The following is a 56,284-nucleotide window of genomic DNA, read 5'->3' on the forward strand; positions in this document are numbered from 1 at the left end:
GCCGACCGCGCTCTCCGACCGGGTCACCGCGCTGGGCGGCACCGTCGCCGGCGGGTTGGACGTGCTGTTCTGGCAGGCCACGGCGCAGGTGGAGCTCATGACGGGGCAGCCTGCGCCGATCGGGGCCATGCGCACCGCGCTCGACGCGGCCGTCGTCGGCCGCTGACCGCGGCCGTGGAGGTCTCCCGGCTGCTGCTGCTCGGCGTCGCGCTCCTGGCGGCGCTGCTCGCCGGGCCCTGGCTCGCCCGGGTCGCGGTGCGGCTGGCGGCCCGGGACGACGCCGCCGTCCCGTCCGCCGTCCGCACCGGCGTCATGACGGCGGTGCTCGCCGTGCTGCTGGCCGGGAGCGTCCTGCTGACCGGTGACCGGCCGGCGACGGTGGCCCTCGCCTGGGCGGCCGGGGCCGCGGTCGTCCTGGGCGCGGTGGACCTGCTCAGCCACCGGTTGCCCGACGCGGTCACCTACCCCGCCGTCGCCGTCTGCGCCGCGGCGTTCGTCGTCGACGCCGCCGTGCTGGGCACGTGGACCCCCGTCCTGCGTGCGCTGGCCGCCGCGGGCGCGGCGTTCGGCGTCGGGGTCGTCGCGGCGCTGCTGTCCCCGGACGGGTTCGGGTTCGGGGACGTCAAGCTCCTGGGACTGCTCGGCCTGGTGCTCGGCTGGTTCGGCTGGGGTGTCCTCCTGACCGGCGTGTTCCTCGGCCTGCTGACCGGTGCCCTCGTGTCGCTGGTCCTGCTGGCCACCCGGCGGGCGGGCTGGCGGACCGCCATCCCGTTCGGCCCGCCGCTGCTGGCCGGTGCCGTGCTGGTGCTCGCCCTGGGGTCGGTCTCCCTCACCTGATCGAGGGCGGGCACCCGCCGACTGGCAGAATCGCGGCCATGTTGCGCTGGCTGACCGCAGGTGAATCGCACGGTCAGCAGCTCACCGCGATCCTGGAGGGCCTGCCCGCCGGCGTGCAGGTGCAGACCACCGACCTGGACCTGCAGCTCGCCCGCCGCCGGCTGGGCCACGGCCGTGGCGCCCGGATGTCCTTCGAGCAGGACGAGGTCACCCTCACCGGTGGGGTCCGCCACGGCCGGACGCAGGGCGGCCCGATCGCCGTCCAGGTCGGCAACACGGAGTGGCCCAAGTGGTCGACGGTCATGGCCGCCGACCCGGTCGACCCGGAGGTGCTGGCCGGTCAGGCCCGCAACGCGCCCCTGACCCGGCCGCGACCGGGGCACGCCGACCTGGCCGGCATGCAGAAGTACGGGTTCGACGACGCCCGGCCGGTGCTCGAGCGGGCCAGCGCGCGGGAGACCGCGGCCCGGGTGGCGCTCGGCGCGATCGCCCAGGCGTTCCTGCGTCAGGTCCTCGACGTCGACGTGGTCAGCCACGTGGTGGCCATCGGCCCGGTGGTCGTGCCCGACGGCGTGCTGCCCGGCCCGCACGACAACGCGCGCATCGACGAGGACCCGGTCCGCTGCGCCGACCCGGCGACCAGCGCGCGCATGGTCGCCGAGATCGACGACGTCCGGAAGAACGGCGACACCCTCGGCGGCGTGGTCGAGGTGGTCGTCCACGGACTGCCGCCGGGCCTGGGCAGCCACGTGCACTGGGACCGCCGGCTCGACTCGCGGCTGGCCGGCGCGCTCATGGGCGTGCAGTCGGTCAAGGCGGTCGAGGTCGGCGACGGGCTGGAGACCGCCCGGCGCCGCGGCTCGGTGGCCCACGACGAGATCGAGCTGGCGGACTCGGTCGAGGGGAAGGCGAGCGTGCAGCGGCTCACCGACCGCGCCGGCGGCATCGAGGGCGGCATGACCAACGGCGAGGCACTGCGCGTGCGCGCCGCCATGAAGCCCATCTCGACCGTCCCGCGCGCCCTGGCCACGGTCGACACGACCACGCTGGAGCCGGCCGTGGCCATCAACCAGCGCAGCGACGCCTGCGCCGTCCCCCGGGGCAGCGTGGTGATGGAGGCGATGGTGGCCCTGGTGCTGGCCGACGCCGTCCTGGAGAAGTTCGGCGGCGACTCGGTCGCCGAGACCCGCCGCAACGTGCAGACCTACCTCGACGCCCTGCCGATCCGATGAGCCGCCCGCTGCTCGTGCTGGTCGGGCCACCCGCGTCCGGGAAGACGACCGTCGGCACGGCGCTGGCCGACGCGCTCGGCACCGGCTTCCGGGACACCGACCACGACATCGAGTCCGCGACCGGTTCCCCCGTCGCGGACCTGTTCGTCAGCCAGGGCGAGCCGTACTTCCGGGCGCTGGAGGAGGAGGCGGTCGCCGCCGGGCTGGCGCAGCACGACGGCGTGCTCGCCCTCGGTGGGGGAGCGGTCACCAGCGCGGCCACGCGCGAGCTCCTCGTCTCGTACGGGCGGGACGGCGGGACCGTGGTGTGGCTGGACGTCGACCTGCCGTCGGCGGCCAAGCGCGTGGGGCTCTCCCGGGACCGGCCCATCCTCGGGGTGAACCCACGGGCGATGCTGCGGCACATGCTCGAGACGCGCGCCCCGCTCTACGGCGAGGTGGCGACGCTGACCGTGCAGACCGGAGGCCGCGTGCCCGAGGACGTCGTCGCCGAGATCGTCGCCGGGCTGTCCCCCGCCGGGACCGGTCGATGAGGCGGGTCACGGTCCCGGGGGAGAAGCCCTACGACGTCGTCATCGGGGCCGGTGCCCAGAGCGAACTGGGCCTCGTCCTGGCCGGGACGGCGAAGGCCGCGGTCGTGCACACCCCGCCGCTGGCGGCCCTCGCCGGCGCCGCGGTGGAGACGCTGCAGACCGCGGGCGTGGCGGCGGAGGCCGTCGTCGTGCCCGACGGCGAGGCGGCGAAGACGGCCGAGGTGGCCGCCGGGCTCTGGGAGCAGTTCGGCCGTCTGGGCATGACCCGCTCCGACGCGGTCGTCGGCCTCGGCGGGGGAGCGGTCACCGACCTGGCCGGCTTCGCGGCGGCCACCTGGACGCGGGGCGTACGCGTGGTGCAGGTCCCCACGAGCCTCCTCGGCATGGTCGACGCCGCCGTCGGCGGCAAGACGGGGATCAACACCCGCGCGGGCAAGAACCTGGTCGGCGCGTTCCACCCGCCGACGGCCGTGCTCGCCGACACCGACGTCCTCGCCGGCCTCCCGGACGCGGAGTTCCGGTCGGGGCTGGCCGAGGTGGTCAAATGCGGCTTCATCGCCGACGGCGCCATCCTCGACCTGCTCGACCGGGACCCGGCCGGCCGTCGCGACACGGCGGAGCTGATCGAACGCGCGGTGCGGGTCAAGGCCGAGGCGGTGGGGGAGGACCTCTACGACACCGGCCGGCGGGAGTTCCTCAACTACGGCCACACGCTGGGTCATGCGATCGAGCGGGTGGAGGACTTCGGCTGGCGGCACGGCGAGGCGGTCGCCGTCGGCCTCGTCTTCGCCGCGGAGCTCGCCGGCCAGGCGGGCCTGCTGAGCCGGGCGGAGGTCGACCGGCACCGCGCGCTCGTCGACGCGATGGGCCTGCCCACCCGGTACGCCGGTGACTGGGCCACGATCCAATCGGTGATGCGGGTGGACAAGAAGGCCCGCGGCGCGTCCCTGCGGTTCGTCGTGCTCGACGGGATGGGCAGCCCCGCGATCCTGACCGACCCCGACCAGGCGTGGCTCGACGCCGCCTGGGATGCCGTCGCAGCGTGATCCACCCGCCCCGCCACCAGCCCAGACAAGGAATCCCCGCATGACGATCCAGGTCCTCAACGGCCCGAACCTCGGGCGGCTCGGTCTCCGCGAGCCGGCCAAGTACGGGACGACCACCTACGCCGAGCTGGTCGAGCTCGTCGAGTCCACCGGCCGCGAGATGGGCGTGGAGGTGAGGGTCCGCCAGACCGACGACGAGGGCGAGATGCTGCGCTGGATCCATGCGGCGTCCGACGCCGGCGACCCGGTGCTGATCAACCCCGCCGGCTGGTCGCACACCTCGGTGGCGCTGCGCGACGCCCTCGCCGCGTTGAACGCCCCGCTGGTGGAGGTGCACATCACCAACATCCACGCCCGCGAGGAGTTCCGGCACCACTCCTACGTCTCCGGGGTGGCCGACGGTGTCATCGCCGGGCTCGGGGTGAGCGGCTACATCCTGGCGCTCGGCTGGCTGGCGCAGCAGGGCGTCCAGTGAGTCGGACGATGGATGCAGTGAGCCGTGCGGCTGACCGTCGGGACGCGCTGCGGCGGGTCGCCGGCGAGCGTGGGCTCGACGCAGTCCTGATCACCAACCTGCTCAACGTCCGCTACCTCACCGGCTTCACCGGCTCCAACGGCGTGCTGCTCGTGCGCGCCGACGGGGCCGACCTGTTCGGCACCGACGGCCGGTACACCACGCAGGCGGGAGCACAGGTGCCCGACGTCGAGGTCCTGGTCGACCGCGCCACCGTCTCGGGGATCGCCCGCGAGGCGGTGCGCCGGGGTGCGGGGCGGCTGGGATACGAGTCCCACGACCTGACCGTCGACGGCCTCGCCCAGTTGGAGAAGCTGCTGGCCGACGCCTCCGACGGCGGCACGGTGCCCGAGCTGGCCTCGGTCCGCCGCGCCGTCGAGGCCCAGCGGGCGATCAAGGACGACGAGGAGATCGAGTCGCTGCGCCGGGCCTGCGCGGTGGCCGACCAGGCCCTGGCCGAACTGGCCGCCGAGGGCGCGCTGCGGCCGGGGCGTACCGAGCTCGAGGTCGGCCGCGAGCTCGACGCCCGGATGCTGTTCCTGGGTGCCGAGGCGCCGTCGTTCGAGACCATCGTGGCCGCGGGCGCCAACTCGGCCATCCCGCACCACCGTCCCGACGCCACCGTGCTGCGCGACGGGGACTTCCTCAAGCTCGACTTCGGCGCCACCGTGGACGGGTACCACTCGGACATGACGCGGACCGTCGTCCTGGGGCACGCGGCCGACTGGCAGCGGGAGATCTTCGAGCTCGTGGCGGCATCCCAGGCGGCCGGGAGGGCGGCCCTGGCGGTCGGTGCCGACGTGGTCGCGGTCGACGCAGCGTCCCGTGACGTGATCGTCGAGGCCGGCCACGGCGAGCACTTCTCCCACGGGCTGGGACACGGTGTGGGGCTGGAGATCCACGAGGCGCCGGGCATCGGGCCGCTCGGCGCGGGTACTCTGGCCGCCGGCATGGCCGTCACCGTGGAGCCGGGCGTCTACCTGCCCGGCCACGGCGGTGTCCGGATCGAGGACACCCTGGTCGTCACGGACGACGAGCCCGAGTTGTTGACCCTCACGAGCAAGGAACTGCTGGTCCTCTGATGGCTACCACCAACGATCTCAAGAACGGCATCGTCCTGAAGCTGGACGGGCAGCTGTGGACCGTCACCGACTTCCAGCACGTGAAGCCGGGCAAGGGTGGGGCCTTCGTGCGCACCACGCTGAAGAACGTCCTGTCGGGCAAGGTCGTCGACAAGACGTTCAACGCCGGCCTCAAGGTCGAGACGGCCAACGTGGACAAGCGTTCGATGACCTACCTGTACAAGGACGGCAACGACTTCGTCTTCATGGACGGCGACACGTTCGACCAGATCCACGTGCCGGCCGAGACCGTCGGCGAGGGTGCGGACTACCTCCTGGAGAACACCGAGGCCACCGTCGCCGTGAACGAGGGCATCCCGCTCTACGTCGAGCTCCCGGTGACCATGGAGCTCGTCGTCGAGCACACCGACCCGGGCCTGCAGGGCGACCGCTCCACCGGCGGCACGAAGCCCGCGACGCTGGAGACCGGCGCGCAGATCCAGGTCCCGCTCTTCATCACCACCGGCGAGAAGCTGAAGGTCGACACCCGCGACGGCCGGTACCTCGGCCGCGTCAACTGAAGTCCGGGTAACCGCACATGGCCGCCCGCTCCAAGGCGCGCAAGCGCGCCGTCGACGTCCTCTACGAGGCGGAGGTCCGCGGTAGCGACCGGCTGGCGATGCTCCGCGACCGGATCGAGACGGGGAACCCGCCGGTGCCCGAGCACACGATCCGGCTGGTCGAGGGCGTCGCCGAACATGCGGGTCGCATCGACGCGCTGATCGAGGCGCACGCGTCCAACTGGCAGCTCGACCGGCTGCCCGACGTCGACCGCGCGATCCTCCGCATGGCGGTGTTCGAGCTGCTCTGGGCCGACGACGTCCCGGACGTCGTGGTCATCGACGAGGCGGTGGAGCTGGCGAAGACGCTGTCCACCGACGACTCACCGGCCTACGTCAACGGCGTCCTGGGCGCGATCCTGGCCGCAGAGGTCCCCACCGCCTGACCCGGGTCACGGTGCCGGTCAGGCGCGTGTGGCGGTGAACTCCACCAGGTCGGTCGTGACCTTCGTGCAGTGCAGCCGCAGTCCCCCGGTCGACACAGTCACGCCGTCGGTGCAGGGGAAGGTCTCGCGTCCCACCCGTAAGGTCGCCTGGCCGTCGCGGATGTGGTCGAGCGAGATGGTCGTCCCGAGGACCTGCACGAGCGAGCCGGTCCCCCCGAGCGTGACAGAGCACGAGTTCCCGGAGCAGGACAACACGGCCACGCTGCCGGAGACGGTTCGGCCCGGCTGACCTGGCTGCCCGGGGGCACCGGGAGAACCGGACGCGCCGGCCGACCCGGGCGCACCCGGAGAGCCGGGCTGGCCGGAAGCACCGGCTGCGCTGCTGGAACTGCTGTAACCCGAGGGGCTCCAGCACGCCGTCAGCAGGCCGAGCAACAGCACTGGGAGCAGGACCCGCGAGGAGAACTGACCGCGCCGGTTCACGACCGGATCACCAGGGTCCGTCCGCGGCGAGCGCCGTCTCGAGGGCAGCCCGGCTGTTGATGCCGAGCTTGTCGTACACGTGCGCCAGGTGGGTCTCCACCGTGCGGACGGACAAAACGAGCCGCTCCGCGATCGCGTGGTTGCTGAGGCCCTCAGCGGCCCACGCGGCGATCTGCTGCTCGCGGCGGGACAGCGCGTACGGGCTGAGTCGCGAGAGGGCGGGCGTCGTCAGGCCGCCGGCGGCTCGTGCGAGGCCGACCGCCAGTGCGCCGGAGGCAGCCGCACGGCGACGGTGGCCCGCGGCCCGGTGCGCTGCTGCGGCCTGCGCCGCGGCGTCCGCGGCCAGGACGCGCAGGCCGCGCAGTCGGAACTCTGCCGCGACGTCGTCGAGCTGCTCGCCGAGCCCACGGACGGCAGCGTCCGCCTGAGCCGCGAGCAGACCGGCGAACGTCCCTCCGATGTCCGTGGCGACCTCGCGGAGTCGTCCGGCGACGGTGCCGACGCGGCCGAGTCGAGCAGCTGTGTGCAGGCTGCGTCCCTCCAGCGCGAGCTGTCCCGCTTCTCCGGCCGTGAGAGCGGCACTCAATGCCAGCCGGCCCGCCTCCCGCTCGCGCCCGGCGGTTGCCGCCGTCCATGCCTGCGCAAGCAGCAATTCCGCGTCGAAGCAGCGCACTGCACGGTCGCTCGGCACGCCCAGCAGGATGGCCTCTGCCGAGGACTTCTCCCCGCGTAGCGCCTGGACCTCGGCCTGCTTCGCCTGGCACAGGGCGAGGACTCCGAGGGGGTCGCACGCGCTCAGTCCCGAGGCCGCCTCGGCGAGCCAGTGCTCTGCGTCCTGCAACCGGCCGGCGGCGAGTGCGGCGAGCCCCTGCCCTAGGGCAGCCACCGCGTCCGCCGCGGACCGCGGGCGAGCCATCGTGCGCTCGTGGAGCTCGACCGCCCTGGCCTCGAGGCGATTCACTCGGCCGTCGAGGTCGAGGGCGAGGAGCTCGGCAACGAGGAGGCCGGCCCGGACCGACTGGCTCTCGGTGTCGGAGGTCGAGGCTTCCAGGGCTGCCCACCCGCGCTTCGCCGCCACCACTGCCTCGTCCGCCCGGCCGAGCAGCCCGAGGCCAAGCGTTGACGCCAGCGAGGTCCACGGCGCGGCAGCGTGAGTGGCCGGTGGGTCGGGGCGGGGATCGGCGGAGAGATCGACATCTCCGGACAGCATCCGGAGCAGGGACTCCGCGCCGGTCAGGGCGTCAGCCCCGCCGCTCGAGCGGTCGGTACGGGCCAGGGCCAGTGCGTCGTCCCAACGACCGAGCCCGAGCATGAGGTTCAACATGCGGGTGACCGCGAGACTGCGGCCCTCGGGCAGGTGCCGCTGCATCGGCGTGCCCCCTGCCACGGCCTCGGCCTGCTCGGGGTCCGCGAGCCACCGCAGCGCCTCGGCGAGAGCAGTCTGCGCCGCCACCGACGGCCCGTGCTCCAGCGCAGCCCGGGCAAGGCGCTCGGCCAGCCGGGAGTCGGACCGGGCGTTCGCCTCGGCGGCTGCCCGGGCCAGCACGGGCGGGTCGGCCGGAGAGACGCCCAGCTCGAGGAGCAGCGGTCCGATGCGAGCGGGGTTCTCCCGAGCCCACCGGCGGACGCACTGGGTGCTGGCGAGCCTGGTGCGGAAGTCGCTCGCGGCCGAGTGAGGCATCGCGGCGCACAGGACCTTGGCGTCCAGCGGGCGGGCCACTCGTGCGACCGGTCGCTGGCCGTCGGTCTGGACGGTCACGAGTCCTCGACGCTCCAGTGCGGCGACGACGTCGGACGAGCTCAGCGCGACCAGGTCGGGGAGTTCGAGCTCCCCGATGAGGGCCAGCAGCTCCATGGTCGCGCGCTCGTCGTCGCCGATGTCGCCCATCAGGGTGCGGACGACCTCGCACAGGCGGTCGGTGAGGACCGGGTCGCCGTCCCACTGCCACAGCTCGTCGTACCGGTCCAGCCGCGACACCTGCAGCCCGGCCTCGACGACCTCACGGAGGAGGACGGCGTTCCCCGCGGACGCCTCGTGAAGTTCCTGACATGTTCGCGACGTCGGGCGGCCACCCAGTCGCGCGGTGAGCAGCTCGGTCACGTGGGACAGCGCGAGCGGGCGCAGTTCCACCTGGGCCGCCAGTCCGTCGTGCCACAGCGCCTTGACGAGGTCGGGCGCGCGTGCCCCGCCTAGGACCGTCACCACGGCGTCGGCCATCCGGGTCAGGACCAGTTTGTGCACCAGTGCGGCGGAGACGTCGTCCAACAGGTGGGCGTCGTCGACGACGATGAGGGGACGGGGCTGACCGGGTCCTGCGTCGAAGGCCGCCGCGAGCGCCTGCCACATGGCCGTCGTATCGGTCGCGGCTGCCCCCGGCGGAACGAGGTGCGCCACCGCCTCCAACGGGATTGCCGAGGCCGCACGTGTGCCGGTGACCCACTCCGTGCGCCGGTTCCCTTGGTCCAAGGCAGCGACCGCTTCCCGCGCCAGGCGGGTGCGACCCGAACCGCCCGGTCCCGACACGACGACGGCCGAGACGTCGGTGTCGCTCAGCTCGGCGAGGACGGTCGCCAGCTTGTGATCCCTGTCGACGAACGGCCAGCGCCGGATGGCATGGGGGAGGGGATCGGTACATGCGGCATAGCGATGCTCGACTGCAATTTCAGACATGCCCGACCCGCTCCCTCGTTGCCACGCTGCTTGGCCGCGGGGCCCCCACGTCGGCCCAGACTCCTGCTACGAGACGGTGCGGGCAAGTTGCGTCCGCACGAGATCCGAAATTTGACCCGGCGCACTCGGGGGCGCACGGTCCGCACTGCGTGGACCGTCGGTCCGGCTACGTAGCAGGGTGGCGTCGCCGGACCGCGCCGGGGCGCACCATGGACGTCGGCGGCCAGCGCGATCACCTGCGGGGAGCGGTCTGCCCGGTTCATGGAGGTGGCCATGTGCTGCGACGGGTGCGGGAACGGCGCGTCGACGACCGGCGCGGCCGACCACCGGGGCGGTGAGCTCGTGCGCGGCAAGGACGGGACCCGGGGCCGGGACGGAGCGTCCGACGTGCGGGTGGTCGCCCTCAGTGTCACCCTCCAATTGAGCGGCGGGCACCGCGACGCCCGACCCGGCACGGGGTGCGGTGGCGCTGGTCGCGGCGGCGGCACGGGGCAGGGCGCCCCGTAGTTCGCCTCACCCGTCGGCACAGGTGGCGTGCGCGGACCCGCTGCGCCGGCCGACGTGTCAGGCCTCGGGCCCAGGCGCCGTTACGCCGCCACGTGCGGCGCGGTTCTGTCTTCACCATTCGTGCGTGCGCGGCAACTTTCCGCAGTGCGTATCGGAATCCGGGTCCTACGTGACCGCGGCCGGATGTCGCGTATTGCAGGTCCGATCATTGCGTGTCGCCACCGGCGTTCCCCGTGCCATTTCAGGTTGTCGACCCATGGCCAGCGACTCACTATCTGTTCACCGGATTCGGTGTGAATTCGGTGTTCGGGCGGGAGCGGGGGAGTCCCACCGTTGTGTCGGTGCATCCTTCTGCTGGCTCTTGCCATTCTCTCGGGGGCATTCCCCCGGCTACGAGGAGGAATCATGTTCGCAGACCAGACCGTCGAGCTCCTGCCGGCGCGCACCACCATGACCGCCAGCGGCTGCGGGTGTGGAAGCCGTCGCCGGGGCGGCAACGGGGGACGGGGCGGCAACGGCGGAACGGCCATCAGCGTGCTCGCCGTGAACATCGCGGGGGTGAACCTCGGTGACCAGAACGCCGGGGCCTTCGCCAACGGTGGCGCCGGCGGCGCCGGCGGCAACGGCTGACCGAGGGCTGCCGGCGCCGGAGCTCTGGCTGAGGAGTCGCTGGCCGGCTCCGGGTGACGTCGGGACCCGTGAAACGGGTCGGGTGCGGGGGGCGACCGTCCGGTCGCCCCCCGCTGTCCGTGGTGACAGGGGTATGACGCCCGGACCTCGTGCCCGAGCCGCCCTTCACCGTTCGTGCGGAGGCCGCGACAATCCGCATTGCGTGTCGCAATCCTGGTCCTACGTGAGGGGCGCCGGACGCCGCGTACTGATCGTCCGATGATTGCGTGTCGCCACGCGCGTTCCCCGTGCCATTTCCGGTTGCTGTCCCCATGGCCGGCGACCCAGGATCTGTTTACCGGGTTCGTTCTGAAGTCGGTGTCCAGGCGGGAGCGGGGGAATTCCCACCGTTGTGTCGGTGCATTCTTCCGCTGGCTCCTGCCAATTCCCGGGGGCATTCCCCGTCTACGAGGAGGAATCATGTTCGCAGACCAGACCGTCGAGCTCCTGCCGGCGCGCACCACGATGACCGCCAGCGGCTGCGGGTGTGGGAGCCGTCGCCGGGGCGGCAACGGGGGACGGGGCGGCAACGGTGGAACGGCCATCAGCCTCGTCGCCGTGAACTTCGCGCTGGTGAACGGCGGCGACCAGAACGCCGGGGCCTTCGCCAACGGCGGGTCCGGCGGCGCCGGCGGCAACGCCTGACACCAGCTGACGCGGCCGCGCCGATGACGGTGCGGTTCCGGGAGGGAGAGGTGGCTGGTCACCGGCCGCCTCTCCCTCCCGCACAGCGGGAGAGGACGAGTCGGCATGACGACGACCATCGCGGAGCTTCACCAGGAGCGCCCGGCCGAAGCACCGGGAGGGGAGCAGCGCCCGCCCGCCCCCGCCGGACCAGCAGCCGGGCCCGCGGGTGCGGCGGCCGCCGATCTCGCCGTCCCGCTGCATCGGACCGAGGGCGTCGAACTCCTCGGTGAGTACCAAGGCTCCGGCTATCAGACCCGGAAGTTCCTGGTCCGCCGGTCCGACGGGCAGGTCATGCAGCTGCCCGAACTGCTGTACCGGATCGCCGAGGCGCTGGACGGGCGGGACGCCGGCCGGATCGCCGACGATCTCGGTCGCCGGTTCGCCGAGGAACTCGACGAGCCGCTGACCCCCGAGCAGGTGCGCTACCTGGTCGACGAGAGGTTGCGCCCGGTCGGCATCGTGGCCGCCGATGCGGCCGAGGACACCTCCGCGGCGTCGCCGGCTCCGGTCATGCCCGATCTCCTATTGGCGCTGCGGTACCGGGTCGGCGTCATCCCCGCCGCGGTCGCCTGGCGCATCGCGGGAGTCTTCGAAGGTTTCTTCACCCGGCCGGCCTGGGTCGCGGCGCTCACCGCGTTCGTCGTGGTCGATGCGGCCGTCCTGCTCTCCGTCGACGGCCTCTTCGCCACGCTCCTCACGGGTGTGACCGACTACATCAGGCATCCGCAGCTGGTGCTCGTGCTCTTCGGGCTGATGGTGCTGGCGAACGTCTTCCACGAGTGCGGTCACGTCACCGCCTGCCGCTACGGAGGCGCCCGGCCCGGCGAGATGGGGCTCGGGCTCTACATCGTTTGGCCGGCGCTGTACAGCAACGTCACGGATGCCTACCGCCTGGACCGGACAGGTCGGCTGCGTACCGATCTTGGCGGCGTCTACTTCAACGCCATCTCCATGACCGTCGTGGGTGTCCTGTACCTGCACACCGGTGAACCATGGGTGCTCGTCGCCCTGCTGACCATGCACACCGAGACGGCCGCACAGTTCCTCCCGTCGATCCGGCTGGACGGCTACTACATGCTCGGCGACATCGCCGGCGTCCCCGAGCTGTTCGGCTACGTCGGCCCCGTGCTCCGCAGCGCGCTCCCCGGTCGGCCCACGGACCCGAAGGTCCGGCAGCTCCGCCCGTGGTCCCGGCGGCTGATCGTGCTGTGGGTCGCCCTCACGGTGCCGCTGCTGACTTTCTACCTCGTCGTCTTCCTGCTGGTTCTGCCGCGCGCCCTCCCCTACGTCTGGCAAGCGGTCCTGGAGTACCAGCGGACGGTCGAGGGCGCGATGCAGAACGGCGACATCGGGACCCTGTCGTTGAGCGTCCTGCAGTTCGTGCTCCTCGTCCTTCCCTGGCTCGGCACCGTGCTCATGGCGACCCTGACCTACCGCATGGTCCAGCCCCTGCTGGCCCGGCGGTGGCCGTGGTTCGCCCCGCGGGAGGGGAGGGGTGCCCGTCTGCGCCGGTCGTTGGCGTGGGCCGCGGCCGGGGGGTCCGCCGTCGTGCTGCTGGTCCGGGTCGCGCTCGTCGCCGAGTCGGCTCCCGCCGGCACGGCCGAGGAGCGGGTCGCGAACGCGGCGGCGGCCGTCATGCGGGTCGGGCGCGAGGCGGCGCCCGCAGTGCCGGTCGGTGACATCGCAGTGCGGGATCAGGTCGCCGGCTGGGGGTGGCTCACGGCGGCCTTCGACCGTCACCCCGACGCGCTCACCGCGGCGCGCGAGGTGGCTGTCCTGTCCGTCCTGGTGATGGTCCTCTCGCTGCTGGTCATCGCCTGGCAGCGGCGCTGGCCGGCGGCTGCGGTCGTCGCCACGCTCGCCGCCGCAGCGGTGATGGGACCGGTCGTGTCCCTCTTCGGTGTGCTGACCGCGGCGGGTCTCTCAGCGGGATGGGGGGCGGCCGGCACGGCCCTCCTCGTGCTGGCCCAGGGGCGCAGGCACGGGCGGCACCGCCGGCGGCAGCATCGCTGGCTGCACCCGTCGCTCACGGTCCTGGGTGCGGTGTGCCTCGGGGTGGCCGTCCTGACCGAACCGATGCTGATCGTCGCTCTCGCGGCGGTAGGACTCGTCCAGGTGCTGCGCGGGACGGCGGTGACCCCGACCCGGGCGACGTGGGCCGGACTCGTGCTCGGCACCGCCGCCCTGATCGGCCTGGCGGTGGCGATAGTCCCCGGTCGCCTCGACCAGCCGATGTCGACCGGCCTGGCCGACGTGCAGCAGCAGGTCGTGCTCGGTCTCGCCGGCCTCGTGGTGCTGGCGGCCGTAGGCCTGCGGCTGGTGCCGGTGCCGGCGCTCCTCGTGGCCTCCCTGCTCGTGCCCGCGGCGCTCATGCTGCCCGGCAGCGACGGTGTCCTGCCCGTTCTCGTCGCGACCACGGCGGGTCTGGGGGCGCTGCTCCTCGCCGACCTGCTGCGTCTGCCGCCGACGGAGCGTCGGCATCCCCTGGTCCGGGGGATCATCGCCATACCGGTCGTCGTGGTGGTCCTGGTTGGCCTGCTCTACCTCCCGGCCGGCTCCGGGAGCAGCCAGACGGAGCTACCCGCGACCGCGCCGTCGGTGGGCGCCGCCACGGACTAGCCGACAGCGTGATCCGGAGCTGACCGCACTTCCCGGCGGTGAACCCGCCCCCGCCCGGAGGGGGATGCGATGCGAGGCTCCCCACGCCTGGTCTGGGTGGCCCAGGTCCTGCGGCCGGCCCCCGAGGAGCACGTCCTCGAGGTCGGATGCGGACACGGAGTGCTCGTCGGGCTCCTGGCCGAGCGGACACCGGCGGGCAGGGTCGTGGGTGTGGATCGCTCGCACACCATGATCACCTCGGCCGCGCGCCGGAACCACGCGCACCTGGCGGCCGGGCGCGCGCAGTTGGTGGAAGGCGATTTCGCTTCGGTCGACCTCGGACAGCAGCGTTTCGGCGCTGTCGTGGCCGTCAACGTGCGGGCCTTCTGGACGCCGCCGGCCGTGGAGTGGGACGTGGTCCGGCGGGTGCTGGAGCCGGACGGTCGGGTGCTGATCGCGCACAGCCTGCTCGCCAGCGGCGCGGAGGTGTCGGTGACCGACGCAGTGGTTCGGGCGGCGGGCGAACGGGGGATGCGTCTGGTCACGGTGCACCGGGCGCCTACCTCTCCGGTGCCGTCGCTCGCCCTCGAGCTTCGTCCGGCGAGCACGCTGACGAGGAGGAGTGGCTGAGCGTCAGGGGCGGCTGAGGCGGGGGAGCGGTGGCTCGCGGAGGCGGGCGCAGGACGGATCAGCGCGGGGCGCGGCGGCGCTCCCAGTTGGGGTCGAGCTCCTCGTCGTCGTCGTCTGGGCCACCGAAGCCGACGACGCTCTCCATGCCGGGGTTCAGCACCCCCCACTCGATGAGCCGCGAGGTCAGCTCGTCGGGGCTCATGTCGTAGATGATCGCCAGCGACTTGAGGTCCTCGGCACGGATCGAGAGCACCTTGCCGTTGTAGTCGTGCCGCTGCGCCTGGATGGTCGAGGCGTACCGGGCCAGCGGGCCCGCCTCGTCGGCCGGCAGGGAGCCGAGCGACTCGAGGTTCAGCACGATCTTCGTGCTCGACGTGACCGCCGAGCTGGGCCGCGGATCGGGCAGCAGCTCGGAGACCGGCACGCCGTAGAAGACGGCCAGCTCGGACAGCCGCTGCACGGTGACCGCGCGGTCGCCGCGCTCGTAGGAACCGACGACGACTGCCTTCCAGCGGCCGTGCGACTTGTCTTCCACACCCTGGAGGGAGAGCCCCTGCTGGTTGCGGATGGCGCGGAGCCGGGCGCCGAGGGCCCGTGAGTAGTCGGTGCTCATCGCTGTCTGCTCACTGTCCGTCGTCTCGGAAAGGTCAAGTTGGTGACTGAGCGTACTGGTCGTGCGGTCAGTGCAACAGGAGGGAAACACCTGGTGTGTCAGTGACGTGATCGGTACGCAGCGTGAACCATTCCGGCTCTGACCTGGTACGGAACGGTCGCCGGAGGGCGGCTCCGGGACGTGCAGTACCGTCGTCCGCGGTCCTACCAACTCCTTTAACGACCCGTCCAGTGAGGCGGGGAAGGAGGCCTCATGGCCAGCTCTGCCGAGCCTGCCCGGGAACCCGTGCCCGGTGCTCTGCTCTCCTCCGCCGACGTCGCCCGCGTGGTCGACCGCATGGCCCACCAGCTCATCGAGCGGGCCGCGACCATCGAGCCGGGAGCGCCGGACGGCGGCCTCTCGGACCTCGTCCTGGTCGGCATCCCGACCCGCGGCGCACCCCTGGCCCGCAGGCTCGCCGCCCGCATCGAGGCATTCACCGGGACGGCGGTCGACGTCGGCACCGCCGACATCACCCTCTACCGCGACGACCTCCGGCGGCGCGGTGTCCGGGCCCTCGAGCCCACGGTGCTGCCCGACGCGGGCATCGACGACCGCCTGGTCGTCCTCGTCGACGACGTCCTGTTCTCCGGGCGGTCGGTCCGGGCGGCGCTGGACGCCCTGCGTGACCTGGGCCGCCCGCGCAGTGTGCAGCTCGCCGTCCTCGTCGACCGGGGGCACCGCGAGCTGCCGATCCGCGCGGACTTCGTCGGCAAGAACGTGCCCACCAGCCGCAGCCAGCAGGTGCGGGTGCACCTCACCGAGACCGACGGAGTGGACGAAGTGCTCGTGACGGAGGCCGCCGAGTGAAGCGGCACCTGCTGGAGGCTGCGGACCTCGACCGTGGCGACGCGACGCTCGTCCTCGACACCGCGGCACAGATCGACCAGGCGCTGGCCGGCCGCGAGGTCAAGAAGCTGCCGACCCTGCGCGGCCGCACCGTGGTGAACCTGTTCTACGAGGACTCCACCCGCACCCGCATCTCCTTCGAGCTGGCGGCCAAGCGCCTGTCCGCCGACGTCATCAACTTCTCCGCCAAGGGCAGCAGCGTCTCCAAGGGCGAGAGCCTCAAGGACACCGCGCTGACGCTCGAGGCGATGGGCAGCGACGCGATCGTCGTCCGGCACTCGGCCTCCGGTGCGCCGCACCGGCTGGCCAACTGGGTGCGCGGCAGCGTGGTCAACGCGGGTGACGGCACCCACGAGCACCCGACGCAGGCGCTGCTCGACGCGTACACGATCCGGCAGCGGCTCGGCCGCCTCGAAGGCGTCCGGGTGGCGATCGTCGGCGACGTGCTGCACAGCCGGGTGGCCCGCTCGAACGTCCGGCTGCTGCACACCCTCGGTGCGGAGGTCACCGTCGTCGCGCCCCCGACCCTGCTGCCGGTGGGCATCGGCACGTGGCCGGTCGAGGTGAGCTACGACCTCGACGCCGTGCTGCCGAAGGCCGACGTGGTGATGATGCTGCGGGTCCAGGCCGAGCGGATGAACGCCTCGTTCTTCCCCAGCGCCCGCGAGTACAGCCGCCGCTACGGGCTCGACGCCCGCCGGATGGGGGCCCTGGGCGACGACGCGATCGTCATGCACCCGGGGCCGATGAACCGCGGCATGGAGATCGCCGCCGAGGTGGCCGACTCCGTCCGCTCCACGATCGTCGAGCAGGTCGGCAACGGCGTCTCCGTGCGCATGGCCGTCCTGTACCTGCTGCTCGGAGGCAATGAGCCCGCGTGACGAACCACCTGATCAAGGGCGCGAGGCCCTACGGCGGCGAGCCCGCCGACATCCTGGTCACGGACGGCCGGATCGCCGCCATCGGCGACTCGCTGTCCGCGACCGGCGCCGAGGTCGTCGACGCGGCCGGGCTGATCGCGCTCCCGGGCCTGGTCGACCTGCACACCCACCTGCGCGAGCCCGGCCGCGAGGACGCCGAGACCGTCGAGACGGGCAGCCGCGCCGCCGCGCTGGGCGGCTTCACCGCCGTGCACGCGATGGCCAACACCGACCCGGTGGCCGACACCGCAGGCGTCGTCGAGCAGGTGTGGCGGCTCGGCGAGCAGGCCGGGCTGGTCGACGTCGTCCCCGTCGGCGCCGTGACGGTCGGGCTGAAGGGCGAGCGGCTGGCCGAGCTCGGGGCGATGGCAGACTCCGCCGCCCGCGTCCGGGTCTTCTCCGACGACGGGCACTGCGTCAGCGACCCGGCGCTCATGCGGCGCGCGCTGGAGTACGTGAAGGCCTTCGACGGCGTCGTCGCCCAGCACGCCGAGGAGCCCCGGCTCACCGCCGGCGCGCAGATGCACGAGGGCGACCGCTCCGCCCGGCTCGGGCTCACCGGCTGGCCGGCCGCGGCGGAGGAGGCGATCATCGCCCGCGACGTGCTGCTCGCCGGCCACGTGGGCGCGCGCCTGCACGTCTGCCACGTGTCGACGGCGGGCTCGGTGGAGCTGCTGCGCTGGGCGAAGTCCCGCGGCGTCCAGGTGACGGCGGAGGTCACCCCCCACCACCTGCTGCTCACCGACGCCTGCGCCGAGGGCTACGACCCGGTGTTCAAGGTGAACCCGCCGCTGCGGACCGACGAGGACGTCCAGGCGCTGCGGGCCGGGCTGGCCGACGGCACGATCGACGCCGTCGCCACCGACCACGCACCGCACGCCGTGGAGGACAAGGAGAGCGAGTGGGCCCAGGCCCGCCCCGGGATGCTCGGCCTGGAGCAGGCGCTGTCCGTCGTCGTCGAGACCATGGTGGAGACCGGTCTGCTCGACTGGGCCGGCGTCGCCGACCGCATGTCGGTGCGGCCGGCGGCCATCGGGCGGCTCAGCGGGCTGGGTGACCGATCGCACGGCCGTCCGCTCGCCCCAGGCGAGCCCGCCAACCTGCTGCTGCTGGACCCCACCACCCGGGTCACCGTCGACCCGGCTTCGCTGGCCAGCCGCAGCCGCAACAGCCCCTATGCCGGCCGGGAGCTCCCGGGCCGGGTGGTCCACACGTTCCTGAGAGGTGTCCCGACGGTGCTCGACGGCAAGGCGACCCGATGACCGCGATCCTGGTCCTGGAGGACGGGCGCACGTTCCGGGGCGAGGCCTACGGCGCGGTGGGGACGACGGTCGGCGAGGCGGTGTTCGCCACCGGCATGACTGGCTACCAGGAGACGCTGACCGACCCCAGCTACCACCGTCAGGTCGTCGTGATGACCGCCCCGCACATCGGCAACACCGGCGTGAACGGCGAGGACGACGAGAGCCGGCGGATGTGGGTCGCCGGGTTCGTGGTCCGCGATCCGGCCCGCCGGCCGGCCAACTGGCGCGCCACCGGCACCCTCGACGACGAGCTGGTCGAGCAGGGTGTCGTCGGCATCAGCGGCATCGACACCCGCGCCCTCACCCGCCACCTGCGCGACCGCGGCGCGATGCGGGCCGGCATCAGCACCGAGCTGGACGCCGACGCACTGCTGGCCCGCGTGCAGAGCGCCGAAAGCATGACCGGCGCGGATCTCGCCCCGCAGGTGAGCACCGGCGAGGCCTACGTCGTCCCGGCGGTGGGGGAGACGCGGTTCACGATCGCCGCGCTCGACCTCGGCATCAAGACCGCGACGCCACGGCACCTGGCCGCACTGGGCGTCGAGACCCACGTCCTGCCGTCCACGGCCACCGCGGACGAACTGCTCGCCGCCGGCCCGGACGGCGTCTTCCTCTCCAACGGTCCGGGCGACCCGGCCGCCGCCGACTACGCGGTCGAGGCGGTCCGCGGGGTGCTGGACGCCCAGCGACCGCTGTTCGGCATCTGCTTCGGCAACCAGATCCTCGGCCGCGCGCTGGGCCTGGGCACCTACAAGCTGCGCTTCGGTCACCGCGGCCTCAACCAGCCGGTGCTCGACCGGGTCAGCGGCACGGTGCGCGTGACCAGCCACAACCACGGCTTCGCCGTGGACGCCCCGCTCGACCGGCCGGCCGACACCCCCTACGGGCAGGTGGAGGTCAGCCACGTCGGACTCAACGACGACGTGGTCGAAGGTCTGCGCTGCCTGGAGGTGCCGGCCTTCAGCGTCCAGTTCCACCCCGAGTCGGCGGCCGGGCCGCACGACGCCGCCCCGCTGTTCCAGCGGTTCGTCGATCTGATGGAGACCGCGCGGGCCGGGGGCACGCACGCCGGCGGACCGGCGCCGCGGGTCGAGCACAGCACGGGGGAGAACGCCTGATGCCGAAGAGGTCAGACATCCAGCACGTGATGGTGATCGGCTCGGGGCCGATCCTGATCGGGCAGGCCGCCGAGTTCGACTACTCCGGCACCCAGGCCTGCCGCGTCCTGCGTGCGGAGGGGCTGCGGGTCAGCCTCGTCAACAGCAACCCCGCGACGATCATGACCGACCCCGAGGTCGCCGACGCCACCTACATCGAGCCGTTGACGCCGGAGTTCGTCGAGAAGGTCATCGCCAAGGAGCGCCCCGACGCGCTGCTGGCAACCCTCGGCGGGCAGACCGCGCTCAACATCGCCATCGGCCTGTACGAGAACGGCGTGCTGGAGAAGTACGGCGTCCAGCTCATCGGCGCCGACGTCGACGCGATCAACCGCGGCGAGGACCGACAACTGTTCAAGGACATCGTCCGGTCGATCGGCGCCGACGCTCCCCGCTCGAGGGTCTGCGGCACCGTCGAGGAGGCGATCGCCACCGCCGAAGAGGTCGGCTACCCCGTCGTCATCCGGCCCAGCTTCACGATGGGCGGGCTCGGTTCGGGCATCGCGACCGACGAGTCCATGCTGCGGCGCATGGCCGGCCACGGCCTCGCCGACTCCCCGGTGCACACCGTCCTCATCGAGGAGTCGGTGCTGGGCTGGAAGGAGTACGAGCTCGAGCTGATGCGCGACCGCAGCGACAACGTCGTCGTCATCTGCTCGATCGAGAACATCGACGCGATGGGTGTGCACACCGGCGACTCGGTGACCGTCGCGCCGGCGATGACGCTCACCGACGTCGAGTACCAGCGGATGCGCGACGTCGGCATCGCGGTGCTGCGCGAGGTCGGCGTCGACACCGGCGGCTGCAACATCCAGTTCGCCGTCCACCCCGGCACCGGCCGCCTGGTCGTCATCGAGATGAACCCCCGGGTGTCCCGCTCGTCGGCGCTGGCGTCCAAGGCCACCGGCTTCCCGATCGCCAAGATCGCCGCGAAGCTCGCGATCGGCTACACCCTCGACGAGATCACCAACGACATCACCGGCGTCACCCCGGCCGCGTTCGAGCCGGCGCTGGACTACGTGGTCGTGAAGATCCCGCGGTTCGCCTTCGAGAAGTTCCCCGGGGCCGACCCGCGACTCACGACGACCATGAAGAGCGTCGGCGAGATCATGTCGTTCGGCCGGAACTTCGCCGAGGCGCTCGGCAAGGCCATGCGCTCGACGGAGACCAAGGTCGCCGGTTTCTGGACCGGGGCTCGCGATGAGCGGTCGGCCGAGGAGCTGCTGGACGCCCTGCGTGTGCCGGTGGACGGCCGGCTCTACCTGGCCGAGCAGGCCCTCGCGGCCGGCGCGACGGTCGAGCAGGTGGCCGAAGCCAGCGGTTTCGATCCGTGGTTCGTCGACCAGATCGCACTGGTCCGCGAGGTGGGGGAGCAGGTCCGGGACGCCCCCGCGCTGACCGCGCCGGTGCTCCGGCGCGCCAAGCGCTTCGGACTCTCCGACCGTCAGATCGCGGCCCTCCGGCCCGAGCTGGCCGGTGAGGACGGCGTCCGGTCCCTGCGGTGGCGACTCGGCATCCGCCCGGTCTACAAGACCGTCGACACCTGTGCCGGCGAGTTCGCGGCCCGCACGCCGTACCACTACTCCTCCTACGACGAGGAGACCGAGGTCGAGCCCCGCGAGAAGCCGGCGGTGCTGATCCTGGGCTCGGGCCCGAACCGGATCGGCCAGGGGATCGAGTTCGACTACTCCTGCGTGCACGCGGTCATGGCGCTGCAGGACGCCGGCTACGAGGCGGTGATGGTCAACTGCAACCCCGAGACCGTCTCCACCGACTACGACACCGCCGACCGGCTCTACTTCGAGCCGCTGACCTTCGAGGACGTCCTGGAGGTCGTCGAGGCCGAGCGCGCGGCAGGGCCGGTGGCCGGGGTCATCTGCACCCTCGGGGGGCAGACCCCGCTGGGGCTGGCACAGCGGCTCAAGGACGCCGGCGTGCCGGTGCTCGGCACGTCGCCGGAGGCCATCGACGACGCCGAGCACCGGGGGGCCTTCTCCCGCGTGCTCGCCGACACCGGGCTGCTCGCGCCCAAGCACGGCATGGCCACGACGTTCCCCGAGGCTCGGGCCATCGCCGCCGGCATCGGCTATCCGGTGCTGGTGCGCCCGTCCTACGTCCTGGGCGGCCGCGGCATGGAGATCGTCTACGACGACGCCACCCTCGAGGCATACATCGCCAAGGCGACCGACGTCAGCGCCGCGCACCCGGTGCTGGTCGACCGTTTCCTGGAGGACGCCGTCGAGATCGACGTGGACGCGCTCTACGACGGCACCGACCTCTACCTGGGCGGCGTCATGGAGCACATCGAGGAGGCCGGCATCCACTCCGGCGACTCCGCGTGCGCCCTGCCCCCCATCACCCTGGGATCGGCGGACCTGCTGAAGATCCGCGCGGCCACGGAGAAGCTCGCCGCCCGCATCGGCGTCCGCGGGCTGATGAACGTCCAGTACGCGATCAAGGACGACATCCTCTACGTCATCGAGGCCAACCCGCGGGCCAGCCGCACGGTGCCGTTCGTGTCCAAGGCCACCGCGGTCCAGCTGGCCAAGGCGGCCGCCCGCATAGCGGTGGGGGAGACGATCGCGTCCCTCCGTGCCGCGGGGGTCCTGCCCGCGAGCGGTGACGGCACCGACCTGCCCGAGCACGCGCCGATCGCGGTGAAGGAGGCCGTGCTGCCCTTCCACCGGTTCCGCACCGTCGAGGGCCACGGCGTGGACACCGTGCTGTCGCCGGAGATGAAGTCCACCGGCGAGGTCATGGGCCTCGACACCGAGTTCGGCACCGCGTTCGCCAAGTCGCAGGCAGCCGCCTACGGCTCGCTGCCGACCGAGGGGACGGTGTTCGTGTCGCTGGCCAACCGCGACAAGCGCAACGCCGTCTTCCCGATCAAGCGGCTGGCCGACCTGGGCTTCCGGGTGCTCGCGACAGCGGGCACGGCCCAGGTGCTGCGGCGCAACGGCGTCGCGGCCGAGGTGGTCGGCAAGTTCAGCGAGGGGCCGGGCAACGTCGTCGAGCGGATCCTGGCCGGTGACGTCGACATCGTCGTCAACACGCCCTTCGGGTCGCCCGGCAACAGCGGACCGCGCCTGGACGGCTACGAGATCCGCACCGCCGCCGTCGCCGCCGGCATCCCGTGCATCACGACGGTGCAGGGCATGGCGGCGGCCGTGCAGGGCATCGAGGCGCTGCGCGGCGGCGACATCGGCGTCCGGAGCCTGCAGGAGATCCACGCCGACCTCGGCGGGGTGCGCGCGTGACCTCCTTGACCTCGCCGGCGGCGCGCGCGGCGCACCCACCGGTGCAGCGCGTGGTCGAGGTGTCCGGTCGGCGGCCGGTCGGCGCCTACGTCGAGCTGACCCTCGCCGCGCCGGAGATCGCCGAGCGCACGGAGCCGGGGCAGTTCGTCGCCTTCGCCGTGGGCGGGCCGACGTCGGCGCACCTTCTGCGCCGCTCGATCGCGATCGCGGGTGCCGCCGACGGCGCCGTCACCGTCATGGTGGCCCCGCACGGGCCGGGGTCCACCTGGCTGGCCGGTCTGCAGGTCGGCGACACCGTCGACGTGGTCGGCCCGCTCGGCCGGCCGTACCCGATGCCTTCCGACGGCACCCCGGCGGTCCTCGTCGGTGGCGGCTACGGCGCGGCCGCGCTGAGGGGGCTCGCCGCGCGGCTGCGGGCCGCCGGCTCGCCCGTCATCGCCATCTGCGGTGCCGCGTCCGCCGACCGGCTCTCGTCGGTCGACGAGCTCGGCGAGCTGGCGGAGGTCATCGTGACGACCGACGACGGGAGCGCCGGCCGGCAGGGCCGGGTCACCGACGCCATGGCTGAGCTGCTGACGAGCCGGGCCCCCGGCCAGGTCGGCGTCGTGTACGCCTGCGGCCCCATGGCCATGCTGCGCGCGGTGGCCGAGGCGGCCACGACCGCCGGACTGCCCTCCTACGTGGCCGTCGAGGAGTCGATGGCCTGCGGGGTCGGCGTCTGCATGACGTGCGTGCTCCCCGTGGTGGGGGAGGACGGTCGCACCCGCTTCTCCCGCTCGTGCACCGACGGACCGGTCTTCGGCGGCGACCGCGTGCGCTTCGCCGACGTCGGGACGCTGCCCTGGGACGTCGTCGGCGCCGATGCGATGGGAGTGGTGGCACCGTGACGGCGCTGGACACGGCAGTCGACATGTCGACGGCGCTCGGTGCCGCGCCGATCCCGAGCCCGGTGCTCACCGCCTCCGGCTGCTCGGCCAACGGCGCGGAGCTGGAGCCGTTCGTCGACCTCACGGCCATCGGTGCGGTGGTGACCAAGTCGGTGCAACTGTGGCCACGCTCCGGCCGGCCGACGCCGCGGATGGCCGAGACCCCGAGCGGGATGCTCAATTCGATCGGGCTGCAGGGCCCCGGGATCGACGGGCTGCTGGCCGACGACCTGCCGTGGCTGGCCGACCGCGGTGTCCGCGCGTTCGTCTCCATCGCCGGCACCCGGGTCGAGGACTTCGCCGCCCTGGCCGAGCGCCTGCGCGGCGTGCCCGGCGTGCTGGGCCTCGAGGTGAACATCAGCTGCCCGAACGTGGAGAGCCGCGGCGAGGTGTTCGCCTGCGACCCGGTAGCCGCCTCCGACGTCGTCTCCGCCGTGCGTGCCGTGGCCGATCCCGCGCAGCCGGTCTACGCGAAGCTCAGCCCCGACGTCACCGACATCGTCGGCGTCGCCCGCGCGGTCTCCGCGGCGGGCGCCGACGGGCTCTCGATGATCAACACGCTGCTCGGGCTGGTCATCGACCCCGACACGATGCGGCCGGTGCTCGGCGGGGTCACCGGAGGGCTCTCCGGCCCGGCGATCCGGCCGGTGGCGCTGCGCTGCGTCTGGCAGGTGCACCAGGCGATGCCGGAGGTGCCCATCCTCGGCATGGGTGGCATCCGCAGCGGCCTGGACGCCCTCCAGTTCGTCCTCGCCGGGGCGTCCGCGGTCTCGGTGGGGACGGCGGTGTTCAACGACCCGTCGGCGGTCGCGCGGGTGCACGACGAACTGGCGGTAGCCCTCGCCGAGCGGGGCTTCGCCTCGTTGCGCGACGCCGTCGGGTACGCGCACCGATGAGCGCCGCCTTCGGCACGCGCCTCGCGGACGCCGTCGCCGCCCGGGGGCCGCTGTGCGTCGGCATCGACCCGCACGCGCCGCTGCTCGCGGCCTGGGGACTGCCCGACAGCCCGGACGGCCTGGCGCGGTTCAGCGACGCCGTGGTCGACGCCCTGGCCGGCTCGGTCGCGGTGCTCAAGCCGCAGATGGCGTTCTACGAGCGGCACGGGTCGCGCGGGCTCGCCGTGCTCGAGGAGGCCGTCGCCCGCGCACGCGAGGCCGGTGCGCTGGTTCTCCTCGACGCCAAGCGCGGCGACATCGGGTCGACGATGGACGCCTACGCCGACTACCTGCGACCGGGGCACCCGCTGCACGTCGACGCGATGACGGTCAGCCCCTTCCTCGGCCCCGGCTCGCTCCAGCCGGCCGTGGAGACCGCGAGACGGCAGGGCGGTGGGCTGTTCGTCCTGGCTCGCACGTCCAACCCGGACGCCGGCACCTTCCAGCACGCTGTCGTGGGCGGGCGGTCGGTGGCCCAGTGCGTCGTGGACACCGTCGGCCGCTGGAACGCCGAGGACGCGGCCTCCGGGCCCGGGTCGTTCGGCGTGGTCGTCGGCGCCACGCTGGCAGAGCTGGACGTCGACCTCGACGGCCTCGGCGGGCCCATCCTCGCGCCCGGCCTCGGCGCCCAGGGCGGCTCCGTCGCGGACCTGCACCGGCTGTTCGGATCCGGCCGCGCCGTCGTCCCCACCGTGTCGCGCGACGTGCTGGCCGCCGGTCCCGATGCCGTCGCGCTGCGCGCCGCCGCGGACCGTTGGGCGGCGGAGCTCGCGCGGTGAGGCGGGCGCTGCCGGCGCTCCTCGCGGCGCTGGGCGGGGTGCTGGTCGGGTCGGGGATCACCGTCTTCTGGCTGGCGAACACCTGGAGGTGGACCGCCTACGACGGCAGCTACGCACCGGCGGAGCCCGGCTCGGCCTACGAGAGCCGGCTCACGCTGGGGTTCGACGGGCCATGGACGGTGCTCTGGACCGGCGGGCACCTGGCAGGTGCGCTGCTCGTCGTCGCCGGGCTGCTCGTCCTCGCGGCGACCGGCGGCTGGTGGCTGGGTCGTCGGGGCGGCCTCCGGCGAGGCTCTCCGGCCGGCTGACCGGCGTGTCGACCCGCGGCGTGTCGTCGTCCTGACGGTCAGGGGGCCACCTCGCGGAACCGGCGGCCGTCATCCGGAACGGAAACGCGCGGTTCCGGTCCCGACCTGCGCAGATCACGGATCGTCACCGCGTAGGTGAACGCCGTATGAACCGCTACGACACGCGAGCAGCGCATTTCCGGAGCGAGGCGCGCGTGACCAGCGGATTTGCCGGGAACTAGGTTGGTCGTGAGGCTCAGAGGCGAGCCGCTTCCCTACGACTCCCAGACGATGAACCCGGCCGAATCCGCGCCGGCACCGACACGATTGGGTCGCCATGCCTTTGCCTGAACTGTCCCCCGAACAACGGGCAGCAGCCCTCGAGAAGGCCGCCGCTGCCCGCAAGGCCCGAGCCGAGCTGCGCGAGCGGCTGAAGAGCAAGGGCGCCACCGTCGGCGACGTCCTGAAGCAGGGCGAGACCGACGAGGTGATCGGCAAGATGCGCGTCTCCGCGGTCCTGGAGTCCCTGCCCGGAGTCGGCAAGGCGCGGGCTGCGAAGATCATGGAGCGCCTGGAGATCTCCCCGACCCGTCGTGTGCGCGGTCTGGGAGCCAACCAGCGGAAGGCGCTCGAGGCCGAGTTCAGCGACGAGAAGGTCGTCTGAGTCCGGCCTCGACACGGACGGACCCGGACGAGGACGACGAGTGGTATCAGGCAATCCGGCGCGGCTGACCGTGCTGTCAGGCCCCTCAGGGGTCGGCAAGGGCACGGTCGTGGCGGAGGTCCGGCGTCGGCATCCCGACGTCTGGCTGTCGGTGTCGGTGACCACGCGTCGCCCTCGTCCGGGCGAGGTCGACGGGGTCCACTACCACTTCCGGGACGACGCCGAGTTCGACCGGCTGATCGCGACCGACGGGCTGCTGGAGTGGGCCGAGTACGCGGGCAACCGCTACGGAACCCCCGTCGCCCCGCTCCGGGAGCGATTGGCAGCCGGAGCCCCGGCCCTGCTGGAGATCGAACTGCAGGGCGCGCGCCAGGTGCGGGCGCGCGACCCCGAGGCGCAGCTGGTGTTCCTGGCCCCGCCGTCCTGGGCCGAGCTGGTCAGCCGGCTGGCCGGCCGTGGCTCCGAGCCGGTCGCCGTCCAGGAGCGGCGCCTCGCGCTCGCGCAGGCCGAACTGGACGCCGCCGGGGAGTTCGACGTGGTCGTGGTCAACGACGACGTGGCCAGGGCCGCCGACGAGTTGGTAGGCTTGCTGACTGCGCCCTCGCCCGGCCTCGTGCCAGGGGAGTAGCGCCCACGAGGAAGAGAGTCGCCGGTGCTCCCACCGGCCGCTTCCTCCCGCCATCGAAAGAGGAGCACGCCCGCCCGTGTCCGGAGTCGCACCTGCCCCCGAGGGCATCACCAACCCGCCGATCGACGAGCTGCTCGAGCGCACCAGCAGCAAGTACGGCCTGGTCATCTTCGCCGCCAAGCGCGCCCGCCAGATCAACGCCTACTACAGCCAGCTCTCCGAGGGTCTGCTGGAGTACGTCGGCCCGCTGGTCGACACCGCTCCGCAGGAGAAGCCGCTGTCGATCGCGCTCCGCGAGATCAACGAGGGTCTGCTGACCCACACCGCCGGCGAGAACTGAACCGGCCGGGCCCGCACCGGCCCACCCCAGAGTGATGAGAGCGCACCCGGCATCGTCTGCCGGGTGCGCTCTCGTATTGGGAGGATGACGTCGTGAGTTCCATCGTGCTGGGTGTGAGCGGGGGCGTGGCCGCCTACAAGGCCGCCTTCGTGCTGCGGGCGTTCACCGAGGCCGGCCACGACGTCCGCGTCGTCCCGACCCCGGGGGCCCTGCACTTCGTCGGTGCCGCCACGTTCGAGGCGCTGTCGGGCAACCCGGTCACCACCGACGTCTGGTCCGACGTCCCCGACGTCGCCCACGTGCGCATCGGGCAGGGGGCCGACCTCGTCGTGGTCGCGCCGGCCACCGCCGACCTGCTCGCGCGGGCGGCCATGGGCCGGGCCGACGACCTGCTGACGGCCACCCTTCTGACGGCCTCCTGTCCGGTCGTGTTCGTGCCCGCCATGCACACCGAGATGTGGCTGCACCCGGCGACCCAGGAGAACGTGGCCACGCTGCGGCGGCGCGGCGCCGTCGTGCTGCCGCCCGCCGTCGGCCGGCTCACCGGTCCGGACTCCGGCCCCGGCCGGCTGCCCGAGCCCGCCGACATCGCGGCGCTGGCCACCGTCGTCCTCGAGCACGGCGCCGAGGCGCTCGCCCAGGACCTCGCCGGCCGTCGCGTCCTCATCAGCGCCGGAGGGACCCGCGAGCCGCTGGACCCGGTCCGCTACCTGGGCAACCGGTCCTCGGGGAAGCAGGGCTACGCGCTGGCCCGGGTGGCCGCGGCCCGCGGCGCGGAGGTCGTCCTGGTCGCGGCGAACGTCGAGCTGCCGGCTCCGTTCGGCGTCCGGGTGGTCGCCGTCGGCACGGCCGAGGAGCTGCGGACCGCGATGCACGCCGAGGCGAAGGATGCCGACGTGGTCGTGATGGCCGCAGCGGTGGCGGACTTCCGGCCGGCGACCGTCGCGGGCGCCAAGCTGAAGAAGGACTCGGCGAGCGAGCCGGACTCGGTGGCCCTCGTGCGCAACCCGGACGTCCTCGCGGAGCTCGTGGGCTCCCGACCGGCCGGCCAGCTGGTGGTCGGCTTCGCCGCGGAGACGGGCGACGCCGACGGCGACGTGCTCACCCACGCCCGCGCGAAGCTGGCCCGGAAGGGCTGCGACCTGCTCGTGGTCAACGACGTGTCGGCGGGCCAGGTGTTCGGCCGGTCGGAGAACTCGGTGGTCGTCCTGGCGGCCGACGGATCGGCCGCCGCGGTGCCGCACGGCAGCAAGGACGCCGTCGCGGCGGGCATCTGGACCACGATCACGCCACAGTTGCCTCCTCCGCCTCCCCGGTAGGCCGTTCCCCCGCGGCTGCCGCCGCGGGGTCTCCGCCGGGTAACGTGCCCCGGAGCCGTGCATCCACCGGTCTGCCGCGCGATCCCACCGACCCAGGAGTACCGACATGTCACGCCGTCTCTTCACGTCCGAGTCGGTAACCGAGGGCCACCCGGACAAGATCGCCGACCAGATCAGCGACTCGATCCTCGACGCCATGCTGGCGCAGGACCCGCGCAGCCGCGTCGCCGTCGAGACCATGATCACCACGGGCCAGGTGCACATCGCCGGCGAGGTGACGACCGGCGGGTACGTCGACATCGCATCGATCGTCCGCGACACGGTCCTGCGGATCGGCTACGACTCCTCCCGCAAGGGCTTCGACGGCGCCTCGTGCGGTGTCAGTGTGTCCATCGGGGCGCAGTCGCCCGACATCGCCCAGGGCGTCGACACCGCCTTCGAGGCGCGGACGCACACGGACGAGGACGAGATCTCCCGTCAGGGCGCCGGCGACCAGGGCCTGATGTTCGGGTACGCCACCGACGAGACCCCGGAGCTCATGCCGCTCCCCATCGCCCTGGCCCACCGACTGGCACGTCGCCTGTCGGCGGTGCGCAAGGACGGGTCGGTGCCCTACCTGCGCCCCGACGGCAAGACCCAGGTCACCGTGATCTACGAGGACGACAAGCCGGTCGCCGTCGACACCGTCGTCGTCTCCTCGCAGCACGCCGAGGACATCTCCATCGAGCAGCTGCTCAGCCCCGACATCCAGGAGCTCGTCGTCGAGCCGGAGCTGGCCGCCCTCGGCCTGCCCACCGACGGCTACCGCCTGCTGGTGAACCCGACGGGCAAGTTCGTCATCGGTGGTCCGATGGGTGACGCCGGGCTGACCGGCCGGAAGATCATCGTCGACACCTACGGCGGCATGGCCCGCCACGGTGGCGGCGCGTTCTCGGGCAAGGACCCGTCGAAGGTGGACCGCTCCGGGGCCTACGCGATGCGCTGGGTGGCGAAGAACGTCGTCGCCGCGGGCCTGGCCAAGCGCTGCGAGGTGCAGGTCGCCTACGCGATCGGCGCCGCGCACCCCGTCGGCCTGTTCGTCGAGACCTTCGGCACGGGCACGGTCGCCGACGACGTGCTGGAGAAGGCCATCAGCACCGTGTTCGACCTGCGCCCCGGCGCGATCGTGCGCGACCTGGACCTGCTCCGCCCGATCTACGCCCCCACGGCGGCCTACGGCCACTTCGGCCGCACCGACATCGACCTGCCGTGGGAGCGCCTGGACCGCGTCGACGCCCTGCGCTCGGCCGTGGGTCAGTAACCGCACTGTTGAAGGACCCCGCTGCCCCCCAACACTCGCAAGCTCGTGTCGGGCCCCTGCACCGGGGCCATCGAGCCCGCTGACGACCCGGGCCCCCCACGCACTCCGCGGGTGGCCCGGGTCGTCGTCGACGTGCCCCTGGCGCACCTGGACCGCCCGTTCGACTACGCCGTCCCGGACCAGCTGGCCGACACGGTGCAGGCCGGCTGCCGCGTGCGCGTGCGCTTCCACGGCCGCCTGGTCGACGGCGTCGTCTGGGAGCTCGGCGACAGCACCGACTTCGCCGGCTCCCTGCAGCCGCTGTCGCACGTGCCGTCGGGGGAGCCGGTCCTGACCCCGCAGGTCGCCCAGCTGGTGCGGACCGTCGCCGATCGCTACGCCGGCACTGCCAGCGACGTGCTGCGCCTGGCCCTGCCGCCCCGCCGCGCCGCCGCCGAGAAGCGGCCGACCCCGACGCCTGACCACCTGCCCGATCCGCCCGACCCGGCCGGCTTCGCGCGGTACCAGGCCGGCCCGGCGCTCCTGGAGGCGCTGGCCGAGGGCCGGCCGGCGCGCGCGGTGTGGACGGCGTTGCCCGGTGAGGACTGGCCCACCCGGCTGGTCGAGCTGTGCCGGGCCGCGCTGTCCGGGCGCCGCGGTGCGCTGGTCGTCGTCCCCGACGGCAAGGACCTCGACCGGCTCACGGCCGCCGCGGCCCGCCTGCTTCCGGCCCACGCGTACACGGTCCTGCGGGCAGACGACTCGCCGGAGAAGCGATACCGGCAGTTCCTGGCCGCCTCACGGGGGGCTGCCCAGGTGGTGCTCGGCACCCGCGCCGCGATGTTCGCCCCGGTCCGTGACCTCGGCCTGGTCGTCGTGTGGGACGACGGCGACGACCTGCACTCCGACGAGCGCGCCCCCTATCCGCACGCCCGCGACGTCCTGGTGCAGCGGGCCTGGCTGGACAACTGCGCCGCGGTCGTCGCCGGGACCTCGCGGACGGCGGAGGCGGCCCTCCTGGTGGAGTCGGGGTGGGCGCACGAGCTGGTGGCCGACCGGGCGGTCCTCCGGGCCGCCGCCCCCCGGGTCCGGGCGCTCGGCGAGGACTTCGAGCTGGCCCGGGATCCCGCCGCCCGCTCGGCGCGGCTGCCCTCGCTCGCGCACGAGACGGCCCGGCGGGCGCTGGCGGCCGGCACGCCGGTCCTGGTGCAGGTGCCACGGCGGGGTTACGTGCCGTCCCTCGCGTGCGCCCGCTGCCGGGCGCCGGCCCGGTGCGCGCACTGCGCGGGGCCACTGGGCATCTCCCCGCGGCCCGGCCCCGGGGGCGCCCGCATACCGGCCTGCCGATGGTGCGCGCGCCCGGCGGCCACCTTCGACTGCCCGCACTGCCACGGCACGAAGCTGCGCGCCTCCGTCGTGGGTGAGTCCCGGACCGCCGAGGAGCTGGCCAGGGCCTTCCCGGGCGCTTCCGTGCGCACCTCGGGCAGCACCAGCGGCGTGCTCGCGACCGTCCCCAGCGGTCCGGCGCTCGTCGTGGCGACGCCCGGTGCCGAACCGGTGGCCGAGGGCGGGTACGGCGCCGCGCTGCTGCTGGACTCGTGGGCCCTGCTCGGCCGCGCGGACCTGCGCGCGGGGGAGGAGACGCTGCGCCGCTGGATGAACGCAGCCGCCCTGGTGCGGCCCGCGTCCGACGGAGGGCACGTGATCGTCGCAGCCGACGCCGCGCATCCCGTCGTCCAGGCGCTGGTGCGCTGGGACCCGGGCTGGCTGGCGGCGCGCGAGCTGGCCGACCGCCGCGAGCTGGGCTTCCCGCCCGCGACCCGCATCGCCTCGCTCGCCGGGTCCCCGGAGGCGCTGGCGGAGTTCCTCGACGCGCTGCGCCTGCCCGACGGCGCGGACCTGCTGGGGCCCGTTCCGGAGCGGCCACGACCCGGGCAGGAGGGAGAGCGCGAGCGCTTCCTGGTTCGGGTGCCGCGCAGCGAGGGCGGTGCGCTCGCGCACGCGCTCACCGAGGTACAGGGGGTGCGCAGTGCCAAGAAGGCGCTCGAGCACGTGCGCGTGCAGCTCGACCCCCTCGAGCTCGTCTGACCGGAGCGTGTCAGCGGTCCGGACGCGGGGTAGGCGCACAGGGCCCCTGAGAGTTCAAGCCAGAAGCTCCCACCCGGCCGACCCCGAGGAGCTCTCGTGACCGCCACCGATCCCCAGCCCAACACGGGCGACGGCCCCCGTCCCGGCGACCTCAAGCGCGGTGGGCTCAAGATCCTGCTGGCGTTCCTGGCCTTCATCGTGGTCGTCGCCGTGATCGTGGCGCTGACCCGCATCGGCGGCGACGACGATCCCAGCGGCGGTGGGGAGCAGGGCATGGGCGCCACGGCGACGCTGGAGCTTGCCGGCTCCTCCTGATCGGCTCCGCCCGCCCCCGGGGCGCGCGGGGGCTGCCAGGATGCGCCCGTGAAGACGATCGGCCTGCTGGGCGGGATGAGCTGGGAGAGCAGCGCGCTGTACTACCGCCTGCTCAACGAGTCGGTGCGCGAGCAGCTGGGCGGCCTGCACTCCGCCAGGTGCGTGCTCCTGTCGGTGGACTTCGCCGAGATCGAGCGACTGCAGGTGGCCGGTGACTGGGCCCGGGCCGGAGATCTGCTGGCCGCGGACGCCCGGTCGCTGCAGGCGGCCGGTGCGGACCTGGTGGTCCTGTGCACCAACACCATGCACACCGTCGCCGGCACCGTGACCGCGGCCCTGGACGTTCCCTTCCTGCACATCGGCGACAGCACCGCCGCGGCCGTCACCGCCGCCGGGCTCAGCCGGATCGGCCTCCTCGGCACCAGCTACACCATGGAGCAGCCGTTCCTGGTCGACCGCCTCTCCGCCGCCGGCCTGGAGGTGGTCGTCCCCGACGCGGCCGACCGTGCGGCAGTGCACCGGGTCATCTTCGAGGAACTCGTGCGGGGCATCGTCCGGGAGGGGTCGCGCCGCACCTACCAGGAGGTGATCGACCGGCTGGTCGACCGCGGGGCGCAGGGGGTCGTGCTCGGCTGCACCGAGATCGAGCTGCTCATCGGGCCGGACGACGTCCCCGTCCCGACCTTCCCCACGACGGCGCTGCACGTGGCTGCCGCCGTCCGGGCCGCGCTCACGTGAGGAACCCCGTCTCCCCACCCCTCGCACGCTCGTGGCGGGAGGCCGTTCGGGAGCCGATTACGATCGTCGGGTGAGCGTCACCCCCATCCGGCTGTTCGGCGACCCGGTGCTGACCACCCCCGCCGCGCCCGTCGTCGACTTCGACGCGGAGCTGCGCGCGCTCGTCGACGACCTGACCGAGACCATGCACGCCGCCGGTGGCGCCGGCCTGGCCGCCCCACAGCTCGGCGTGGGCTTGAGGGTGTTCACCTGGTACGTCGACGGCGAGGTCGGCCACCTGGTCAACCCCGACGTGTCGCCGGTGGGCGAGGAGACCGAGGACGGTCCCGAGGGGTGCCTGTCGATCCCGGGGTACCGGTGGGACTGCCGCCGGCACCTGCACGTGGTGGCCACCGGCTGGAACATGCACGGCGACCCGGTGCGGGTGGAGGGCTCGGAGCTCCTGGCGCGCGCCATCCAGCACGAGACCGACCACCTCGACGGCGTGCTGTTCGTCGACCGGCTCGATCCCGACGCGCGGGCGGCCGCGCTGGCGGAGCTCGAGGCGGCCGAGTGGGCGGGGATGGCGGCCTGGCTGCCGGCACCCGCCCCGGTCGTGAAGGTGAGCCCCCACTGAGGCTCCTGTTCGCCGGCACCCCGGCACCCGCCGTCCGATCGCTGGAGGCGCTGCTGGCTTCCGAGCACGAGGTCGTCGCCGTCCTCACCCGTCCGGACGCCCGTTCGGGGCGGGGCCGGAAGATGAGCCGGTCACCCGTGGCGGAGACCGCGGACGCCGCGGGCCTGCCGGTCCTGCAGCCGCGCTCGCCGCGTGAGCCGGAGTTCCTCGAGCAGCTGGCCGCACTGGCCGTCGACTGCGCTCCCGTCGTCGCCTACGGAGCGCTGGTGCCGCAGGCCGCGCTCGACCTGCCCGCGCACGGCTGGGTGAACCTGCACTTCTCCCTGCTCCCTGCCTGGCGGGGGGCGGCGCCGGTGCAGCACGCGATCATGGCCGGTGACGAGATCACCGGTGCCTCGACCTTCCTGCTGGAGGCGGGCCTGGACACCGGGCCGGTCTTCGGCACGGTCACCGAGCCCGTCCGTGCGCGGGACACCGCCGGAGACCTGCTGGAGCGGCTCGCGGTCAGCGGTGCCGGGCTGCTCGTGGCCACCCTCGACGGGATCGCGGACGGCAGCCTGGTCGCGCATCCGCAGCCGGCCGAGGGCGTGAGCCTGGCGCCCAAGGTCGAGACCGCGGACGCCCGGGTCGACTGGGCGCTGCCGGCGCACGTCGTCGACCGTCGCGTCCGCGGGGTGACCCCGGCTCCCGGGGCGTGGACCACCTGGCGGGGCGACCGGCTGCGCCTGGGGCCCGTCGTCCCCGTGGCCGACGCTGTCGCGCTGGAACCAGGCGGGCTGCTCGTCGACGCCGACGGCGTCCTCGTGGGCACGGGGCGGGGTGCGGTCCGGCTCGGGGACGTGCAGCCCGCGGGCAAGCGGATGTTCCCCGCGGCCGACTGGGCGCGGGGCGCCCGCCCCGCGGCCGGCGAGCGGGTCGGGCAGTGACGCCGCCGAGGAAGCGGCACCCGGCGGCGCGCAAGCGGCCGCTCGACGGTGCCCGGCTGACCGCCTACGACGTGCTCGACGGCGTCACCTCCCGGGACGCCTACGCCAACCTGCTGCTGCCCCAGCTCCTGCGCGAGCGATTCGAGCTGGACGAGCGCGACGCCGCCTTCGCCACCCAGCTGGCGTACGGGACGCTGCGTGCGCGGGGGACGCTCGACGCCATCCTGACGACGCTGGTGTCCCGTCCGCTCGCCGATCTCGACCCGCGCGTCCTCGACCTGCTCCGGCTGGGGACGCACCAGCTGATCGACCTCCGCGTCCCGTCCCACGCGGCGGTCGACACCACCGTGGACCTCACCCGCGCGATCGTGGGCACCGGCGCGTCCGGGCTGGTCAACGCGGTGCTGCGCAAGGTCGCGACCGGCGGTGACCGTGCGGCGTGGCTGACCACGCTCGGCGGCGACGACGAGCAGCGGCTCGCGCTCGCCACCAACCACCCGCGGTGGATCGTCGACGCCTGGCGGGACGCCCTGGGCGGGGACGAGGAGCTGGAGCCCGCCCTGGCGGCCGACGACGCCGCGCCGGAGGTGCACCTGGTGGCCCGGCGGACCGACCGCGCCGCGCTGGTCGAGGAGTCCGGCGGCGAAGCGGGGCCGTGGTCGCCGTACGCGGTGCGGCTGCACGGCGGCGATCCCGGACGGCTGGCGTCGGTGCGTTCCGGTGTCGCCGCGGTGCAGGACGAGGGCAGCCAGCTGGCCGGCCTGCTGCTCGCCCGCGCACCGATGGAGGGCCGGGACGAGGCGTGGCTGGACATGTGCGCCGGTCCCGGTGGCAAGGCGGGGCTGCTGGCCGCCGTCCGCCCCGAGGGCGTGCGGCTGACCGCGGCCGACCGGGCGCCGCACCGGGCGGAGCTGGTGCGCTCCGCGCTGGCGGGCGAGGCCGACGTCGAGGTGCTGGCCGCCGACGGCCGCGAGGCGCCGTGGGCCGCCGGCTCCTTCGACCGCGTGCTGCTCGACGCCCCGTGCACCGGGCTGGGCGCGCTGCGCCGCCGGCCGGAGGTGCGCTGGCGCCGGACCGAGGCGGACGTCGCTCCGCTGGTGGAGCTGCAGCTGGAGCTGCTCGCGGGGGCGCTGGCCTCCGTGCGGCCCGGGGGAGTGGTCGCCTACGTGACCTGCTCACCGCACACCGAGGAGACGGTCGCCGTCGTCGACGTCGCCGCGGCCCGCGACGACGTGGAGGTGCTCCCGGTGGCGCCGCTCTTCCCCGAGGTGCCGGGCATCGCGCGCGGGGACTACGCGCAGCTGTGGCCGCACCGGCACGGCACGGACGCCATGTTCATGGCGCTGCTCCGCCGCACCCGCTGATGCCGGTCAGACGTCCTCGAAGCTGATCGGCACAGGAGGTTCGTCCAACCATCGTCGCCCCGCCACACCCAGCCGATTCATGCGCCACATGACCGCGGCCAGGCAGGCGAAGAAGATCGCCGCGGACGGCAGTGCGACCGCGGGTTCGCTCCAACGCCCCTCGACGGTCTGCAGCATCAGAGCAGCGGATGGCAACCAGAACAACCAGCGGTTCGGTGCCTGTCGACGGGCCAGGAGATGGGTCGGTCCGCGGAGTCCGACGCCAGGATCCACGTGCTCGAGCAGGGCGTACAGCGACCGATGACGATCGGTCCGGCGGGGGCCGGCTCCTCCCCAGAGCCACCCGGCGACGCCGCAGGATCCGGCGAGGACCAGGAGGCCGACGATGACCACGAATGGCCGGTCCGATGTGCTGGAGGGGTCGAACCGCAGCGGCAGGAACGCCGCCAAAGCCACGAGCATGAGTGCGAACGTGCCGGCCTCGCGGCGGCGTTCCCGGCGGACGGCGGCGTTCCAGTCGATCTGCGGCTCCGGCGGAGTGCCGACCGTTCCGTCGCTCATCCGGCGGAGAGTAGCCAGGCCGGGTGGCGGGGCGCGATCTCGGCTGTGCCGAGTGGATCGCCCTGTCCGACCGCTGACCGGGCGCCTCAGAGAGCGACCGTGACGACGACGACGACGAGCACGTACGCCGCCGCCAGGCCCAGCAGCCGGCGTCCGCCGAGCCACGGCTCCCACCACGGGACCGGAGGAGCCGTCCGCGGCGGGCCCACCGGCTGCGCGATCCACCGCGCCGCGGCTGCAGTCTGCCGGTGGTGCCACCCGGCCAGCGCCGCGTAGGCGACCAGGAGGACGGCGACGGCCGGCAGCGCCGTCGCACGCTGCCAGTCGGCCTGCACCAGCACCGACAGCGGCAGGACGGGCAGCGCCCGCCCCACCCAGCGCACCCGTACCGTGCGGCGGGCCAGCACGTCCACGCGCGAGCGCAGCCCCGGACCCGGGTCGGCGTGCGCGCGCAGCGCGTGCTCCACCCGCGCCGCGGTGGCGCGGCGGGCGCGGAGCCCGGGCACCACCTCCGCGGCGAGCTGAAGGGCCAGCACGAGGACGACGACGGCGCCGAGCAGCCAGCGGGCCGCGGTGCCGTGCAGCCCCGCGTAGTCGTCGGTCAGCAGCACGCGCGACGAGCCCAGCGCGATCACCAGCGTCGGCAGCAGGAGACCGGCCCGCCGGCCGCGGCGCTCGACCTCCACCCAGTCGATGTCCGCCCGGTCGATGTCCGTCCCGTCGAGGGCCGCCTCGTCGTGCACCCGGTTCCCCGAGGGCGGGAACGTCCCCAGGGCCCCGGCGGGCCCGAGGCCGGCGTCGAGCTCACTCTGGGTCAGCGGATCCCCCGACGGCCAGGTCGGCCGTCGATCGAGAGGGGAGGGCCGGGGGCGCACGGTCACGGACGGTAGGGCTCGAGCGGACGGTTCCGCGCGGCGAGCACCCGACCGGGTGAGCGCCGTCCCCCGTCAGTGCGGAGCTGTACCCCCGGCTGTGGCGGCGGCGGCGTACCTGGTGGACAGCGTGGCGAACGCCTCCGCCAGCTGCGGCGGGCCGACCACGTGGATCCCGGTGTCGAACCGGCCGATCGTCGCCGCCGGCCCCACCCACGACCAGGCGCCGAGGGAGAGCCGGCAGCGCCCGTCGTCGATCGCCTCGACGAGCCCGTCGAGCGCGAACGGGGGACCTCGGCGGCGGGCAGGTCCAGCTCGACCACCCCGGAGCACGGCCAGGCGTCGGCGCCCGCCGAACCCGTGAACCGCGCCCTCACGAACGCCGCGACGTCGCCTCCCGGGAGCGCGCGGGGAGCGAAGCGCCTCCTGCCCGGTCAGTAGTAGGGGGAGCCGGTGCCGTCCGCGGCACCGGCCGCGCGGAGGTTGCGCCGCTGGGCGTCCTGCAGGTGGCTGGTCACCGTCTCGCAGATCCACCGCAGCGGACCGGCAGTCGCCAGGTCCTCCTCCGCGGGCGCTTCAGGACGGCGTCCCGACGCGCCGCACGCGGTGGCCAGCGCGGCGACCGCAGCGGCCTCGGGTGGGACGTCGTCCGGACGCTCCCCGTCGGCGGGGTCGGGCACGTCCGCGTGGTCCAGGTCGTCGTAGCGACGGCCCACGAGGGTGCGCCGGACGGCCCAGCGGCCGGCCTCGACCGCGGCGTCGGCGACGTCCTCCATCCGGACGCCCCCGTTGTCGAGCCACCACACCAGCGGACGCTCCGGCTCCACCTCGATGGCGGCCAGCAACCGGTCCGCGGGCAGGAAGCCGGTGGGGGTGGTGTCGATGGCGACGCTGGCGGCCTCGTCGACCAGCCGGCCGGCGCGCGCCAGGTCGACGAGCAGGGCCCCGCGGGCGGCCGTGTCCCAGATGTCGAAGTCCCGCAACCGGCCGCCGTCGGTCAGGCAGAGGGCGGCCAGCCGCACGGCCACACCGGTGCTCAGGTCCACGACGACGTCCGGGGCGGCTGCATGACCGGAGGCTAGGGGCCCGCCCGGTCCGGGGGTTACACCCGCGCGAGGGAAACCGCCTGCCGGGGCCCCACCTAGACTCCGCAGACGTGCCCCGTGAACCGAAGATCGCGCCGAGCCTGCTGTCGGCGGACTTCGCGCGGCTGGCGGACGAGACCGCCCGCGTCGCGAGCGCGGACTGGTTGCACTTCGACGTCATGGACGCCCACTTCGTCCCCAACCTGACGTTCGGCCTGCCCGTCATGAAGGCGGTCCAGGCGGTCAGCCCCGTCCCGCTCGACTGCCACCTCATGATCGAGGATCCGGAGCGCTGGGCGCCGGAGTACGCCGAGGCCGGGGCGCGCAACGTCACGGTGCACGCCGAGGCCTGCACCGACCCCCGCGGCGTCGCCCGCGACATCCGGGCCGCCGGTGCGCTGGCCGGGCTGGCGCTCAAGCCGGGGACGCCGCTGGAGGACCACCTGGACGTGCTCGTGGACTTCGACACGCTGCTGGTCATGAGCGTCGAGCCGGGCTTCGGGGGGCAGTCCTTCATCAGCGACGTCCTGACCAAGGTGCGGACCGCCCGCCGGCTGGTCGACGCCGGCGACCTGACGCTGATCGTCGAGATCGACGGCGGCATCAACGCCGACACCATCGAGCAGGCGGCCGAGGCCGGCGTCGACATGTTCGTGGCAGGGTCCGCCGTCTACGGCGCCGACGACCCGGACAAGGCCATCGCCGCCCTGCGCGAGCAGGCCGCCGCGGCCATCCGCGGGTGAGCGCCACCTCCGCCGAGTCCCGCGCCATGCAGCGGGCGCGCGAGTCCAGCGCCATGCAGCGGGCGCGCGAGCTCGGCGCCGCCGTCCTCGGCACGACCAGTCCCAATCCGGCCGTGGGCGCCGTCGTGCTCGCCGCCGACGGCACGCCGGTGGGGGAGGGGGCCACCCGGCCGCCCGGGGGTCCGCACGCGGAGGTCGTCGCCTTGGCGCAGGCCGGCGAGCGGGCCCGCGGGGGCACCGCCGTGGTCACCCTCGAGCCGTGCGCGCACACCGGACGCACCGGCCCGTGCGCCGACGCACTGATCGCCGCCGGGATCGCCCGCGTGGTGGTCGCCGTGCCCGAGCCGACCGAGCTCGCCGGCGGGGGAGCCGACCGCCTGCGGGCCGCGGGCATCGAGGTCGAGCTCGGCGTCGGGCAGGCGGAGGCGGAGCACGGTGCGCTGGCGCCCTGGCTGACCGGCGTCCGGGAGCACCGGCCGTTCGTCGTCTGGAAGGTCGCGGCCACCCTCGACGGCCGGGTCGCCGCCGATGACGGCACCAGCCGCTGGATCACCGGCGAGGTGGCGCGCGCCGCCGTCCACCGGCTGCGGGCCACCTGCGACGCCGTCGTCGTCGGTTCCGGGACGGCGCTGACCGACGACCCCCAGCTCACCGTCCGCGACGCGGACGGGCGGCCTTCCGGGCACCAGCCGCTGCGGGTCGTCGTCGACCGCCGCGGACGGGTGCCCGCAACCGCGCGGCTGCACGACGATGCGGCTCCCACGCTCGTCAGCCGCGCCGGGACCCCGGAGGCGCTGCTCGCCGAGCTCTTCGACCGCGACGTCCGACGGGTCCTCCTGGAGGGCGGTCCCACCCTGGCCGCTGCCTTCCTCCGCGCCGGGCTGGTGGACGAGGCCGTCGTGCACCTCGCACCCAGCCTGCTGGGCGCCGGCGCCTCACTCGTGGGGGACCTGGGAATCAGCACGATGGCCCGAGCGCTGTCCTTCTCGATCGTCGATCTCCTCCCGCTGGGCGGGGACGTGCAGATCCGGCTGCGCCCCACCCGGCACACTGGTGGGGACCAGCACGCGGACGGAGGGAGCTGAGGTGTTCACCGGGATCGTCGAAGAGGTGGGCACCCTCGTGGTCCGCGAGGACCAGTCGGATGCCGCTGTCCTGCGCATCCGCGCCACGCGCGTGCTCGAGGACGTCTCCCTCGGTGACTCCATCGCCGTCAACGGCGTCTGCCTCACCGTGACCGGGGTGTCCGGCGACGTGTGGAGCACCGACGTGATGGCCGAGACGCTGTCCCGCAGCAGCCTCGGCCGCGCCGGGGCCGGCGAGCCGGTCAACCTGGAGCGCGCCGTCACGCCGCACACCCGCCTGGGCGGGCACATGATGCAGGGCCACGTCGACGGCGTCGGCCGCATCCTGGCCCGCGACCCCGGCGAGCACTGGGAGGTCGTCCGGATCGCCCTGCCGTCCGGGCTGGCCCGCTACGTCGTCGAGAAGGGTTCCATCGCCGTCGACGGCGTCTCCCTCACCGTCAGCGCGGTCAGTGCCGCCGACCTCCCCGAGCCCTGGTTCGAGGTCAGTCTCATCCCCACCACCCTCCGGGAGACCACGCTCGGCGCGCGCGCCCCGGGGGAGCCCGTCAACCTGGAGGTCGACGTGATCGCCAAGTACGTGGAACGACTGCTGGGGGCATCACGATGACCACGCCGCTGGGACGGCTCGACTCGATCGAGACCGCGATCGCCGCCATCAAGAGCGGCCGGCCCGTCGTCGTCATCGACGACGAGGACCGCGAGAACGAGGGCGACCTGATCTTCGCCTCCGAGCTCGCCACCCCGGAGCTCGTGGCCTTCATGGTCCGGTACACCTCCGGCTACATCTGCGTGGCGGTCACCGAGGCCGACGCCGACCGGCTGGACCTGCCGCCCATGTTCCGCGTCAACCAGGACCGCCACGGCACCGCGTACACGGTCACCGTCGACGCCCGCGAGGGAGTCAGCACGGGCATCTCCGCCTCGGACCGGGCGACCACCATCCGGACGCTCGCCGCGGCCGACACCACCGCCCAGGACCTGAGCCGCCCCGGCCACATCGTGCCGCTGCGCGCCAAGGACGGCGGCGTGCTGCGCCGGCCCGGGCACACGGAGGCGGCCGTGGACCTCGCCGTCCTCGCCGGGCTGCGCCCCTCGGGCACGCTGTGCGAGATCGTCAGCGAGAAGGACCCCACCGGCATGGCCCGCGGCGAGGAGCTGCGGGTGTTCGCCGACGAGCACGACCTGGTGATGGTCTCGATCGCCGACCTCATCGCCTACCGGAAGCGCTTCGACAAGCTCGTGGAGCGGGTCGCCGAGGCGACCGTCCCGCTGGCGCCCGGCGTCTTCACCGCCGTCGGCTACTCGAGCTCCTACGACGACCGCGAGCACGTGGCCTTCGTCTACGGCGACATCGGCGACGGCGAGGACGTCCTCGTCCGCGTCCACTCCGAGTGCCTCACCGGCGACGTGTTCGGCTCGCTGCGGTGCGACTGCGGACCGCAGCTGCAGGCCGCGCTGGCGGCCGTGGCCCGGGAGGGGCGCGGCGTCGTGCTCTACATCCGCGGCCACGAGGGCCGCGGCATCGGCCTCCTGCACAAGCTGCAGGCCTACCAGTTGCAGGACCTCGGCGCGGACACCGTGGACGCCAACCTCGACCTCGGGCTGCCGGCCGACGCGCGCGACTACGGGACCGGCGCGCAGATCCTGGTCGACCTCGGCGTGCACACGATGCGGCTGCTGACCAACAACCCGGCGAAGCGGGCCGGGCTGGAGGGCTACGGCCTGCGCATCCTGGGCCGGGTGTCGCTGCCCAGCCACGTCACCGCGGAGAACCTCAGCTACCTGCGCACCAAGCGCGACCGGATGGGCCACCTCCTCGACATCATCGAGCCGCCGGCCAGCCTCGAGGAGACGGCGGGCGCGCCGGCGACCGTGCCGGGCACCGACGTGCCCCTCGGACAGCAGGAGCAGACGCTGTGAGTGGTAGCGGTGCGCCCGTCGTCGAGCCGGTCGAGGCGGCCGGGCTGACCCTCGGCATCGTCGCCACCACCTGGCACGCCGAGATCACCGACCAGCTGCTGGCGCGCGCCCTCGAGGCGGCGCGGGCCAGCGGCATCCCCGACCCCACGGTCGTGCGCGCACCCGGAGCCGTCGAGCTTCCGGTGGTCGCGCAGGCACTGGCCGAGCGGCACGACGCCGTCGTCGCGCTCGGCGTGGTCATCCGCGGCGGCACGCCGCACTTCGAGTACGTCTGCGACGCCGTCACCGCGGGCCTCACGCGGGTGGCGCTGGACGCCGGCAAGCCGGTGGGCAACGGGGTTCTCACGTGCGACACCGAGGACCAGGCGCGGGACCGGGCGGGGCTGCCCGGATCGGCGGAGGACAAGGGCTGGGAGGCCGCGATCGCTTCGCTCGCCACGGCGTTGACCCTGCGGGAGCTGCGCGTCCCGCCCCGGGCGACCGGCTTCGCGGCGTCGCCCGCCGGGATCATGCGGGACGGCCGGCGATGAAGACCTTCGACGAGCTGTTCGCGGAGCTGTCGGCGAAGGTGGCGGCCGCCGACCCGGCGTCGGGGACGGTGCAGGCCGTGCGGGACGGCGTCCACGCCGCGGGCAAGAAGGTCGTCGAGGAGGCCTCCGAGTCCTGGATGGCCGCCGAGCACGAGTCGGGCGAGCGGACGGCGGAGGAGATCAGCCAGCTCCTCTATCGGGTGCAGGTGCTCATGCTGACGCGGGGTCTGACGCTCGACGACGTCTACGCTCACCTCTGAATGTAAGGACCCTCGAGCCCCCACGACACGCTCCGCGCGCCGCGGGTCCCTGCTCGAGGGCCGCCCTGTCATCTCACGTCCGAGGAGACCTCGAGTGCTGCGCATCGCCGTGCCGAACAAGGGCGTCCTGAGCGAGCCCGCGGCCGAGATGCTCGCCGAGAGCGGCTACCGGCAGCGGCGCAGCACCAAGGACCTCGCGGTCTACGACCCGGACAACGACACCGAGTTCTTCTACCTGCGTCCGCGTGACATCGCCGTCTACGTCGCCGCCGGCACCCTCGACGTCGGGATCACCGGCCGGGACATGCTGCTGGAGACCGCGCCGGACGACGGGGAGGGCCCCGCGGCGGTCGAGGTCATGTCGCTGGGCTTCGGGCGGTCCTCCTTCCGCTTCGCCTCGCCCGTGGAGTCGGGCATCGACCGGGTGGACCAGCTGGCCGGGAAGCGGATCGCCACGGCCTACCCCGTGCTCCTGCTGCGCTTCCTCGAGGAGTCGGGGATCAAGGCCGACGTGGTGAAGCTGGACGGCGCCGTCGAGACCGCCTGCCGGCTGGGCGTCGCCGACGCGGTCTGCGACGTCGTCGAGACCGGGACGACGCTGCGGGCGGCCGGGCTGCGCATCATCGGCGATCCCGTGCTGACCAGCGAGGCGATCCTGGTGCGCCGCGAGGGGGCCGAGGAGATCCCCGCCGTGGCCCAGCTGCGGCGCCGGCTGCGCGGCGTCCTCGTGGCCCGGCAGTACGTGATGCTCGACTACGACTGCCCGAACGAGATCCTGGCCCAGGCCACCGCGATCACGCCCGGCATCGAGGGCCCCACGGTCAGCCCGCTGCAGACGCCGGGCTGGTCCGCGGTCCGGGCGATGGTGACGAAGGCCGACACCAACCGGGTCATGGACGAGCTGTGGGAGCTCGGCGCCCGCGCCATCCTCGTCACGAGCATCCACGCCTCCCGGATCTGAGGAAGACCCCCACGTGCCCCCCGCCCGGCGCGGGGGCCGGATGCGCCGGGCCTTGATCGCCGCCTCGCTCGTGATCGCCGGTTGCGGCTCGGAGGACGACGGCCCGGGCACCCGGTTCCCGTCCATGGAAGCCACCGGCTCCGTCGCGGACCGCTGGCTCCAGATCACCGTGGACCCCGGGGACGGCGCGGCCCCGCAGACGTACACGCTGGTGTGCGACGGGACCGACGGCGCCGCACACCCGGACCCTGCGGCCGCGTGCGCCCACCTGGAGACGCTGGACGACCCGTTCGCGCCGCTGCCCGACGACGTCGCGTGCACCCAGCAGTACGGCGGCCCGCAGACCGCGAGCGTCACGGGCCGCTGGGACGCCGCAGCGGTGGACCGCACGTTCTCGCGCACCGACGGCTGCCGCATCGCGCAGTGGGACGGGCTCGGACCGTTGTTGCCCGCCCTCGGTGACTGAGGCGCCGGAGTAGGCGCCGTGCCGGCGCGGACATCGACAGGCCCCTCCCGGCTGGTGTCGGGAGGGGCCGATGCGTGCGGACGATCAGTTACCGACGGAGTCGCGATCCCAGTCGTTGGCCGCCTCGAGCAGGCTGTCGTCGATGATGCCGTCGATGTCCACCGGTTCGTCGAGCTCGCCGAAGGCGATGAGCTGGTCCTGCAACGACGACCAGGCATCGGGCCGGAGCTCGCCGTACTGATCGCCGACCGGGTGCCAGAGGTCGAGCCCGGCGCTGAAGAGGGCCTCGCCGAAGGCCTCGTCCTGCCACTCGTCCGGAACCCGTTCGCGCAGGATCTCCTCGACCCGGTCAGGGTCCTCCAGCCCCAGATGGGTGGCCTTGGCGTAGGCCCGGAGGAAGCCCTCGATCGCCTCCCGATCAGACTCGAGCTTCTCCCGCGAGACCACCATGACCTGGGTCGGGCTCTCGTCGAGGGCGTCCGGCGTGATGTTGCGGGTCTCAATACCGGCCGCCTGCATCGCCGAGAAGTCCAGCAGCGAGCCGGCGAAGGCATCCAGGTTCCCCGACTGGAGCTCGTTGGCGAGTGTCGGACCGCTAGTGCCGACCACGACCAGTTCGACGTCGTCGAGGGAAAGTCCCTCGGCTTCCAGGGCGGTCCCGACCAGCGGGCGCTCCTCGTCGGAGGCCATGCCGATCGTGGCGCCGTCGAGGTCCGCGACCGACTGGACGTCGCTGTCGCCCGGCACGACCAGTCCCTCGGCGCTGGCGGTCAGGACGTCGTAGACCGCGGCGATCTCGCGACCGGTGGCCGCGGCGAAGAGCACCTCGGCACCACCGGCGATGCCGATGTCGGCGTTGCCGCTCACCACCAGGGTGGACGTCGGCACGTCCTCGCTCGACGGGGCCAGCTCGACGGCCAGCCCCTCCTCCTCGAAGAAACCCAGCTCGTCGGCGACGACGTAGGCGTAGAACGCCATCGACTCAGGGGTCGGCTGGGCGTAGACGAGGGTGGTGAGCCCGGAGTCCGCCGAGGCGTCTCCGTCGTCGCCGCCGCCGCACGCCGCGACGGCGGTCAGGAGCACGGACGTGCCAACGGCGGCGAGCGCCCTGTTCGTGCGTGTACGCATGCGATGTCCTCTCGGTGCTCGGGTCAGTGGGGGTGGGATCCGGTCGTGACCGTGCCGGCGTGCTGAGGGGTTGACGACGACGTCCCGGTGCCGTCGCGGCCAGCCCTCGCCCGGCTGCGCGCGTTGAGCCGGTCCTCGTGGTTCCAGAACACGAGGACCCGGTCCAGGAGCTCCATGGCGCCGTAGAAGAGCAAGCCCAGGAGGGTCAGGACGAGGACGACGGCGAAGGCGTCCGCGGTGGCCAACTGGTAGCTGAAGCGCTGCACGAGGAGCCCCAAACCGTTCTGCGCCGAGATGAACTCGCCGACGACCGCCCCGATCAGGGCCAGCGTCATCGCGGTCTTCAGGCCGGCCATCACGACGGGCAGGGCGCTCGGGAGCATGAGCTTGGTGAACGTCTCGCGACGACTCGCTCCGAGGGAGCGGAACATCTCCCGTGCGTCCGGATCCACCACGAGCAGGCCGGCCAGCGTGTTGACGAAGACCGGGAAGAAGCAGATGAGGGCAGCGATCGCGATCTTCGAGCCGTAGCCGAAGCCCAGCCAGGCGATGAGGATCGGCGCGATGGCGATCAGCGGGGTCACCTGCAGGCTGATGACGTACGGGTAGAGCATGCTGCGGAGGAAGGGGGAAAGGCTGCAGGCGGCCGCGGTGATCGCCCCCAGAGCCGCCCCAATCGCGAATCCCGCCAGGGTCTCGATCACGGTCGCCTTCAGGTGCACCCACAGGAGACCCGACGAGACCAGATCGACGAAGGCCTCGGCGATGGCGCTGGGGGCGGGCAGCACGAAGGAGCTCACCCAGCCGGCGGCGAGGGCCACCTCACACAGGACGACGAGGACGACGAGGAACCCGAGCGGGGCCGCGATGCGAGCGGTGCGGGAGGGGGAGCCGGTCACGCCGTGACCTCCTGCCCGGCCGCGGCTGCGTCGAGCGTGGCCCGAGCGCGGCCGAGCAGCTGCACGTAGTCGATCGACCCGAGCATCGCCAGCGAACGGGGACGTTCGAGGGGGATGTCGAGGACACCCGCCAGCCGTCCCGGGCGAGGTGACATCACGATCACCCGATCTGCCAACAGGACCGCCTCGGCCAGATTGTGGGTGACCAGCAGGACGGTGGGTTCCAAGCGCTCGTGGACTGCCAGCAGCTCCAGGTTCAGGCGCTCCCTGGTCAGCTCGTCAACGGCACCGAACGGCTCGTCGAGCAGAAGGACGTCGGCACCGATGAGCAGCAGGCGCGCCAGGGCGACGCGCTGCTGCATGCCGCCGGAGAGCTGCCTCGGGTAGGAGTGCTCAAACCCCCGCAGGCCGACGAGCTCCAGCCATTCGCGCGCCTGCGCCTCGCCCGTCCCGCGTCGGTTCGGGCCTACTTCGGTCGGCAGCAGCACGTTTTCCAGCGCCGTCCGCCACGGCAGCAGCGCCGGCTTCTGGAACATCATCCCGACGTCCTGCCGAGGCGACGTCACCTCGTCGCCGTGGACCCGCAGCTCACCGGCGTCGCGCGGCAGCAGGCCCGCCACCATCCGCAGGAAGGTGGACTTCCCGCATCCGCTCGGTCCGACCAGCGCGATGAACTCGCCCGGACGCACGCGGAGGTCGAAGTCCTCGACGGCGACCGTGCCGCTGTCGAAGACCTTCGAGACACCGTCGGCGGTCACCGACCATGGTCGGGCGAGCTGCCGGTCGTCCACGCGGGATCCTCCTTCGATTGTCTGTCCCGAGACGGTGACGTACGCCACCGGCATCGGGAAGACAGATTTTGTGATATCGCGCATCCGCTTGGTGGATGGACGACGCCGTGCGGGGTCGGCGCCGTCGACGGTCAGTCGTCGCCGGCGGCCTCGTGTGCCGCACGAAGCACGAGACCGCGCAGGAAGACGTGCTCCGGGTCCCGGTCGTACATGGGGTGCCACCACATCGCAGCGACGAGTGGTTCGAGGTCCAGCGGGCACGTGACGGTACGGACCCCGGCATCACGGGGGAGCAGGGCCGCGAGCCGCTCCTGGATCAGGGCGATCCGGCCGCTGCCGGTGACCAGCGCCGGCACGGTGTAGAAGCTCTCGGTCACCACCTGGACATTCAGCTCGACACCCTGCATGCGCATCCGCTGGGCGATCGCCGTCGAGGCCGTGGGGCCGTAGTAGGCCGCCACCCAGGACAGGGAGGCCACCTGCTCGACCGTGAGGTGGTCGCCCACGTCCTCGTTGTCGGCCGACACCAGGCAGGTCCACGAGTCGCGGTACAGGTCCGTGTGCGGGAGCCCCGAGATGAAGCCGTGCGGCAGGACCATGAGGTCAGCCGTCAGCAGGGCCTGCTCGGCCCGATCCACCATGTGCGGGGCGTTGTGGGCGAGGCGGAGCCGAGCCGACGGGGCCTGCTCGCTCAGCAGCTGGATCAGCCGCCCGCCGAGGACGGCGCTGCTGTAGTCGCTCATCAGCACGCTGTACTCGCGGGTGGAAGCGGCCGGGGCGAACTCCGACTGGGCGCCGAAGACGCGCTCGGCGCCCTCGAGGGTGACGCGCACCGGCTCCTTGAGCCGGTCGGCCAGAGGTGTCAGGCGGTAGTCGTTGCCGAAGCGGGCGAGCAGGTCGTCACCGAAATGTCGGCGCAGCCTGGCCAGCGCCGCCGACATCGCCGGTTGGCTCAGTCCGACCTGTTGCGCCGCTCGGGTCACCCCCCGCTGGGTCAGCAACGCGTCGAGCGCGACCAGCAGGTTGAGGTCCAGGTTGGCGAGGTTCACGGTCGCGGACCCTATCCACGCGATGGATGCGACGCATCACCCATTGCATCTTCCCTGATACCGACTTGCCCGTCGACCGTGTCCTAGTCGCCGACTACTGGAGGAAAGACGTGCCCCCTGCTGCCCGAGAGGGACGTTCTCGCGAGCCGGTCGCCCCCGCCGTCGCCGGCGCCGCGACCGACTCGTGGGGCACCCCCGCCCGCCGTCCCGTCGTCGACGTGCACGCGCACGCCCTGCTGCCGGAAGTCGAGGCCGTCGTCGCGGGAGCGGAGGGACTGGCCGGGCACCGAGCCCTCGACGCCCGGCGCAACGGCGCCGGGTCGATGTCGGTCTCGGGCGCGATGATCGCCGAGCGGTGGGAGCAGCTCACCGACGGCGCACGACGGATGGCGGACATGGACGCCGCGGGTGTGGACGTCCAGGTGATCAGTCCGTCGCCGTCCCACTACCACTACTGGGCCGATCGTGACCTGGCTCGCATGGTGTGGACCACGGCCAACCAGCGCATCGCTGAGCTGGTCGCGGAGCATCCCGACCGGCTGTCCGGACTCGGCCTCGTGCCGCTGCAGCACCCCGACCTCTGCGTGGAGGCGCTCGATGACGCCGTCGAGCGGCGGCTCATCGGCATCGAGATCTCCTCCTTCGCCCCCGGTCACCCGGCCGGGACGCCTGCGGTCGAACTCTCGGATGCACGACTGGACCCGCTCTGGGCACGGGCTGCGGAGCTCGACGTCGTGGTCTTCCTGCACCCGTTCGGCTGCTCGCTCGACGAGCGGCTGGACCGCTTCTACCTCTCGAACACGGTGGGGCAGCCGGTGGAGAACGCGGTGGCGCTCTCCCATCTCGTCTTCTCCGGAGTCCTGGACCGCCACTCGGGACTGCGCGTCGTCGCGGCCCACGGGGGCGGCTACCTGCCCACCTACCTCGGGCGCTCCGACCACGCCTGGACGGTCCGATCCGAGGCGCGGGGGTGCGAGCAGCTCCCGAGCAGCTACCTGAAGCGGATGTGGTTCGACTCGCTGGTGCACACGCCGGAGGCCTTGCGCGCGCTCGTGCAGGCGGTGGGCGCCGATCGAGTCGTGTTGGGCAGCGACTACCCCTTCGACATGGGAGTGGCCGACCCTGTCGGACGGGTGCTCGCAGCTGGTTTGGGTGACGCCGTCGACCAGGCAGTCCTGGGGGTCAATGCCAGCGCGCTCGGGCTGCTCCCGGCGCCCGTGCCCCAAGTGGGCGACGGTGTCGTCGTTCCGACGAACTGATGGTCGCTCGCCCCTGATGCGGTGCCTGCCGCTGCCGGCCCCGTGGCCCAGCGGTCAGTGCCGGGTGGTGCGCTCCACCAGGTCGATGGCCGTCGACAGGCCGAGCGCCATGGCGCGGCCACTCGTCGCGCCGGTGGCGAGCAGGCCGTCGATCGCCGGGCCGAGCGGCCGCTCGCCGACCAGGCCGTGCAGGACCGCCGCGTACTCCGCGCTGACGCGACCGCAGGCGGCGTGCCGGAGCAGCGCCCGCGACAGCTCGGTCGTGCGCCCGGCCGCCAGCGCGTAGACCCCGGCCGCGAACCGCTCGGCCGACGGGTGACCGAGGAGCACGAGCCCGGCGATGGTGCCGGCCATGACGTCGTCGCCGGCGGGAGTCAGGCCAGGGCCCAGACCGATCAGCCGGGTGGCCGTGCGCAGCGCGGCGTCGAGGTCCGCACGCCGGACGGCGCCCCGCAGCGCCGCCAGCGGTCCACCGGGCCCGACGGGCAGGCCGGGGAGGGTGAAGGCGCTGTGCGGGACGCCCTCGCCGTAGAGCGCGTTGCGCAGCTGTCGCACGCCCTCGGGCAGGAGCGCCGGGCGCAGGCTCGGCAGCTTCGGCCGCGGGTTCCACCAGGCGGCCGCGCTGACGGCGAGGTCGCCGACGACGATGCGGCCTCCGCCGACCTCCGCCGGCGCTCCCGGGGGCAGGGCCACCAGCGGCCGGCCGTTGCTCGGCCGGAAGAGCACGCATCCCAGCGGGAGCCGGGCGGCGTCGCTGGTCATGATCCCGACGACGTCGCCGCCGCGGTCGGTCGAGACGTGCAGGTACACGGCGGCCGGCAGGCTCAGCAGTACCCGTGCGGGGCGGACGGGTCCGCGCAGCAACTCGGCGATGCCGGTGCTGGCGCCCGCCGGAACGGCGGTGGCCGCCCGCGAGGGACGGGCCGTGCGGGCGGTCGCCTGCGCGGACTCGCGGGGGAGGGGGATGGTCGGCACTCCGGCGCGCGCAGCGCGACCGCGCTGCGATTCACCCGATTCGTGGCGGTCTACCGAGGCTGTGGTCTCGTCGATGGTGCGCATGTCGGCCCTTCGTCTCAGGGACGACGGGAGGCGCCCATACCCCCCGCCTGGCCGGTGCCGCGGATGTCCGTGGACGGGAGGGGTGGGTGGTCGCCGGGATGCGACGACGGCCTACCATCCAGCGAACGAGTGGACCGGGTCTCGAACCTATTCGGCGCGTCGCATGCCGTCTCATGGCGGAACTCGCCAAGAATGGACCCCGGCGTCCAGGGACTCCTGACAGCTTCGGGTGGTATGGCAACCTGGACCGCAACATGAGGGGGATGCTTCGTGACCCAGGGTGATGCTTCACTCGTTGCCCCGACGCACCGTGACGGGTCGATCCCTTTCCGGCGTAACTGGGCTGTCGACGAGTCGCGCGTCGAGGTGCCGCGGGACGACCGCACCAGCTGGCAGGAGCGGATGGGGCTCACGGTGGAGGAGACCCTCCAGCTCCCGGGGCTCGCCGGCGCGTCGGTGGCTGCCGGTGCTGCGGGCCTGGGCCGCGTCGTCCGCCACATGGTCGTCGACGACCCGGCCGATCCGCTGGCCGCGGCGGGTCCCGACGTGCTCGTCGTCCTCGGTGCGCGGCTGCCCCCCGCGGACGCCGCCAATTACCGCGCCCTCGTCGAGCGCCTGGACTCGATGGGCACGGCGGCGCTGGCGTTCCGCCGCACCGAGGGCCCGGCGCCGCTCCCCGGAGAGGTGCTCGCGGAGGCGGAGCGACGTGGTCTGCCGGTGCTCGCCCTCCCGGCCGGGGTCCGGCTCGACGACCTGGTGTCCCGGGTCCTCGGCGCGGTCGTCAGCAAGCAGAGCCAGGCCCTCGCGCTCTCCTCCCGCATGGACGACGAGTTCATGGAGGTGGCGCTCACCGGGGGCGGGCTCGCCGAGGTGGCCGCCCGGCTGGCCGTGATGATGGACGGCGCCGCCGTCCTCGGGCTGGGCCCGGACCGCGAGGTCGTCACCAGCGCGGGGCCGCGGGCGGACGTCGCAGAGATCAGCGACTGGCTGTGGCTCCTGGACGCCGCCGCCGACGACGAGCTGGCGGCCATGACGCCCTCGCGCCGGCTCTCCGGCGTCCGCGCCGACCAGACCGTGGTGACGCCGGCCGACGTGCTGGCCGACGCGGACCTGTCTCCGGCCGACGGCATCCTGCTCGTCCCCGGTCACCACGAGCTGCCGGGCGGCGTGGGGGAGTACGCCGTCGCGCCAATCATGGCCGGCGAGCAGCGGCACGGCTGGCTGGTCGCGGTGCACCGGACCGGCGCGATGATGCTCGGCGCCGGAGGCGTGCTCGAGCGCGCCGCCGTCATCGCCGCGCTCTCGGTGATCCGCCTGCAGGCGGTGCACTCCGTGGAGCTCCGCTTCCAGGGCGACCTGGTGCGCCGGCTGGTGGGCGGTTCCGTCGGCCACACCGAGCGCACGCTGGCCTACACCCGTTCCTTCGGCTGGCGCCTCGACGGGCCCGTCGCCGTGCTGGTGACCGCCACCGAGACGGTCGCGGACGCCGCCGCCGACCCGACCAAGGCGCTCGACGTCCTCGACCGGCTCGCCGACGGATGGCGGGCCGCGCTGGAGCCGGAGGTGGCCGGCGCGGCCGTCGCCGGGCTGGCCACCGAGATCGTCACCCTGCTGCCGCTGGACGGTCGGACCGCGGAGGAGCTGTCGGCCCTGGTGTCCGCGGTGTCCTCGCGCGTCAACGGCCGGCTCCGCCGGGTGGGCCGCGTGCTCGGGACCGGGATCGGCCGGCCGGCTGACTCGCTCTCCGCGCTCGCCGAGGCCCACCGGCAGGCGCAGCGGGCGCTCGGCGTCGGTCAGGAGATCCACGGCGGCTCCGCGGTGACCCACTTCGACCAGCTCGGCGTCTTCCGCCTGCTGTCGCTGATCCCGGACAGCACGGAGCTGCGGACCTACGTCGACGAGGTGCTGGGCCCGCTGGCCGACGCCGCCGACGCTGACTCCGCGGACCTCCGCGAGACGCTCCGCGTCCTGCTGGAGACGAACCTCAACGTGGCGGAGTCCGCCCGCCGCCTGCACTTCCACTACAACACGATGCGGTACCGGATCGGCAAGCTGGAGCGGATGCTGGGCCCCTTCACCACCGACCCGACCCTCCGGCTCAACCTCCTGCTCGCCCTGCACGCCGCGCGGATGCGCGGGCTGGACCAGCCGCACCGGCCGCCCGTCGAGGCCGGGATGGCGATGCCGCAGGACGACGGCCTCGACGCCCTCCTCTGACGAAGGACCCCTTGCCCCCCACCGCTCGCACGCCCGCGGCGGGCCCGTGCGCGGGGGCCGGGGCGTGACGGACGGCGTGGCCGCGCTGGTGGCCCGGATGGAGCTGCTGCTGGACCAGGTGGCGGGCGACGGGGACCCGGCGCGGTTCTTCCTGGGGACATACCTCCGCACGACCCGGGCGGTCGGCGCTGCGCTGACCGCCGGCCGGTTCGAGGACCCGGACTGGGTGGCGGAGTGGGACGTCGACTTCGCGGGGTTCTACCTCGACGCCCTGGAGATCCACCGTGCGACGCCCCACGCGGTGGCCGCGCCCTGGCGGCGGGCGTTCGGCGCGGATCCGGGCCTGCCGCCCGAGGCGCACGTCCTGCTCGGGATGAATGCGCACATCAACTACGACCTCCCGCAGTCGCTGATCGCCGTCATCCCGCCCGAGGACTTCGCGGCGCCGTCCCTCATGGACCGCCGTCGGAGGGACCACGAGCGGATCGACGACGTCCTGGCCGCCCGCGTGGCGGAGGAGGACCTCGCCCTGCAGCGGGCGGGCGGACGACGGACCTGGCTGGAGCACCTCCTCGCCCCCGTCAATCGGAGGGCGAGCCGGCTCTTCCTGCGCGAGTCACGCCGCAAGGTGTGGGCGAACACCGCCGCCCTCCACGAAGCGCGGCTCGCAGGCGCCGGTGCCTACGCCCTCCGCCTCGCCGACCTGGAGGCGGCCAGCGCGGCGCGCGTCGGCGACCTGCTGCGGCCCGGGCCCGTGCTCGTGCGACTGGCCGTGCACGGCTTCGGCGTCACGCTGGCCTAGGACGGCTGCTGGCTGCCCTGCTGACGGCGGACCATCTCGTTGATCCAGATCGGCGCGAACGGGGACGTGCAGTTCGGGGGCGTCGGGTGGTCCTCGAGCACGCGGAGGCGCTCCCCGATGTCGATCGCGCGGGCGCGGTGCTCGGCGTGCTCGATGCCGATCTGCGCCAGGCAGTGGTTCATCGCCCACTGGAGCCGGTCGGGGGCGTTCTTCATCTCCGCCTCGACGACGTCGAGCAGGCCGGGGAGGTCGAGCCCCTCGGGCTTCTTCGCCACCCGTTCGGTGGTGAGCGCCCAGCCGGCGCTCGCCACCACCGGATCCGGATCGGCCGTCCAGGCGACGCGCAGGTCCTCGGCGTGCGGGTTCTTCTTCACCACGTAGTTCACGAGCCAGTCGTGCACCTTGGGTGTTCGCGCCTGGCGCAGCATGGCGTCGAGCTCGGCGCGCTCGAACGCCTTGGGCCGGCAGATCAGCAGCGCCAGCAGCCGCGCCGCGGTGTCGCCCGTCCGCCAGAGCTCGCGCGCGAGCTCCTGCTGCGTCTTCAGCCGCTTCGCGAGCGCGCGGAGCTGACCCAGGTTCACCCCGTGGTCGTCACCGTGCCGCTCGTTGACCTCCCGCGCCCTCGGGTCCTCGAGCGCGGCCAGCTCGGCCATCACCCCGGCTACCGACACCTCCGTCACCGTCATGTCGGCCACCGTAGTGATGGCCCCGTCCGGAGGCTCGCCGCGAACCTGCGAGTGGCGAAAGGCCCCGTCCAGGGCGGGGAGGACGGGGTCCTTCCTGGGGTCCTTACTCAGTCGTGGAAGACCTCGATGTGCGCGCCCATCTCGACCAGGCGCTCGTACAGGTGCTCGTAGCCGCGGGCGATGATGTCGACGTTGCGCAGGACCGAGGTCCCCTTGGCCGCCAGCATCGCCAGCAGGATGACCACCGCCGGGCGCAGCGCCGGCGGGCAGACGACCTCCGCGCTGGACCACCGGGTGGGGCCGTTCACGAGCACGCGGTGCGGGTCCATGAGCCGCACGTCGGCGCCGAGGCGGGTCAGGTCGGACAGGTGGATCGCCCGGTTGTCGTAGACCCAGTCGTGGATCAGCGTCGATCCACTCGCCTGCGCGGCGATGACGGCGAAGAAGGGCAGGTTGTCGATGTTGAGGCCCGGGAACGGCATCGGGTGGATCTTGTCGATGGGGGCGTGCAGCTCCGAGGGCCGGATGGTGATGTCGGCCAGCCGGGTGTGCCCGTTGTCGGCGAGGTACTCGGGGGAGAGGTCGTACCGCAGCCCCATCTCGGCCAGGACCGCCAGCTCGATCTCCAGGAAGTCGATCGGCGCCCGCTGCACGGTCAATTCCGACTTCGTGACGATGCCGGCGGTCAGCAGGCTCATCGCCTCGACCGGGTCCTCGCTGATCGTGTAGTCGACGTCGGCGTCGAGCACCGGCCGTCCGTGGACGACGAGCGTCGTCGTCCCGAGGCCCTCGATGCCGACGCCCAGCAGCTCCAGGTACAGGCAGAGGTCCTGGACCATGTAGTTGGAGCTGGCGTTGCGGATGACCGTGGTGCCGTCGGTGCGCGCGGCGGCCAGCAGCGCGTTCTCGGTCACCGTGTCCCCGCGTTCGGTGAGCACGATGGCGCGGGCCGGCGCACCGGCGTGCTGCACGGTCGCGTGGTACTCACCGGCCCTGGCCTCGACCTCCAGGCCGAAGGGGCGGAGCGCGATCATGTGCGGCTGGACGGTGCGCGTGCCGAGGTCGCAGCCGCCGGCATAGGGCAGCTCGAAGGTCTGCGCGCGGTGCAGCAGGGGGCCCAGGAACATGATGATGCTGCGCGTCCGCCGTGCGGCGTCCGCGTCGATCGCGGCCAGGTCCAGCTCGTCCGGGACGACGAGGGTGAGGTCGTGCCCCGACTCGTCCCAGACGGCGGAGACGCCGATGGAGCGGAGGACGTCGAGGATGCGCTCCACCTCGACGATGCGGGCCACGTTGCGCAGAGTCGTCCGGCCGCGGTTGAGCAGCGCCGCGCAGAGCAGGGCGACGGCGGCGTTCTTCGAGGACTTTACCGTCACGCTGCCCTGCAGCGGGTGGCCGCCCGCGACACGCAGGTGCGTGGGCCCGGTGGGACCGAGGCTGATCAACTCGCTCTCCAGGGCCGCCGACAGCCGCCCCAGCAGTTCGAGCGTGAGGTTCTGGTTGCCCTGCTCGATCCGCGCGATGGCGCTCTGGCTGGTGCCCAGGCGCTCGGCGAGCTGCTGCTGCGTCAGGCCACGGTGGCGGCGGGCGTCGCGGACCAGGGAACCGATCCGCCGCATGGCGCTGGACTCGCGCGCCCGTCCGTCAGCGGTGTCGGTGGGGGTGTCGGTGAGCGTCACGGCCGCACACGTTATCTCTCTTGTGAGATAGCGCCGGGTTGCGACCCGCAGGGGACGGCGAACGCGCCAGACTGCGGCCATGGACGTTCTGGTGACCGGAGGTACGGGGCGGCTCGGACAGCGGCTGGTCGGGCCGCTGCGAGAGGCCGGGCACGGCGTGAAGCAGATGTCGCGACGGGGAACCGGCCCGGGTGGCGTCCGCGGCGACCTGTCCTCCGGCTTCGATCTGCGGGCTGCGCTGGCGGGGGCCGAGCTGGTCGTGCACGCCGCCAGCGACCCCCAGGGCGATCCGTGGCAGGTCGACGTCGCGGGCACGCGCCGCCTGGTGGAGGCGGTGGACCGGGACCGCCTGCGCCACCTCGTGTACGTCTCGATCGTCGGGGTCGACCGCATCCCGTACGGCTACTACCGC

59 protein-coding genes (2 of these 59 running past the window's edge) are annotated in these 56,284 nt (G+C 73.5%); 45 read left to right on the forward strand and 14 right to left on the reverse strand.

Features of this window, described 5'->3' with window-relative positions:
* The 9 genes in view from CRP30_RS19805 to nusB are tightly spaced (at most 40 nt apart) and all read left to right on the forward strand, a layout consistent with a single transcriptional unit that may run on beyond the window.
* On the forward strand, window positions 1-166 hold the end of the coding sequence (locus CRP30_RS19805) for a shikimate dehydrogenase (RefSeq protein ID WP_097185747.1). 638 nt of this gene lie to the left of the window's left edge; only the last 166 of its 804 coding nucleotides appear in the window; its start codon lies off the left edge, out of view; it ends in the stop codon at window positions 164-166.
* A gap of 8 nt (window positions 167-174) precedes the next feature.
* The gene (locus CRP30_RS19810) at window positions 175-837 is read left to right on the forward strand and encodes a prepilin peptidase (RefSeq protein ID WP_097185748.1); all 663 of its coding nucleotides are present in this window, start codon (window positions 175-177) and stop codon (window positions 835-837) included.
* Window positions 838-875: 38 nt separating this feature from the next.
* Window positions 876-2,069 carry a chorismate synthase gene (gene aroC, locus CRP30_RS19815; protein ID WP_097185749.1) on the forward strand — a complete coding sequence of 398 codons (1,194 nt, stop codon included), beginning with the start codon at window positions 876-878 and terminating at the stop codon, window positions 2,067-2,069.
* Window positions 2,066-2,602, forward strand: a complete 537-nt coding sequence (locus tag CRP30_RS19820) for a shikimate kinase (protein WP_097185750.1) — start codon at window positions 2,066-2,068, stop codon at window positions 2,600-2,602. Before aroC ends, CRP30_RS19820 begins: the two co-directional genes overlap by 4 nt.
* Window positions 2,599-3,648 (forward strand): 3-dehydroquinate synthase, encoded by a 1,050-nt coding sequence (gene aroB / locus CRP30_RS19825; protein ID WP_097185751.1) that lies wholly within the window; start codon window positions 2,599-2,601, stop codon window positions 3,646-3,648. Before CRP30_RS19820 ends, aroB begins: the two co-directional genes overlap by 4 nt.
* Window positions 3,649-3,688: 40 nt before the next feature.
* On the forward strand, window positions 3,689-4,123 hold the full coding sequence (gene aroQ / locus CRP30_RS19830) for a type II 3-dehydroquinate dehydratase (protein WP_097185752.1): 435 nt from the start codon (window positions 3,689-3,691) through the stop codon (window positions 4,121-4,123).
* Window positions 4,124-4,131: 8 nt separating this feature from the next.
* Entirely contained in the window at window positions 4,132-5,244 is a 1,113-nt protein-coding gene (locus CRP30_RS19835; protein WP_097185753.1) for a M24 family metallopeptidase, read from the forward strand.
* On the forward strand, window positions 5,244-5,804 hold the full coding sequence (gene efp, locus CRP30_RS19840; protein ID WP_097185754.1) for an elongation factor P: 561 nt from the start codon (window positions 5,244-5,246) through the stop codon (window positions 5,802-5,804). The genes CRP30_RS19835 and efp overlap by 1 nt, the downstream gene beginning before the upstream one ends.
* 17 nt (window positions 5,805-5,821) lie before the next feature.
* On the forward strand, window positions 5,822-6,229 hold the full coding sequence (gene nusB / locus CRP30_RS19845) for a transcription antitermination factor NusB (protein WP_097185755.1): 408 nt from the start codon (window positions 5,822-5,824) through the stop codon (window positions 6,227-6,229).
* A gap of 18 nt (window positions 6,230-6,247) precedes the next feature.
* On the opposite strand, the gene CRP30_RS19850 is transcribed toward nusB, so the two are convergent.
* Both CRP30_RS19850 and CRP30_RS19855 read right to left on the reverse strand, forming a co-directional pair.
* The gene (locus tag CRP30_RS19850) at window positions 6,248-6,427 is read right to left on the reverse strand and encodes a hypothetical protein (RefSeq protein ID WP_143278509.1); all 180 of its coding nucleotides are present in this window, start codon (window positions 6,425-6,427) and stop codon (window positions 6,248-6,250) included.
* 292 nt (window positions 6,428-6,719) lie between these two features.
* The gene (locus CRP30_RS19855) at window positions 6,720-9,383 is read right to left on the reverse strand and encodes a helix-turn-helix transcriptional regulator (RefSeq protein WP_143278510.1); all 2,664 of its coding nucleotides are present in this window, start codon (window positions 9,381-9,383) and stop codon (window positions 6,720-6,722) included.
* Between the two features lie 912 nt (window positions 9,384-10,295).
* Between CRP30_RS19855 and CRP30_RS19865 the strand changes: the two genes are divergently transcribed.
* The 4 genes from CRP30_RS19865 (at window position 10,296) to CRP30_RS19880 (ending at window position 14,474) form a co-directional block, all read left to right on the forward strand.
* Window positions 10,296-10,520 carry a hypothetical protein gene (locus CRP30_RS19865; protein ID WP_097185759.1) on the forward strand — a complete coding sequence of 75 codons (225 nt, stop codon included), beginning with the start codon at window positions 10,296-10,298 and terminating at the stop codon, window positions 10,518-10,520.
* A gap of 459 nt (window positions 10,521-10,979) precedes the next feature.
* Window positions 10,980-11,204: a hypothetical protein gene (locus CRP30_RS19870; RefSeq protein ID WP_097185760.1), complete on the forward strand. Its 225-nt coding sequence runs from the start codon at window positions 10,980-10,982 to the stop codon at window positions 11,202-11,204.
* Between the two features lie 105 nt (window positions 11,205-11,309).
* The gene (locus CRP30_RS22860) at window positions 11,310-13,865 is read left to right on the forward strand and encodes a hypothetical protein (protein ID WP_200814870.1); all 2,556 of its coding nucleotides are present in this window, start codon (window positions 11,310-11,312) and stop codon (window positions 13,863-13,865) included.
* A 69-nt stretch (window positions 13,866-13,934) separates the two neighbouring features.
* Window positions 13,935-14,474 carry a methyltransferase domain-containing protein gene (locus tag CRP30_RS19880; RefSeq protein ID WP_097185761.1) on the forward strand — a complete coding sequence of 180 codons (540 nt, stop codon included), beginning with the start codon at window positions 13,935-13,937 and terminating at the stop codon, window positions 14,472-14,474.
* Between the two features lie 58 nt (window positions 14,475-14,532).
* Here CRP30_RS19880 and bldD read toward each other — a convergent pair whose 3' ends face one another.
* The gene (bldD, locus tag CRP30_RS19885; RefSeq protein ID WP_097185762.1) at window positions 14,533-15,087 is read right to left on the reverse strand and encodes a transcriptional regulator BldD; all 555 of its coding nucleotides are present in this window, start codon (window positions 15,085-15,087) and stop codon (window positions 14,533-14,535) included.
* A 252-nt stretch (window positions 15,088-15,339) separates the two neighbouring features.
* Here bldD and pyrR point away from each other — a divergent pair, with 252 nt between their 5' ends.
* The 20 genes from pyrR (at window position 15,340) to CRP30_RS19985 (ending at window position 35,817) form a co-directional block, all read left to right on the forward strand.
* Window positions 15,340-15,936: a bifunctional pyr operon transcriptional regulator/uracil phosphoribosyltransferase PyrR gene (gene pyrR / locus CRP30_RS19890; protein ID WP_097185763.1), complete on the forward strand. Its 597-nt coding sequence runs from the start codon at window positions 15,340-15,342 to the stop codon at window positions 15,934-15,936.
* Window positions 15,933-16,856 (forward strand): aspartate carbamoyltransferase catalytic subunit, encoded by a 924-nt coding sequence (locus CRP30_RS19895; protein ID WP_097185764.1) that lies wholly within the window; start codon window positions 15,933-15,935, stop codon window positions 16,854-16,856. Before pyrR ends, CRP30_RS19895 begins: the two co-directional genes overlap by 4 nt.
* On the forward strand, window positions 16,853-18,157 hold the full coding sequence (locus CRP30_RS19900; RefSeq protein WP_097185765.1) for a dihydroorotase: 1,305 nt from the start codon (window positions 16,853-16,855) through the stop codon (window positions 18,155-18,157). The genes CRP30_RS19895 and CRP30_RS19900 overlap by 4 nt, the downstream gene beginning before the upstream one ends.
* Window positions 18,154-19,317: a glutamine-hydrolyzing carbamoyl-phosphate synthase small subunit gene (gene carA / locus CRP30_RS19905; protein ID WP_097185766.1), complete on the forward strand. Its 1,164-nt coding sequence runs from the start codon at window positions 18,154-18,156 to the stop codon at window positions 19,315-19,317. The genes CRP30_RS19900 and carA overlap by 4 nt, the downstream gene beginning before the upstream one ends.
* The gene (gene carB / locus CRP30_RS19910; protein WP_097185767.1) at window positions 19,317-22,613 is read left to right on the forward strand and encodes a carbamoyl-phosphate synthase large subunit; all 3,297 of its coding nucleotides are present in this window, start codon (window positions 19,317-19,319) and stop codon (window positions 22,611-22,613) included. Before carA ends, carB begins: the two co-directional genes overlap by 1 nt.
* On the forward strand, window positions 22,610-23,500 hold the full coding sequence (locus CRP30_RS19915) for an iron-sulfur cluster-binding protein (protein WP_200814871.1): 891 nt from the start codon (window positions 22,610-22,612) through the stop codon (window positions 23,498-23,500). Before carB ends, CRP30_RS19915 begins: the two co-directional genes overlap by 4 nt.
* Complete coding sequence (locus CRP30_RS19920) at window positions 23,497-24,435, forward strand: dihydroorotate dehydrogenase (RefSeq protein WP_235003571.1); 939 nt, start codon at window positions 23,497-23,499, stop codon at window positions 24,433-24,435. Before CRP30_RS19915 ends, CRP30_RS19920 begins: the two co-directional genes overlap by 4 nt.
* Window positions 24,432-25,253 (forward strand): orotidine-5'-phosphate decarboxylase, encoded by an 822-nt coding sequence (gene pyrF, locus CRP30_RS19925; protein ID WP_097185768.1) that lies wholly within the window; start codon window positions 24,432-24,434, stop codon window positions 25,251-25,253. Before CRP30_RS19920 ends, pyrF begins: the two co-directional genes overlap by 4 nt.
* A complete protein-coding gene (locus CRP30_RS19930; RefSeq protein ID WP_097185769.1) occupies window positions 25,250-25,561 on the forward strand; it encodes a hypothetical protein in 312 nt (103 codons plus the stop codon). Before pyrF ends, CRP30_RS19930 begins: the two co-directional genes overlap by 4 nt.
* 316 nt (window positions 25,562-25,877) lie before the next feature.
* The gene (gene mihF, locus CRP30_RS19935; protein ID WP_097185770.1) at window positions 25,878-26,204 is read left to right on the forward strand and encodes an integration host factor, actinobacterial type; all 327 of its coding nucleotides are present in this window, start codon (window positions 25,878-25,880) and stop codon (window positions 26,202-26,204) included.
* Between the two features lie 40 nt (window positions 26,205-26,244).
* Entirely contained in the window at window positions 26,245-26,832 is a 588-nt protein-coding gene (gmk, locus tag CRP30_RS19940) for a guanylate kinase (protein WP_097185771.1), read from the forward strand.
* A 76-nt stretch (window positions 26,833-26,908) separates the two neighbouring features.
* Window positions 26,909-27,172 carry a DNA-directed RNA polymerase subunit omega gene (gene rpoZ / locus CRP30_RS19945; protein WP_012949163.1) on the forward strand — a complete coding sequence of 88 codons (264 nt, stop codon included), beginning with the start codon at window positions 26,909-26,911 and terminating at the stop codon, window positions 27,170-27,172.
* A gap of 92 nt (window positions 27,173-27,264) precedes the next feature.
* A complete protein-coding gene (coaBC, locus tag CRP30_RS19950; protein WP_097185772.1) occupies window positions 27,265-28,491 on the forward strand; it encodes a bifunctional phosphopantothenoylcysteine decarboxylase/phosphopantothenate--cysteine ligase CoaBC in 1,227 nt (408 codons plus the stop codon).
* Window positions 28,492-28,597: 106 nt separating this feature from the next.
* Complete coding sequence (metK, locus tag CRP30_RS19955) at window positions 28,598-29,791, forward strand: methionine adenosyltransferase (RefSeq protein WP_097185773.1); 1,194 nt, start codon at window positions 28,598-28,600, stop codon at window positions 29,789-29,791.
* 111 nt (window positions 29,792-29,902) lie between these two features.
* On the forward strand, window positions 29,903-31,858 hold the full coding sequence (locus CRP30_RS19960; RefSeq protein ID WP_097185774.1) for a primosomal protein N': 1,956 nt from the start codon (window positions 29,903-29,905) through the stop codon (window positions 31,856-31,858).
* 96 nt (window positions 31,859-31,954) lie between these two features.
* The gene (locus tag CRP30_RS19965; protein ID WP_097185775.1) at window positions 31,955-32,173 is read left to right on the forward strand and encodes a hypothetical protein; all 219 of its coding nucleotides are present in this window, start codon (window positions 31,955-31,957) and stop codon (window positions 32,171-32,173) included.
* A 48-nt stretch (window positions 32,174-32,221) separates the two neighbouring features.
* The gene (locus CRP30_RS19970; RefSeq protein ID WP_097185776.1) at window positions 32,222-32,911 is read left to right on the forward strand and encodes an aspartate/glutamate racemase family protein; all 690 of its coding nucleotides are present in this window, start codon (window positions 32,222-32,224) and stop codon (window positions 32,909-32,911) included.
* Window positions 32,912-32,981: 70 nt separating this feature from the next.
* The gene (def, locus tag CRP30_RS19975; protein ID WP_097185777.1) at window positions 32,982-33,527 is read left to right on the forward strand and encodes a peptide deformylase; all 546 of its coding nucleotides are present in this window, start codon (window positions 32,982-32,984) and stop codon (window positions 33,525-33,527) included.
* Window positions 33,464-34,453 (forward strand): methionyl-tRNA formyltransferase, encoded by a 990-nt coding sequence (gene fmt / locus CRP30_RS19980; protein WP_235003572.1) that lies wholly within the window; start codon window positions 33,464-33,466, stop codon window positions 34,451-34,453. The genes def and fmt overlap by 64 nt, the downstream gene beginning before the upstream one ends.
* The gene (locus CRP30_RS19985; protein ID WP_097185778.1) at window positions 34,450-35,817 is read left to right on the forward strand and encodes an RsmB/NOP family class I SAM-dependent RNA methyltransferase; all 1,368 of its coding nucleotides are present in this window, start codon (window positions 34,450-34,452) and stop codon (window positions 35,815-35,817) included. Before fmt ends, CRP30_RS19985 begins: the two co-directional genes overlap by 4 nt.
* A 6-nt stretch (window positions 35,818-35,823) precedes the next feature.
* Here the strand turns inward: CRP30_RS19985 and CRP30_RS19990 are convergent, their stop codons facing one another.
* The 4 genes from CRP30_RS19990 to CRP30_RS20005 form a co-directional block, all read right to left on the reverse strand.
* Window positions 35,824-36,378, reverse strand: coding sequence for a hypothetical protein (locus CRP30_RS19990; protein ID WP_097185779.1), 555 nt, complete (start codon window positions 36,376-36,378; stop codon window positions 35,824-35,826).
* Window positions 36,379-36,464: 86 nt separating this feature from the next.
* A complete protein-coding gene (locus CRP30_RS19995) occupies window positions 36,465-37,253 on the reverse strand; it encodes a hypothetical protein (protein ID WP_143278511.1) in 789 nt (262 codons plus the stop codon).
* A 72-nt stretch (window positions 37,254-37,325) separates the two neighbouring features.
* Complete coding sequence (locus tag CRP30_RS20000; RefSeq protein ID WP_097185781.1) at window positions 37,326-37,583, reverse strand: WYL domain-containing protein; 258 nt, start codon at window positions 37,581-37,583, stop codon at window positions 37,326-37,328.
* 101 nt (window positions 37,584-37,684) lie between these two features.
* Window positions 37,685-38,296: a hypothetical protein gene (locus CRP30_RS20005; protein WP_097185782.1), complete on the reverse strand. Its 612-nt coding sequence runs from the start codon at window positions 38,294-38,296 to the stop codon at window positions 37,685-37,687.
* Window positions 38,297-38,406: 110 nt separating this feature from the next.
* Here CRP30_RS20005 and rpe point away from each other — a divergent pair, with 110 nt between their 5' ends.
* The 8 genes from rpe (at window position 38,407) to CRP30_RS20045 (ending at window position 44,303) form a co-directional block, all read left to right on the forward strand.
* Complete coding sequence (rpe, locus tag CRP30_RS20010) at window positions 38,407-39,078, forward strand: ribulose-phosphate 3-epimerase (protein WP_097185783.1); 672 nt, start codon at window positions 38,407-38,409, stop codon at window positions 39,076-39,078.
* Window positions 39,075-40,163 (forward strand): bifunctional diaminohydroxyphosphoribosylaminopyrimidine deaminase/5-amino-6-(5-phosphoribosylamino)uracil reductase RibD, encoded by a 1,089-nt coding sequence (ribD, locus tag CRP30_RS20015; RefSeq protein WP_235003573.1) that lies wholly within the window; start codon window positions 39,075-39,077, stop codon window positions 40,161-40,163. The genes rpe and ribD overlap by 4 nt, the downstream gene beginning before the upstream one ends.
* Before the next feature lies 1 nt (window position 40,164).
* Window positions 40,165-40,773: a riboflavin synthase gene (locus CRP30_RS20020; RefSeq protein ID WP_097185784.1), complete on the forward strand. Its 609-nt coding sequence runs from the start codon at window positions 40,165-40,167 to the stop codon at window positions 40,771-40,773.
* Entirely contained in the window at window positions 40,770-42,086 is a 1,317-nt protein-coding gene (locus CRP30_RS20025; RefSeq protein ID WP_097185785.1) for a bifunctional 3,4-dihydroxy-2-butanone-4-phosphate synthase/GTP cyclohydrolase II, read from the forward strand. The genes CRP30_RS20020 and CRP30_RS20025 overlap by 4 nt, the downstream gene beginning before the upstream one ends.
* The gene (gene ribH / locus CRP30_RS20030) at window positions 42,083-42,616 is read left to right on the forward strand and encodes a 6,7-dimethyl-8-ribityllumazine synthase (protein ID WP_097185786.1); all 534 of its coding nucleotides are present in this window, start codon (window positions 42,083-42,085) and stop codon (window positions 42,614-42,616) included. Before CRP30_RS20025 ends, ribH begins: the two co-directional genes overlap by 4 nt.
* Window positions 42,613-42,876: a phosphoribosyl-ATP diphosphatase gene (locus CRP30_RS20035; RefSeq protein ID WP_097185787.1), complete on the forward strand. Its 264-nt coding sequence runs from the start codon at window positions 42,613-42,615 to the stop codon at window positions 42,874-42,876. The genes ribH and CRP30_RS20035 overlap by 4 nt, the downstream gene beginning before the upstream one ends.
* A 94-nt stretch (window positions 42,877-42,970) precedes the next feature.
* The gene (gene hisG, locus CRP30_RS20040; protein ID WP_097185788.1) at window positions 42,971-43,837 is read left to right on the forward strand and encodes an ATP phosphoribosyltransferase; all 867 of its coding nucleotides are present in this window, start codon (window positions 42,971-42,973) and stop codon (window positions 43,835-43,837) included.
* A 13-nt stretch (window positions 43,838-43,850) separates the two neighbouring features.
* On the forward strand, window positions 43,851-44,303 hold the full coding sequence (locus CRP30_RS20045; protein WP_200814872.1) for an SSI family serine proteinase inhibitor: 453 nt from the start codon (window positions 43,851-43,853) through the stop codon (window positions 44,301-44,303).
* 84 nt (window positions 44,304-44,387) lie between these two features.
* Here the strand turns inward: CRP30_RS20045 and CRP30_RS20050 are convergent, their stop codons facing one another.
* The 4 genes from CRP30_RS20050 to CRP30_RS20065 are packed head-to-tail and all read right to left on the reverse strand — an operon-like array spanning window position 44,388 to window position 48,170.
* Window positions 44,388-45,431, reverse strand: a complete 1,044-nt coding sequence (locus CRP30_RS20050; RefSeq protein WP_097185790.1) for an ABC transporter substrate-binding protein — start codon at window positions 45,429-45,431, stop codon at window positions 44,388-44,390.
* A 23-nt stretch (window positions 45,432-45,454) separates the two neighbouring features.
* Window positions 45,455-46,330, reverse strand: coding sequence for an ABC transporter permease (locus CRP30_RS20055; protein ID WP_097185791.1), 876 nt, complete (start codon window positions 46,328-46,330; stop codon window positions 45,455-45,457).
* Complete coding sequence (locus CRP30_RS20060; RefSeq protein WP_235003574.1) at window positions 46,327-47,205, reverse strand: ABC transporter ATP-binding protein; 879 nt, start codon at window positions 47,203-47,205, stop codon at window positions 46,327-46,329. The genes CRP30_RS20055 and CRP30_RS20060 overlap by 4 nt, the downstream gene beginning before the upstream one ends.
* A gap of 47 nt (window positions 47,206-47,252) precedes the next feature.
* Window positions 47,253-48,170 (reverse strand): LysR family transcriptional regulator, encoded by a 918-nt coding sequence (locus CRP30_RS20065; protein ID WP_097185793.1) that lies wholly within the window; start codon window positions 48,168-48,170, stop codon window positions 47,253-47,255.
* Between the two features lie 110 nt (window positions 48,171-48,280).
* Between CRP30_RS20065 and CRP30_RS20070 the strand changes: the two genes are divergently transcribed.
* A complete protein-coding gene (locus CRP30_RS20070) occupies window positions 48,281-49,429 on the forward strand; it encodes an amidohydrolase family protein (protein ID WP_200814874.1) in 1,149 nt (382 codons plus the stop codon).
* A 54-nt stretch (window positions 49,430-49,483) separates the two neighbouring features.
* Here CRP30_RS20070 and CRP30_RS20075 read toward each other — a convergent pair whose 3' ends face one another.
* Window positions 49,484-50,404, reverse strand: a complete 921-nt coding sequence (locus tag CRP30_RS20075) for an oxamate carbamoyltransferase subunit AllH family protein (RefSeq protein ID WP_235003575.1) — start codon at window positions 50,402-50,404, stop codon at window positions 49,484-49,486.
* Window positions 50,405-50,854: 450 nt separating this feature from the next.
* Between CRP30_RS20075 and CRP30_RS20080 the strand changes: the two genes are divergently transcribed.
* Complete coding sequence (locus CRP30_RS20080; protein WP_235003576.1) at window positions 50,855-52,705, forward strand: helix-turn-helix domain-containing protein; 1,851 nt, start codon at window positions 50,855-50,857, stop codon at window positions 52,703-52,705.
* Window positions 52,706-52,769: 64 nt separating this feature from the next.
* Complete coding sequence (locus CRP30_RS20085; RefSeq protein ID WP_097185796.1) at window positions 52,770-53,507, forward strand: DUF5995 family protein; 738 nt, start codon at window positions 52,770-52,772, stop codon at window positions 53,505-53,507.
* On the opposite strand, the gene CRP30_RS20090 is transcribed toward CRP30_RS20085, so the two are convergent.
* Window positions 53,504-54,193 carry a DNA alkylation repair protein gene (locus CRP30_RS20090; RefSeq protein WP_097185865.1) on the reverse strand — a complete coding sequence of 230 codons (690 nt, stop codon included), beginning with the start codon at window positions 54,191-54,193 and terminating at the stop codon, window positions 53,504-53,506. The two genes, CRP30_RS20085 and CRP30_RS20090, sit on opposite strands and share 4 nt — an antisense overlap.
* Window positions 54,194-54,300: 107 nt before the next feature.
* Window positions 54,301-55,872, reverse strand: a complete 1,572-nt coding sequence (locus CRP30_RS20095; RefSeq protein ID WP_235003577.1) for a helix-turn-helix domain-containing protein — start codon at window positions 55,870-55,872, stop codon at window positions 54,301-54,303.
* A gap of 79 nt (window positions 55,873-55,951) precedes the next feature.
* Between CRP30_RS20095 and CRP30_RS20100 the strand changes: the two genes are divergently transcribed.
* Window positions 55,952-56,284, forward strand: the 5' portion of a protein-coding gene (locus CRP30_RS20100; protein ID WP_097185798.1) for an SDR family oxidoreductase. Its footprint extends 414 nt past the window's final position; only the first 333 of its 747 coding nucleotides appear in the window; it begins with the start codon at window positions 55,952-55,954; its stop codon lies beyond the right edge, outside the window.

The organism is Blastococcus haudaquaticus (assembly GCF_900230285.1).
Lineage (GTDB): Bacteria > Actinomycetota > Actinomycetes > Mycobacteriales > Geodermatophilaceae > Blastococcus_B > Blastococcus_B haudaquaticus.

What these genes read in the sequence shown, in the direction of transcription:
- aroC (WP_097185749.1), top strand. Translation starts at nt 876, where the DNA reads ATGTTGCGCTGGCTGACCGCAGGTGAATCGCACGGTCAGCAGCTCACC.
- CRP30_RS19820 (WP_097185750.1), top strand. Translation starts at nt 2,066, where the DNA reads ATGAGCCGCCCGCTGCTCGTGCTGGTCGGGCCACCCGCGTCCGGGAAG.
- aroB (WP_097185751.1), top strand. Translation starts at nt 2,599, where the DNA reads ATGAGGCGGGTCACGGTCCCGGGGGAGAAGCCCTACGACGTCGTCATC.
- aroQ (WP_097185752.1), top strand. Translation starts at nt 3,689, where the DNA reads ATGACGATCCAGGTCCTCAACGGCCCGAACCTCGGGCGGCTCGGTCTC.
- CRP30_RS19835 (WP_097185753.1), top strand. Translation starts at nt 4,132, where the DNA reads ATGGATGCAGTGAGCCGTGCGGCTGACCGTCGGGACGCGCTGCGGCGG.
- efp (WP_097185754.1), top strand. Translation starts at nt 5,244, where the DNA reads ATGGCTACCACCAACGATCTCAAGAACGGCATCGTCCTGAAGCTGGAC.
- nusB (WP_097185755.1), top strand. Translation starts at nt 5,822, where the DNA reads ATGGCCGCCCGCTCCAAGGCGCGCAAGCGCGCCGTCGACGTCCTCTAC.
- CRP30_RS19855 (WP_143278510.1), bottom strand. Translation starts at nt 9,383, where the DNA reads ATGTCTGAAATTGCAGTCGAGCATCGCTATGCCGCATGTACCGATCCC.
- CRP30_RS19865 (WP_097185759.1), top strand. Translation starts at nt 10,296, where the DNA reads ATGTTCGCAGACCAGACCGTCGAGCTCCTGCCGGCGCGCACCACCATG.
- CRP30_RS19870 (WP_097185760.1), top strand. Translation starts at nt 10,980, where the DNA reads ATGTTCGCAGACCAGACCGTCGAGCTCCTGCCGGCGCGCACCACGATG.
- CRP30_RS22860 (WP_200814870.1), top strand. Translation starts at nt 11,310, where the DNA reads ATGACGACGACCATCGCGGAGCTTCACCAGGAGCGCCCGGCCGAAGCA.
- CRP30_RS19880 (WP_097185761.1), top strand. Translation starts at nt 13,935, where the DNA reads ATGCGAGGCTCCCCACGCCTGGTCTGGGTGGCCCAGGTCCTGCGGCCG.
- bldD (WP_097185762.1), bottom strand. Translation starts at nt 15,087, where the DNA reads ATGAGCACCGACTACTCACGGGCCCTCGGCGCCCGGCTCCGCGCCATC.
- pyrR (WP_097185763.1), top strand. Translation starts at nt 15,340, where the DNA reads ATGGCCAGCTCTGCCGAGCCTGCCCGGGAACCCGTGCCCGGTGCTCTG.
- carA (WP_097185766.1), top strand. Translation starts at nt 18,154, where the DNA reads ATGACCGCGATCCTGGTCCTGGAGGACGGGCGCACGTTCCGGGGCGAG.
- carB (WP_097185767.1), top strand. Translation starts at nt 19,317, where the DNA reads ATGCCGAAGAGGTCAGACATCCAGCACGTGATGGTGATCGGCTCGGGG.
- pyrF (WP_097185768.1), top strand. Translation starts at nt 24,432, where the DNA reads ATGAGCGCCGCCTTCGGCACGCGCCTCGCGGACGCCGTCGCCGCCCGG.
- mihF (WP_097185770.1), top strand. Translation starts at nt 25,878, where the DNA reads ATGCCTTTGCCTGAACTGTCCCCCGAACAACGGGCAGCAGCCCTCGAG.
- metK (WP_097185773.1), top strand. Translation starts at nt 28,598, where the DNA reads ATGTCACGCCGTCTCTTCACGTCCGAGTCGGTAACCGAGGGCCACCCG.
- CRP30_RS19990 (WP_097185779.1), bottom strand. Translation starts at nt 36,378, where the DNA reads ATGAGCGACGGAACGGTCGGCACTCCGCCGGAGCCGCAGATCGACTGG.
- CRP30_RS20025 (WP_097185785.1), top strand. Translation starts at nt 40,770, where the DNA reads ATGACCACGCCGCTGGGACGGCTCGACTCGATCGAGACCGCGATCGCC.
- CRP30_RS20035 (WP_097185787.1), top strand. Translation starts at nt 42,613, where the DNA reads ATGAAGACCTTCGACGAGCTGTTCGCGGAGCTGTCGGCGAAGGTGGCG.
- CRP30_RS20050 (WP_097185790.1), bottom strand. Translation starts at nt 45,431, where the DNA reads ATGCGTACACGCACGAACAGGGCGCTCGCCGCCGTTGGCACGTCCGTG.
- CRP30_RS20060 (WP_235003574.1), bottom strand. Translation starts at nt 47,205, where the DNA reads ATGCGCGATATCACAAAATCTGTCTTCCCGATGCCGGTGGCGTACGTC.
- CRP30_RS20090 (WP_097185865.1), bottom strand. Translation starts at nt 54,193, where the DNA reads ATGACGGTGACGGAGGTGTCGGTAGCCGGGGTGATGGCCGAGCTGGCC.